Consider the following 57,671-nt stretch of genomic DNA (forward strand, 5'->3'; position numbering starts at 1 on the left):
GCAGCCATCAACGCCGCTTGTACAGTCAGTGCCACTTTTGTTGCCAATCCGGTAAATCATACCGTGACTGCAAATGCCGGAGCTGGCGGTAGTGTTTCTCCTTCGTCGCGTAGTGTCGTGCAAGGCAGCAGCACCAGTTTTACGGTCACGCCAAATAGTGGTTTTAAAATCAATACCGTCTCTGGCTGTAGTGGTAGCTTGTCTGGCAATACTTTTACCACCGGTGTCATCAACAGTGCCTGTAGTGTCAGTGCCACTTTTGTTGCCAATCCGGTAAATCACACCGTGACAACCACCGCAGGTAGCAACGGCAGTATTACACCGGCTTCGCGCAGTGTAGTGCAAGGCAGCAGCACCAGTTTTACGGTCACTGCGAATAGCGGTTATACCATCAATGGCGTTAGTGGTTGTGGCGGCAGTTTATCTGGCACGACCTTCACCACTGCAGCAATCAACGCCGCTTGTACAGTCAGTGCCACTTTTGTTGCCAATCCGGTAAATCACACCGTGACAGCCACCGCAGGTAGCAACGGCAGTATTACACCGGCTTCGCGCAGTGTAGTGCAAGGCAGCAGTACCAGTTTTACCGTCACGCCAAATAGTGGTTTTAAAATCAATACCGTCTCTGGCTGTAGTGGTAGCTTGTCTGGCAATACCTTTACCACCGGTGTCATCAACAGTGCCTGTAGTGTCAGCGCCACTTTTGTCGCCAATCCGGTAAATCATACCGTGACAGCCACTGCAGGTAGCAACGGCAGTATTACACCGGCTTCGCGCAGTGTAGTGCAAGGCAGCAGTACCAGTTTTACCGTCACGCCAAATAGTGGTTTTAAAATCAATACCGTCTCTGGCTGTAGTGGTAGCTTGTCTGGCAATACCTTTACCACCGGTGTCATCAACAGTGCCTGTAGTGTCAGCGCCACTTTTGTCGCCAATCCGGTAAATCATACCGTGACAGCCACTGCAGGTAGCAACGGCAGTATTACACCGGCTTCGCGCAGTGTAGTGCAAGGCAGTAGCACCAGTTTTACCGTCACGCCAAATAGTGGCTATCAGATCAATACCGTGACTGGTTGTAACGGCATTCTGTCTGGCTCCACCTTCAGCACCGGTGCTATCAATAGCCCTTGTACCGTGACTGCATCATTCAAGGCGATCAGCCCCAGCATACAAGTGATTTATCTGCATACCGATGCCCTTGGCTCGGTGATTGCCGAAACCGATGCGAATGGAAATGTGATTAAACGCAGTGAATACAAGCCGTTTGGTGAAGTGAAAGATAACTAATTAGCCGGATATTATTTTATAAAGGATTGATATGAATAATAAATTAATTATAGGAACTCTGGCTGTGGTTATCGGCGCTAGTCTGAATACTTATGCCGCAGATAACGGACATCACAATACCGAACTCCAAAATAGTGTGGTTGATTATCACGAACGAGGCAGAAATGTTTCTTCAAGGGCTGTCAGTTTCAGTTCTGGAACTCCCAAGACCGTTATTGAAACCGAAATGGAGCATTCAAGAAAAAATATCTTGAAGCAGTTTAATGTCGGTTTTGAGATTACTGCTGAGACCACTGATTTAATGGGAGAGCAGATTGATTTAAGTACCGGCTCTTTGTCATTTAAGCAAACAGATATTCAAGTGCCGGGGAACTTTGCTATTCCAGTTGCCGTAACCCGGATCACCGGAACCGCCGATGTTGAGTATTCGGCCAACAGGCTACTTGGGGATTGGAGTCTTGATCTGCCTTATATTGCAACGTCGATGGCCAGTATCGATGGCAGCACCTTTACCGGAAGTTGGGCTGCCAATAAGGCCTGCAGTGGACCACTTAATCCTGGCTCAGAGCTCAGTTACAGCGCATCAACACTTGAAGTGAAAGACTATTGGAGTGGCGATAATGTGTATATTCCTGGCCAGGGTTCAGCCACGTTGCTGCACAAAGATGCCGCGACGCCAAGAACCACCAATAAAAACTGGCGGATTGAGTGTTTTACCACAGCTTCAGGCAGTGAGGGATTCAGAGTCACTACCCAAGATGGGACTAAATATACATTCGACAAATTAAGACTGGTACGTGGTCTTGATATTGGTAAAGCGCCAGCTGGCAGTGTGTTTGATCCAACTCCGATTGACCCGGCGCCGATTGATCCACCGGGTCTGAACCTTCCGGGAACTTTGGTGTATTACCAGCATTATCATACCTTTATGCTTGCCACTAAAGTTGAAGACAGGTTTGGCAACTGGGTCACTTACAATTATGTTGGCAACAGACTTGATACGATAAAAGCATCAGATGGCCGGGAAATATCCTTTGGCTATGAAACCATCAAAGGTGACGACTATGTGAGTCGTGCCACTGCCCATGGTCAGATTTGGAATTACTCTTACATAGATAAACAAACAGATCCCAAACTTGGCAAAGTGACCCGGCCGGACGGGAAGTTCTGGGAGTTCAAATATAGCCCTGCTTATAATTCATATAATAAATCCTCCACCACCTATGGCCAGTGCCTGAACTATGAGGGCATTTACACCCATTCAGTCACCATCACCCACCCAAATGGTGCCATCGGAACCTTTGAAAAACGTTCAACAACGCATGGCAGAACGGAAGTTCCCAGATATCGGCTCGGCCCGGTGAATGACAAAAATTACGATTATAGCTTTGCAATTGATATTTGTTTTAACGCCATCAGTCTGATGAAAAAAACAATTTCCGGAGCGGGTTTACCGACCATGCAATGGCATTACAGCTATTCCGAAAATATTGGTGCTTTTAGCGGCGAACCTAAATTTGCACCCGGCCAGGTTACTGTTCCGGCAAATTCGGGGATTGATGCCGGGGACCTAAAGTTTTCCACCGTCAAAGCGCCGGATGGCAGTGTGACCAAGCACTATTTCAGCCGCAAATTTACCTTTGAAGATGGGAAAGAACTATTTTCTGACCAATATGATAAAGATGGTGTGACTTTATTGCGCCGCTCAGAAAGTAAGTTTATGCAAGGCAAGCGATATGGCTCGGCCGGTGACAATGGATTAGCGACGTCCAATTTACAAATCAAAGAGTATTCAGTGCTGACGACTGAATCAAAAAAGACCGATCCAATTGATGGATATTTTGGTTCGGATGATTCGGAATTTCTGACTCAATTCAGTGATTTTAACGAGTATGAAGCCCCGCAGCTGATTTACGAAGCAAGCCGTTACAGCAATGCTGCCAACAATCAATCGCGTTGGACAAAAACTACATACCAGCACGACACCACAAACTGGTTATTAAATATGGCCAGCAAACAGCAGCGTTCAGCAGATAATTCAACCTGGACGACCTATGAGGAAACGGTGTATTACGCCAGTAGCCACGCCAATAAATCATTACCACAGCAAAAGAAAAGATTCGGCACTTTGATTGGCACTCTGGATTACCACGGTGATGGTAATTTGAAATTGTTCGAATATAACCTTCCCAACCGATGGGTGCGTTACGACAACTATAAACGGGGTAAACCGCAACAGGTTAAATTACCGCAGCGCTATACAGCTTCATGTACAGCGAATAGCAGCTGCCACATTTTACTGTCGCAAACCATCAATGACACTGGCACGGTCAAAGATGTTACGGACTTGAACGGGCATAAAACGTCTTATGGCTATGACAGTCTGAACCGCTTGCAATTGATTGACCCGTTGGACAGTGCCTGGGCCAATACCAATATCACTTATGATGCTGATGTGAGCGGATTGGGCGTATTGGTGCAAAATATCAGTCGGGGGAATTATCGTAAGGCCATTACCCTTGATGGACTGATGCGTCCGGTGCTTTCCAAAGAATGGGATAGCAGCAATGAAGCTTACACCGTGCGTTATGTTCGTCAGCAGTTTAATGCTTATGGCAAGGCGGAGTTTGCCTCTGTCCCCAGCATCAATAGCAATGAGCAGTTTGGGACTGTCACCGAATTTGATGGCTTGCAGCGCGAGCTCAGTCAGACCAATACCGCCAACGGCGATGTGACTTATCAATATCTGGCAAATAACGCCGTTGCCATCACCAATGGCCGCAATTATGAAACAGCCACAGAATACCTGGCGTACGGTAGTCCAGCGACAGAGTTGGCGACAAAAGTTTCACAGCCTGAAAGTGTCGCGACCTCCATTGTGTACAACTTGTTTGGTCTGCCGAGCCAGATCACGCAGGGCGGCATGACCGAAATCCGCACTTACAACCCGCAAATGCAGCTTTGTGTGCAAAAACGCCCGGAAACCGGCGTGAAGGCTATGCAGTACAACAACCTGGGCGAAATGACCAGGTTTGCCGAGGGCTTTGCTGGCAATGCCGGAAATTGTTCAGATTACAGCAATGTCAACAGCAGCTGGGTGACTTTAGCCTACGATAATCAGGGTGATGTCTGGACAACGTCTTACGCCGACGGTGTGACACCCAATATGGTGCAACAACTCGATAATCAGGGTAATCAGCTGTCTTTAACGGCGGGCACTACCGCCTGGGCTTATACCTACAATTCAGCGCATCTGCTGGATTCGGAGACCTTGAGTATTGACGGCAAATCTTTTGTGTTGGATCCGGTTTATAACAGTCTGGGCCATCTGAGTAGCCTGGTCTATGGCGGGGCCACGGTACAATATACACCGGATGCGTTGGGCCAACCGACGAAGGCAGTTGCAGGCAGTACCCAATATGCCGCAAACGTGTTGTTTTACCCCAACGGGCAACTGAAAAGTTTCAGCTATGGCAATGGTCAGCAGCTTAGCCTTCAGTTTAGCCAGACGTTGGACAGCCAGTTCCGGCCAGAGCAGCGGTTGGTGACACAGGGCAATACCAATAAAGTCGCTCAAAGGTACGCTTATGATCCGAACAACAATATTGAAAGCATTGTTAATCTGGTCGACAGCAGCAAGTCAATCAGTCTGACCTACGATGGTCTGGACCGGTTGAATACTGCCAGTGGCTATTGGGGAAGTGGCAACTTTGTTTATGACACTTTAGGCAATCTGACGCAGAAAAACCTCGGTACGCAACAACTGACCTATCAATACAACCAAACCAGTAAAAGGCTGGACAGCGTGACCGGTGGTTATACTTTCAGCTACGACGACCGCGGTAATGTCACCAACAATGGCAAGCGTAGTTTTACCTTTAACCGCGCCAATCAGCTGACCAACTCTGGCACCATTGGTTATGTCTATGACGGCCATAACCGCAGAGTCAAAAAGACCGGCAGCAACCAGGGTTACAGCGTTTACAGCCAAAACGGTAAGTTGATGCTAACCGATGGCACCAACGGTGCGACCAGTTATATTTATCTGGGCAAAGAGCTGATTGCCAAAGTGGGATCTGCTGCTGCTTTGGAAGACAAACCGGGCTATACCGGGCATGTGGAGGATAAAGATTTAAGTTTAACTTATATGCAGCAGCGGTATTATGATCCAGTCATAGGGCGGTTCTATAGTAATGATCCGGTTGGGTTTACTGCTGATAAGCCTATGATGTTTAACCGGTATGCTTATGCGAATAATAATCCGTATAGGTTTACTGATCCGGATGGGCGTTTTGCATTCTTGGCTGTGCTAGTAACTCCTCAAGGTATAGCATTGGCGGCGGCGACTATTGCAGCTGTTGGGCATGGTATCAAGGGGACACAAAATGCAATGTCCGAGGAATCGGCTGAAACAGATAGCACTGAAGACGCCGGGGGCGTGGTAATTGAGGATGTCAAACAAGGACAAGTTACTGACCGTGGGTGGACAAAAGACGAGATCAACGACCTAGCTCAAGGTGAACCGGCGGGTAAAACAGTCGACAATAGAGGCCCTTCTAAAACTGATGATGGCCAGGGGCGAAGTGATACCGCTAGTGTATATGGCTCGAAAGATCAGCATGTCGTGATCAATGACAGAACAAAGGAAGTAGTTCAAGTCAGTGACAAAAATGACAGCGGTTGGAAGCCTGATAGTAGGATCGAATGGAATGAGGAAAATAAATGACTCTTCAGCGTGATTTTTTATATAACGACTCGAATTTATTTTTTGAGTTGAATGGAAACAATTTGATGAAGCTAACGCCTGATGCCGCTATTGAATTATGTAAATGTTTAGTAGAGAAAGACGTTGTGGTTGTTTGTGTTGAAGGAGGGATATGGCACAACCCTGGATTCGAATCACGCTTAGATGCAATATGGACAGGTAAGAAACCTCCAGTGTCCAGAACTGATCTGGCAAACAATAATAACAATGCGATAAAAAGCATTATGGAAGATAGGGAGATATGTAATGCATTTATTATTTCCACTTTACGAAATGTCTAAATAATATACTCCTTGTAACATTTCGTACTATAAGGGCATCGCCAATGTGATGTCCTTTGTTCATCTCAAAACTGAGCAAAACCACCAGCAGCCCCAGGGCAAGATCACGAACGTTTTTTGAACAGTTTAGGTGCGTTTTTTGAGTATCTTTTAATCATGATAAGCACATTTAACTTCGCGTTTGACGTTGCTAAGGTCGATTGTTAAACAAGCTGGACAAAAAGCGAACACTCACGCTCTCACCCTGCCAGCAGCCCGGTCAGCCAATACCAGTAGAAGCGATCAGCGCTCTCCAGCAGACCTGTCATTTTGGTGCAACGCCTACACCTGCTAACACAGGCGAAATTGCTCACCTCTGCCGCTGCTGAGTTGATAGTCGTTTTTAAATTATTTTCTGAGTACATCGCAAAACCAGCCATTTCAGTCCTCTGAGCCAGGCTTTTTGTGCCAACAGCTTGTGCGTAAACCAGAATTCATGTTTTGATAACAGTTGTGAGCATTTTCAGAGATTTATAACATGACAACCTCAGACACAGCGGGCGTGCCCGTTGTTGATCCACAATTGCAATCGCCACCGTCGCAGCTTCAGCCAAAAATGATTCATGGCGAGCGATATGATGCTGAGCTGGATTCAATATTGCGTAGCGGGCAACGCTTTATCATCCGTCATCCCAGTATGCTGCTGACACTGGCATATCTGCTGTGTAGCATGCTTGGCATGTTGTTTGTAATCAAGTTGTCTGGTCGTTTTGATTTTGACATTTTACCTTATCTTGAATTGACCGATTTTATGCTGGCGGCGCTCACCCACCCTTGGGTGTTGTTGAATGTGGTAGGCTGGATATTGTTGTTCGTTGCAGCATTCTGGATTGATCGTTTTGCCAGAAAACGGCTGGAGTGGTATGCGCTCTGGTCGGAGAAATACTATGAGAATGACAAATTCAAATTCTATTTCCCAATGTTTGCTGTGACACCATTGTTATTTTTATACAATTCCGCGATCAGCGAATCAACCGATCTGGCAAAAAGTATCAAAGCCGGCCAGCAAAGGGGCTTTCAGTTAAGTCTGATTAATCCGGTGCAGGATGTGGTGAAAACGATGCAGCTGGATCAGGTGCAGATCATTGCCAGAACCAGTAGTTATCTGTTTGTTTATCATCAGCAGCAGGTCAAAGTCATACCGCATGCCAACATTGCCGTGTTGTTGCCGCTGCCAGCGGATCTAGCTAAAGCGCACACCCAAGCCGGATCTCCTGTACCCGTATCAGTTATAAAACAGCCAGTACCAAACCAGCCAATGCCAGACTCTGCGGCTGCGAAAAAACCAATAGCCATCACATCGTCAGCAACAAGCACCTCGCCAAAAGACCCGGCACAATCGACGACGGCCAAGCCGCTATCAGAGCAAAAAAGATGAGCCAAAACTTTTGCGCCATAGACAATCTGCAAGGCCGCTTGCAAACGCTGTTGCGTGATGCGCGGCAAGAGCAACATGATGGCAAAGTCGCCAACTATATTCCGGCGCTCGCTGAAGTACCGGCAGATAAATTGGCAATTGCGGTGGCGACGCTTGATGGCAATATCTGCGCTGCCGGTGACAGCACCGAGCCTTTTTCCATTCAAAGTTTGTCGAAAATGTATGCTCTGGTAATGGCGATGCAGTTGCAAGGTGATGCATTGTGGCAGCGGGTGCGGATGGAGCCGTCTGGTCAGCCGTTTAACTCAATAGTGCAGTTGGAATGGGAGCGGGGCATTCCGCGTAATCCGGTCATCAATGCCGGAGCCATCGTGGTGTCCGATGTGCTGACCAGCCATTATTCAGCGTCGAAAAATACTTTTTTAATGTTTATCCGTCGGTTAGCGCAAACCGAGCAGATTTTTGCCAATGCCAAAGTTTATGCCTCCGAGCAGCAACATGGTAGTCGCAATGCGGCGCTGGCTTATCTGATGAAGAGTTTTGACAATATAAAATCTGATGTACCAGCCGTGCTGGCGCAGTATTTTCACCAATGTTCGGTGGAGATGAGTTGTCAGCAATTGGCGCGCAGTTGGCTGTTTTTGGCCAATCGTGGCGTGGATCCGGTGACCGATCAACAAATTTGTAGCCGCAAAGATGCACAACGGGTCAATGCAATTTTATCGACCAGTGGCATGTACGACCAATCCGGCGAGTTCGCTTTTACTGTCGGCTTGCCAGCGAAAAGTGGCGTTGGTGGCGGCATCGTTGCGATAGTGCCCAATTATGGTGTGATCGCCAGCTGGAGCCCGCCACTGAATAGTTTTGGCAATTCTTGCCTGTCGATGTACTTGATCCATCGGCTCGCCGAAGAGTTGGGATTGTCGGTGTATTAAGGTGGTGAGGGGGGCAGATTTTCGGCGGTCGATTGTCGTAGCAGATAGTCGTAGCAGATAGTCGTAACAGATAGTCGCAACAGATAGTCGCAACAGATAGTCAGCGGCAGCGGATAGGTTTATAGTTAAACCAGTACGCCACGAATTCACAATGATGGCCGAATACTGCAAATCTGCTTTTTAGCTAAACCTGTCGGGGGAGGACTATCATGATCGTGACTTTTCATAGTAAAGATTATTACCCTATCACTATGTTTGGCGAAGCTGCGCTGCAACTGATTGAAAAAATGGGCTGTACGCCAAAAGTGCCTGGTGCTATTTACGCGGAAGATGTGCCGCAGGCGTTATGGCAGTTGCAACAAAATCTGGAAGACTTACCGCAAGAGCTACCGCAAGACTTCACAGCGCAAGCTAGCGCGCCAGCCGAAGCACCGGTGAGTCTGCATACCAGAGCAGTTCCTTTGCTTGAAATGCTACGCGGCGCTGCCAAAAAACAACACAATATCAGCTGGGACTAAGTTTTTGTCTGGAGGCGAGTCCAGAGCGAATACTCTGCAGCACTAGTCTGACTCAGTTGTTGCTTGTTGTAGCCTTTAGCGAAATTCGCTCGATGGCACCACGTTGTTGCATCGTCACATACAACCACTGCTCGGTTGAGTCAAAACTAACATTGGTCGGAAATTTGCCGTTTACCGCAATTTCCGCCAGTAACTCACCGCTAGGGCTGATTTTTGCGATGACGCCTTTGCCGTAACGGGCGACGTACAAATTACCGGCGCTATCAGTGCGCATGCCGTCCAGGCCAAAATCCGGAAATTTGATGAGCAGTTTTTTCTGGCTTGGTGTGGCAGCTGCATCCAGCTGATAGACCCAGATCCGCCGCTGCGCACTTTCATTGACGTACAAAAACCGTTGATCCTGACTGACGGCAACACCATTGGTAGTGCCCATCTGGTCTTCAATTAACACTGAGCTGCCGTCCGGCTGAATTTTCCAAAGCTGACCCCTGTTGTTTTTCCAGTCGGGATCGCTTGCGAACAACACACCACTTTGGGTGATCGCCAGATCGTTGGGTTGATGCATTTTTGGTTGATGACTAAACACAGTTAAAGTTTTGCCGTCATAACGCCAGATGTTATGGCCGGTATAATCGGCGATATACATCCGGCCTTGCTGATCAAACCGAATGCCGTTGCCGACGCTGCCTTTTGGTAAGGTCAGATACAAAGTTGCCTGACCCTCTGGCGTCACTTTGCCGATGGTGCCTTTATGGCTATCGTCGTTGCCACCAAAATTGACTGCGTATAAATTGCCTGCTGTATCTAAGGCCGGGCCTTCAATTTCTGCGTGAAACACACCATCAGCGACAAAAGTTTCACTTTTAAGCATCGCAGTCACAGGCTTTTGGATGGACGGATCTGGAGCCGTCGCTTGGAGCGGCTGGGTGGCAATCAATAACTGCAGCAATAACAACATCGTGAACCTCCTTTTAATAAAATCAGCGTGTTATAAATCAGTCCGGCTGAATGCTCTGAGCAAACCGAAACAGATTGTCTGGATCATACTGGCGTTTAAGTTGTTGTAATGCAACATAGTTGTCGCCGTAATATGCTTGTGGCCAGTCTTTAATGAGGGCGTCGGTATAATTCAGATAAGCGCCATTACAACTCCAGCGCCGCATTTGTTTGCGCATCTGGTTGACCCAGATGGCACCTTCCTGCAGCATGACTTCGGGCGTGCCGACCGGGCCGCTGAATAGGTATTGGGCACTCAACACCGCCGCGCGATGGGCAAAAGCACTGTGTCCTGGCGGCACCCGCCGAATAGCGCCGCCCATCGACGTCAACATCAGGCCGCCGCGAAAACCATCCTGATGGCGTTTTCGGACGGCGTTCAGTAAATGATGCAAGCCGGATAGCGGCAAATAGTCATTAAAAATGTCGGAACTGCCTGCCATTGCCACCCGTTTAAGCTGGCCACGTTCATGCTGGTTGGGCAGTTTGCATTCGGGCATTTCCAGACCATCACAATCGGTCAGCATAAAATCGAGATACTGATGATCCTGCATATCCACTTCCGACCAAATCCCGGCCAGTTGCAGTGTTAGTTGGTACCAGTGTTGACTGAGCAATGCCGGATGGCCCATACAACAGGCTCGTAGCTGAATTTCCGGTTTGGAGTCCGGCTGGCCATTAAACCAGACCGTGGCCTGTGACCAGATCTCATCAGGCAGCGTTTTGAGCCATTGTTGCCAAATCGCCAGGACCTGATTGCCGTCTTTCAGCGGAAAACGGCCAATAAAATTGCGGATTGGCGCGGTTTCAAAAGTATCAAATTCAAACTGTGTCGCAATGCCAAACTGGCCGCCACCACCGCCACGTAGTGCCCAGAATAGCTGTGGATGCTCGGTGGTGCTGCAGTAAATTAGCTCGCCAGTGGCCGTGACCAGCTCCACCCGGCGCAGCGCATCACAAGTCAGACCAAAGCGCCGATCCGCAATACCCAAACCACCACCCAATACCAAACCGGCAATGCCAACACTGGCGCAACTGCCGGCCGGAATAGATCGTTGTTGTAGCCCAAGCGTGGCATACACATCACCAAGCTTGGCACCGGCACCGATACTGGCAATGTTTTGATGGAGGGTGATTTGATTAAGCAGGCCGATATCCAGCAGTACCCCGGACGTTGACGACAACCCGGTATAACTGTGACCACCGCTGCGCACGGCAAAAGGCAATTGATAACGTTGGATAAAACGCACGGCATGTTGTACGTCAGCTGCCGTTTGGCAGCGAATAATCACCGCAGTCGGCACATCATCGTAACGGGCATTCGCGGCTTTTTTCTGGCGGCTAAAATCATCGGCGACTGGAAACAGCACATCGCCGGTTAATTGTTGGGAAAGCAGTTGCCAGTCGGCAGCTTCAGGTAAGGCAAGATTGCCGTGAGCTGCACCTGGAAATGTTGGCTGCTGCGACAACTGACACCCAGCCAATGTAGCGGCAGAAAGTAGCAGAAAATCACGTCGTTTCATCGATGAATTCACCGGCCGCGGCCTCAATTTAGTTCATGCTGGCGACAAAACCCGGAATGCTGCGTTTTGGCAATTGTTGCTCGAGCAGCGTGGCCAGTCCTAATAACTTAGGCTCTGACCACTTAGCGCCGACGATACTCAGACCCAATGGCAGCAAACCGTCTATGCCGGCAGGAATAGTGATAGCCGGGTAACCAGAAACCGCGGCAGCTGTGGATGAGCCAAAGCTGTAGTCGTCACCTTTGACATGATCAATGGCCCAGGCAGCGGTGGTTGCCGGCAGTAAAATGGCATCGGCGCCAGCGTCCACCAAATATTGATCTAACATCGCTGCAGCCAGTGTTTTACTGTTGGCGAGCGCCTGTTGATAGGCTTTGGCATCTTTGGTTAAATCGATGTTGTTGGCCTGCTCCAAATATTGCTGCCCATAAAATGCCAGCGCTGCTTTGCCTTTTTTCTGATTAAATTCAACAATTTTGGCGATAGAATTCACTGGCTTTGGGGCCTGGTAATCGAGCAGCCACTGATTTAAATCGCGTTTAAATTCGTAAATCAGCACCGTCAACTCGTCTTTACCAAGTTGCTCAGGTAATTCCCAATTATTTATTTGCAGCACTTCGATGCCTTTGGCGGTTAAGGCTGCCGCGACCTTATCCTGCATTGCTTTAATCGCCGGGAATTTTGCATCATAAGCGCGGACCAACACCACTTTTTTTACTGCTAACGATGCAGATAACGAGTTAGATATAGCTGCGCTCGCCAGACTTTGGCCATAGTGGGTTTTGGCAGTAGCTGTTGTCATGCTATCCAATAACAAAGCCGCATCCGCTACCGAGCGCGCCATTGGACCTGCGATATCCTGCGATGCGGCAATCGGAATAATACCAGCGCCGGACACCGCGCCGTGCGTCGGTTTAATGCCAACAATACCGTTTGCGGCTGCAGGGCAGGTGATCGAGCCATCGGTTTCAGTACCAACGGCTAACAAGGTCATATCGGCCGCTACTGCGGCGCCGGATCCAGAGCTGGAGCCACAAGGACTTTGGCTTAATACATGTGGATTCTTGGTTTGACCGCCTAATAACGACCAGCCGCTGGCCGAGCCTTCACCACGAAAATTTGCCCATTCGGATAAATTCGACTTGGCCAGGATCACCGCCCCGGCAGCACGCAGCTGTGTCACAATTTCGGCGTCTTGTTTGGTCAGAAAGCCTTTGAGCGCCAACGCGCCGGCGGTCGTTGGCATACCGTCTTTGGTGGCGATATTCGCTTTAAGAACGACCGGCAAGCCGTGCAATGGCCCGCGGATGTTGCCAGCTTTGCGCTCAGCATCCAGGCGGGTCGCTAGTTTAATCGCATCGCGGTTAATATCGACAATTGCCCTGATTTGTGCGCCCTTCAGGTTATTTTTTTCAATCTGCTGCAGGTAATATTGGGTGAGCTCAACTGAACTTAACTTTTTAGTGCTGTCGTTATCGTTCATCAGCTGCAAAGCCTGCTGCGCGGTGATTTGATGCAGCCGATGCGGCGCAGTGGCGTGGGCTACGCCGCAAAAAATGACCGTGGCTAGCGCAGAAATTTGGATTGATAGCAGGGAAAGTTTCATTCAGGAACCTGTCAGGTGTTGTTGTTATTTTAAACTAGCAGCAGCAGTTTTGAACCAATAGCAACTGTGCAACGTTTTAACCTTCGGATGCAAGTGGCAACCGTCCATCCCTGCAGAAAAATCGACCAATGGCAGTGGTGGTGACCAATAATTAATCAGTCAGACAGGAATAGCCAGCAGTGAACGTTACTTATCAGAAGCTTATCAATAAGATATCTCTAATTCATCCCGTACATTTACGCGTGCAGCACAAGCTATTTCTGGTGGGACTGCTGCAATTTTTGCTGCTGGGCTGTAGCCAGCATCAACCGCCGGAACTGAGTAGCAGCCAGTGGCAACAACAACTTAATTTACCCTCAGTCCAATATGCGACCGAATTAAACAGCCAATGGCTGGACCTGGTGCAAAGTGATGAGCTGGAATGGTTTGACGACGCACGTCAGCGCGCAGTGCCGGTGCTTTATTACGCACCAAAGCAACGTGATGACGTCCAAGCCAGCAGCGATAAATTACCTTTAATCGTATTTTCGCATGGCCTTGGCGGTTCGCGTGACCGTTATGCTTATTTGGGTAAATATTGGGCCAGTCAGGGTTTTGCCAGTTTGCATGTACAGCATGTCGGGAGCGATCGGCAGATCTGGCGTGGTAGCCGCTTGACCTTACCATTTCGGTTGATGGCCGCTGCCGGAGACGACGAAGCGCTGGCGCGGGTGGCTGATGTCAAATTCGCTTTAACTACTTTGCTCGAGTCTGATAGAAGTGCTCAAATAGACCAAACCAAAATTGTGATGGCCGGTCATTCATATGGTGCCAATACCTCAATGTTATTGGTCGGGGCTAAAGTGGAACGCTCCGCAGCATTGCCGCCGCTGCGTGACCCGCGTTTTAGTGCTGCTTTACTGATTTCAGCGCCGCCATTTTATGATGGTGCGCCGCTGGCAGCAGTGCTGTCATCGGTCACAGTACCGACCTTGCATATCACCAATACCATGGATGAAATTGAGGTGCCGGGGTATCACTCAGCGCCATCCGATCGGATTGATTTATATCAGGCGATGGGCGGCAGTTATAAGGTGCTGGCGGTATTCCATGGTGGCAATCACAATATATTTTCCGGCAGAAGGCAACGACCGGAATTAGGTGTGCAGGCGCAAGTGTTGCAGGCCGCTACCCAAAGTTTGTCCGGTGCTTTTCTAAAAGGCTTGTTTTTGCAGGATGCACAGCAGCTTCGGCAGTGGCAACAGCAACATCAAACGTTGCTGGCTAGATTTGAACAAAGCGAGAACAATACTCAAGTTAGTGCTCAGGCGCTATTGAACGAAACACCTCGGTCGCGCTGAGTCCGGCTTATCGACATCGCATGGAGCATCGAGGTGGGTGAGTCTAAGCCGGTTATTGGGTATTTGGCGTGGGCGTCTGCTACAGCAGTTGTCGCTTTTTAAGTTCATCTTCCAAAGCTTCCAGATCTGCGCCGCGGATCACTTTATTGCCAATCAGGATTTGCGGTATCCCCGTCGCCCCCAGTGATTGAAAAAGTTGCTGGATTGCCGGATCTGCTGATTCAATATCCCTATTTTCAAACACCACCTGATGCTGATCCAGATAGTTTTTAACTTTCTGACAGTACTCACACCAGGACGCTGAATACAGGATCAGTGCTTTGTCTGTCGTTGCAAAATGTGCTGAAGTTTCAATTTCAAACACTGTGGCTGGCCGGTTGAGATATTGCCAGCTGTACAGGGCGCCGATGCCAATGCCAAAACCGAGCGCAGTCATCAATACCGGTGCCAGCAAGCCCTTTAACGTAGGTAAATTCATGCATTTTAATCCGTAAAAAAAGCACTATCGGGTCGCGACAGTGCCATTTTGTTGATTTAACGATTATTGTGGTGTGCCGCAGCCCCATTTGCATAATTGCAGGTGTCGGCTGCAAGTTGCAGCAGGGCCGCCGCCAGCCAGACAAATACGTGATTTCTGGTGGCAATCGAGAATGCATTCTTCGTATGGCGAGAAATCAGAAGCAAAGCTGAAAAATGCCACGCCAAGACCGGCACCAAAAGCCAGAGCTTTCATTAAGTTGTTGAATTTCATTGGTTTTCCTTATTGTCTGAATACTTTGTTATTAGATTTAACGGATGATTGGTACAACTTGCTGGCCAAGGTTGATGCATGAAAAGTGCCTCCAACCTTGTTGCTTGATAGTGATGAGGTTTGATGGGCGACTGCGTGACGGAAAATTGATAAAACGCTGATAAAAAATGAATAATAAACGAGGAATTGCGGTTAGGCTGGCAAAAATCCACTATTTAGTGAACCTTGCACCGAAAAAAAAGCCAGCGAAATAGGCACAATAAAAAAGGCCAGCTTTTGCTGCTGGCCTTTTTTATTACATCAATCAATCACTCAATCAATCACAAGGTTTCAACAATTGAACACATTAAACCGCTAAATAATCCAGCATGCCCTCTGCCGCTTTACGGCCCTGAGCAATCGCCGTCACCACTAAGTCTGAACCGCGCACCATGTCACCACCGGCAAAAATCTTCTGCTGATTAGTTTGCAGTGGAAACAGGCTGTCTTCATGGGCAACAACCCGGCCTTTGCTATCAAGCTCAATGCCTTTGTCCTGCAACCATTTTGGTGGGCTTGGTTGGAAACCAAAGGCAATCACCACCGCATCCGCCGCCAGCACTTGCTCAGAGCCTGCCACAGCTTCAGCATTGCGACGGCCTTTGGCATCCGGCGCGCCAAGCGCGGTTGAAATCACTTTCACGCCACAAGCATGACCTTCGTTATTGATTTCAATGCCGAGCGGTTGTAGGTTGAACATAAACTCAACCCCTTCTTCGCGGGCATTCTGCACTTCTTTGCGCGAACCCGGCATATTGGCTTCATCACGCCGGTAAGCACAAATCACCTTGCTGGCGCCTTGACGAATGGCGGTGCGCACACAGTCCATCGCGGTATCACCACCGCCAAGCACTACCACGCTTTTGCCTTTTAAATCAACAAATTGATGTTCGGTTTGCCAGCCCATCAGGTTGTTGATATTGCCAATTAAGTAGGGCAGGGCTTCATACACGCCAGGAGCTTGTTCGTTGGCAAGATTACCGGCCATCGGCGTATAAGTGCCAAGGGCTAAAAACACTGCATCGTAATCTTGCAGCAGGCTGTCAAAGCTGACATCCACGCCAACAGTGGTGTTTAACCGAAACTCGATACCCATCGCAGTAAAAATTTCGCGGCGTAATTGCATCACGCCTTTTTCCAGTTTAAAGGGCGGAATACCAAAGGTCAGCAGGCCACCAATTTCCGGGTATTTATCAAACACCACAGGCGTGACGCCATTACGAATGAGCACGTCCGCACAAGCCAAGCCCGCCGGGCCAGCGCCAATCACTGCGACTTTTTTATCGGTTTTAACCACGGCGGATAAATCCGGCCGCCAGCCCATTTCAAATGCTTTGTCGTTGATGTACTTTTCAATCGAACCAATGGTGACAGCGCCAAAACCTTCGTTCAGGGTACAAGCACCTTCGCACAGCCGGTCTTGCGGGCAAACCCGGCCACAGACTTCAGGTAAGCTATTGGTTTTATGTGATAATTCTGCAGCTTCAATGATCTTGCCGTCGTTGGCCAGTTTTAACCACTGCGGAATATAGTTATGCACCGGGCATTTCCATTCGCAATAGGGGTTACCACAATCGAGGCAACGATCGGCCTGACCTGCCGCCTGAGTGTCGGTCATTGGCTGGTAAATTTCCACAAACTCAATGGTGCGCGCTTCATGTGACTTTTTCGGCGGGTCAACCCGCTTTACATCGATAAACTGATAAACATTCTGTGCCATTTTTAATTCCTCCCCCTTACATCGCCTGAACCCGCAGCTCAGCAGAGGAGCGTGCGCGGTGGCCCAATAACGTATTGACGTCACTGGTTTTTGGTTTAATCAACTTGAACTGCGCTAAACAACTCTGGAACGACGACAATAATTTGTGCGCGCGCTCTGAGCCGGTTGCTTCAAAATGCTGATGGATGAGGCTACGCAGATGCTCTTGTAAGATCGGCGTGCTGACATCCAGGCATTCCACCAGTTCCGGGTTGACCCGAAGGGCTAAATCCTGATGTTCATCAAATAAATAAGCGAAACCACCTGTCATCCCGGCACCGAAGTTGACACCGGTTTGACCCAGCACCACCACCACACCTCCGGTCATATATTCGCAGCAGTTGTCGCCGGTACCTTCAATCACCGCAATAGCGCCGGAGTTTCGCACGGCAAAACGCTCACCAGCCCGGCCTGCAGCGTAAAAACGCCCGCCCGTTGCGCCATACAGGCAAGTGTTACCAACAATAGTGGCGTTATCTTTGGCGAAGCTAACACCTTTGGGTGGATAGACCGCAAGTTGTCCGCCGGTCATGCCTTTGCCGACATAATCGTTGGCATCGCCTTGCAGCGACATATGCAAACCACCAGCGTTCCAGACACCAAAGCTCTGGCCTGCAGTCCCCACAAATTGCACTTCAATTGGCTCGGTCGCCATGCCTTGATTGCCATGGTGCCGGGCAATTAAGCCGGACAAGGCTGCGCCAACTGAGCGATCGGTATTGCGGATTGGCAAACTTAAGCGGCCGCCGGTTTTACATTTCACCATGTCAAAACACTTGGCGACCATTTGCTGATTCAGCGGACCAGAATCAAATGGATCGTTGTTTTGTACGCAGTGCAGCGATTGTTCAGACTTCACACCACAAGCTTGCAGAATTGGCGATAAATCCAATTTCACCTGCCGCGCAGTCTGGCCCTGACGCTGCACCAGTAAATCGGTGCGGCCAATCAAATCAGTTATTTCTTTGACGCCCATTTCAGCGAGTAACTGCCTAACTTCAAAGGCTAAGAACTTAAAGTAGTTCATCACCATTTCTGGCAGGCCATTAAAGTGGTCGCGGCGTAGCGTTGCATCTTGCGTGGCGACGCCAGTAGCACAGTTGTTTAAGTGGCAAATCCGTAGGAATTTACAGCCCAGAGCCACCATCGGGCCGGTGCCAAAACCAAAGCTTTCAGCGCCTAAAATGGCCGCTTTCACTACGTCCAGACCGGTTTTTAAGCCGCCATCGACTTGCAGCCGGACACGGTCACGTAAACCGTTTTCAACCAAAGCCTGATGCACTTCAGCTAAACCCAATTCCCAAGGCGAACCCGCGTATTTCACTGAAGTGAGTGGACTTGCGCCCGTACCACCGTCGTAACCGGAAATGGTGATGAGATCCGCGTAAGCTTTGGCCACGCCAGTAGCGATAGTGCCAACACCTGGCTCTGCCACTAATTTCACTGAAATTAACGCCTGTGGATTGACTTGTTTTAAGTCAAAAATCAGCTGCGATAAATCTTCAATTGAATAAATATCATGATGCGGCGGTGGTGAAATTAACGTCACACCCGGCACCGAATAACGCAAACGAGCAATTTCCGCCGTGACTTTTTCACCCGGTAGCTGACCACCTTCGCCAGGCTTCGCGCCTTGTGCTACTTTGATTTGAATGACTTCAGCATTAACTAAATAATGCGGGGTCACGCCAAAACGGCCAGAAGCCACTTGCTTAATTTTGCTGTTTTTCTCAGTGCCAAAACGGCGTGGATCTTCACCACCTTCACCGGAATTCGAACGTCCGCCCAAGCGGTTCATTGCAATGGCTAACGCTTCATGCGCTTCCGGGCTTAAAGCACCAATCGACATCGCTGCGCTGTCAAAACGTGGGAACAGCTGTTCAGCTGGCGCTACTTCATCCAGTGCGATAGGCGTCACATGATTAGTGACCACGGTTAATAAATCGCGGATATGGGCAACAGGGCGCTGATTGACAAAATCTGAGTAGACTTTGTAATCCTCGTACAGGCCACTTTTCACCGCTTTTTGTAAGCTTTGCACCACATCCGGGTTGTAAGCATGGTATTCACCGTCGTGAACGTATTTGAGTAAACCACCGTGATTCAACGGCTTACGCTTGAGCCACGCCATATTGGCGCGTTGTTGCACGTCTTGCTGGAAATCTTCAAAATCAGCGCCGCTTAAGCGCGAAGGTACATCCGGGAAACACAGTTTCATCACGTTCTGATTCACGCCAACGGCTTCAAACAGGTTCGAGCAGCGATAGCTGGCGACTGTTGAAATGCCCATTTTTGACATGATTTTATACAGGCCTTTGTTGATGCCTTTGCGATAGTTAGTGACTGCTTCACGCGCCGTGATATTGAGCGATCCTTTCTCGCACAGCTGCTCAACCGTTTCATAAGCTAAAAACGGGTAAATACCGGTCGCGCCAAGGCCGACTAATACCGCAAAGTGGTGCGGGTCACGCGCGGTGGCAGTTTCAATCACAATATTTGAGTCACAACGTAATTGCGCGTCGACTAATGCATGATGCACAGCACCAACCGCCATCGCCGCCGGAATAGGAATAAGCTCTGGTGCAATCCGGCGGTCGGTTAAAATCACCAGCACCACTTTTTCTTCCCGTACTGCCGTGGTGACTTCTTGCGCCACGCGGCGGACCGCTTGCTCCAGCGTTTCATCGTTTGGATTGTAATTCAGGCTAAAAATCTGGTGACGGTAGTATTTTTCATCAGCAGTTTTTAACTGTTTTAAGTCGGAATACATCATCACCGGCGATTCAAACTGGATCCGGCGGGCATAACCGGCAGTTTCGGAAAACACGTTATGCTCACGGCCAATGCTGGTCGCCAGTGACATCACGTGTGCTTCACGCAGTGGATCAATCGGCGGGTTGGTAACCTGCGCAAATTGCTGCCGGAAATAATCGTAGAAAGTGCGGGGTTTGCGCGATAGCACCGCCATTGGCGTATCATCACCCATCGAACCCACAGCTTCCTGACCGTCTTTGGCAAGGACGGTAATGACTTGTTCAATCTCTTCATAGCTGTAGTTAAACAGCTTGTGGTAGACCATCATTTCATCGTCGGTGAAGACGCGCTTGCCAATCAGGTCGACTTCAAATTTTTCGTAAGGCACTAACCGCTGTACGTTTTGTGTGAGCCACTGCCGATAGGGGTGACGGGCGCGTAAATCCTGATCGATCTGCTCTGAGCGCCAGATCTTGCCGGTTTGTGTATCAACTGCCAGCATCTCGCCCGGCCCCACGCGGCCTTTTTCCTGCACTTCATCAGGTGTGTAATCCCAGATGCCGACTTCTGACGCCAGCGTGATTAATTTATCTTTGGTAATAACAAACCGGGCAGGGCGCAAACCGTTACGATCCAGGTTACAGGCCACATGCTGACCATTGGTCAGTACAATACCGGCCGGACCATCCCATGGTTCCATATGCATCGAGTTAAATTCGTAGAAGGCTTTGAGGTCATCATCCATCACCTTATTGCCTTGCCACGCTGGCGGCACCAGCAGACGCATGGCGCGGAATAAATCCATACCACCGGCTAAGAACAGTTCCAGCATATTGTCGAGTGAACTCGAATCGGAACCTTTTTGGCCAACAAAAGGTGCGGCGTTTTGCATATCCGGCAATAACGGTGAGGCAAATTTGTACTGGCGCGCGCGTGCCCATTGGCGGTTACCGGTAATGGTATTAATTTCGCCGTTATGCGCAAGGAAACGAAATGGCTGCGCCAATGCCCAGCGCGGCATGGTGTTGGTTGAAAACCGTTGGTGGAACACGCAAATGGCGGTTTCCATCCGGATATCGGCTAAGTCCAGATAAAAACCCGGTAAATCGGCCGGCATCATCAGGCCTTTAAATACCGTGACTAAACTGGAGAAACTTGGGATGTAAAAATCTTCGTCGTTGACGATTTGTTTTTCAATGCGGCGGCGCACCATATAGAGACGGCGCTCTAAATCGTGATCGCCCCAGCCAGGCTGTGCGCTGACAAATGCCTGCAATACTTTAGGCATTGAGCTTAAGGCGATAGGCCCGAGCACGGATGGGTCCACCGGCACTTCGCGCCAGCCGACTAAAGTTAAGGTTTCGCGGGCAATTTCTGCTTCGGCGATTTGTTTGGCAAATTCGGCTTTGACCGGATCCTGGCTGAAGAAGAAGATCCCCACACCATATTTTTTGCCTAATACCCAGCCGTTTTCTTCGGCAATAGCACGAAAAAAACTATCTGGTTTTTGCATCAGCAAACCACAACCGTCACCGGTTTTACCGTCTGCTGAAATCCCACCCCGATGTTGCATCCGATCTAAACCGCTGATAGCAGTCCGGACGATGCGATGGCTGGCGGTGCCTTCTAAATGCGCAATCAAGCCAAAGCCACAGTTTTCTCTGGCCTGACTGTGGTGATACAACCCCATGAAAATACCCTCCAACCTGTCCTGCAATAAAAAATACCCGTCGTCCTTCAAGCTGCAGCTTTGTTGGCCGTTTCACTCGCCCCAATCACATAGGACAACTATGTTCATGGGGACTCGCTCAACTGCCGCCGCGCTGCAACTCGAATGACTTAGGGTATTAACCCGTCGTCCTTCAAGCTGCAGCCTTAAATGATTTCGGTATAAATATGTAAAATTTATGAATTATTATTCTAATTTTTAGTTTTTTTACGTTTGAAAGAAAATAACGGTAATACTTTCAAGGGTCAAGGGTTGTTAGTGTTTTTACTCTAGAGTGGTCGGCGCGTCGTTTAGACGTCTAAACATAAAGACCTGAGTTAGATATACCGATAAATCGACAAAAATGCAAGCTGACTTTTGGTGAATAACCCGCCAGTCGTCGCCTGTAGCTGATCCGATGAGTTTTGTAATAAAATTACAGCTTTAGCCGGGAAAGGGCGGATTTAATGAAAAAAAGCCAACAAAAAAGCTGCCGAAGCAGCTTTTTTTAGTTGGGTTACCACGAAGGTTATGCGTTAGTTATGCGCTAATGAACTTCGGCAGAATCAGCGGTTTTCGCTAAATTCAGGCACGATAGCCGTTCGGTAAACCTTTCACCGTCACCGCGACTGCGTCATGCGCATGCAGTGATTCGTAATGGTTAACGCGCAGCCAGAAGTCATCAAATTCAGTGAGCTGGTTCAGCGTATATTTCACGCGGCGGGCAGCATCTTCACAGAACATCAGATTTTGGCCATTTAAGCGGGCAAATTCCTGTTCGTCAGCGCGTTTTACGGCGGCTTGTACCGGCGTTTTTAACGAGTCTTCAATCGCATCAATCAGCGCCACAATCGGGAAGTCGGTCAGTTTGTGATTGAGCTTCACTTTAATTTCAGCGACTGAACGCTGGCTGTGTGGTGTTGCCACGATGCCTTGAGTTGTCCCCAACCAGTCGACGACCAATTCACTGCTGATGTGCTGCTGACCGGCAAATTTCGCGGTAAAAGCTTCCTGGATCAGCTGCCGCGCTAAAGCTGCGGAGCAAGGGCAGGTCGATGAATAAGGCACTTTCACGGCCAGTTCGACTGATAATTCTTTATCAACCACCTGACCAGTGACCGTGACCGGATAAGCTTTCCAGCCTTGTTTTTCAGTGATCAGCGCTTTGCGGCGTAAATGCAGGTCAAAATCGAATTTAACAAAGGCCTGATCGCTTAAATCTTCATGGCTGCTGATAAAACCGTCCAGCAACTCGCAGAGACTGGCATGGCTTAAGCTGGACTCACGGGATAAATCGTCCAGCAATAAATACAGCCTGGACATATGAATGCCTTTGGCTTTTGGATCTTTTAAGTTCACAAAAGCTTCAACATGCGCACTAACCTGACGTGGCGCTTCACCGGCAATGGCCAGCATCAGTGGCACTTCAATATTGCTCATTCCAACCCAGTCCAGTACCCCTTCGGTGGTGGCACTAGAGTGATTGGCTACATCTGGCATCGCTGTCGGCATGAATTCTCCAAGTCCGTCGATTGCAAAAAAGTTCAGCGCAGCGGGCGGTTAGATTCAGGGCGCAAAGGCCAGAACAAAGTGCCACAACTGCTGGATAGCCGAAAAAGGGCTGCATTTTACCGCAGTTCACAAATTTGTCTTATGAAAAATTTGCGATGAGGTCATCCATTTTTTCGAGTGATCGCTTTCAAAAGCAAAATACCCGATTAAAACACTCGGGTATTCTACTCTGTCAGTTTACGGGGTGACAAGCAAAGCGGATCAATTGCCGAAGGCGCCTTCGCTGCCATTGTGGCAATTCGTATTGCTGCAGACTGTTACCGGTTGTTATGTTCGAAAGTACCAAACACCACTGCTTTGCCGGATTTCACCAGCAGTTTGCCTTTGGCGAACACGCTGTCGATTTGCAGATTGTGTTTATTAATCAATACAATATCGGCATCTTTATCCAGCGCGATACGGCCTTTGTGACCAAGCCCTAACACATTCGCCGGTGACGACGTAATAGCGGCGATGGCATGAGGCAGAGTCACCTGATAGTCCATGACAGCGCTTCTGGCACTTTGATACAAAGAGCTGACTTTGCCAACTTCCAGGCCCAGCAACTGACCTGTGCTGCTGAAAATAGGTAAACTGGCATTACCATCCGAGCTTAGCGTCAGCTGCGACACTGGAATTCCTTTGGCTAAAGCTTGTGCCAACGCCTGAGCCGCGGCCACTTCGCCATGTTGTAAATCGTACGTTGTGGTGCTGGTGGTAAAATCAATTACCCCACCAGCTTCTGCAAATCGCAACCCGGCAGCAAAGACTGCCTGATTGCGATTGATATGGGTTGGGTAAAACTGGCGCACTTGCAATTCAGTACCAGCCACCGCGTGATGGAGTGGATCCAGCAATGAAGCACCAGCACCCACATGCACACTGACAATACCGGCTTTCCCCGCGAGCATACCGCCAACTCTGGCCTGTGCCGCCACCTTTCGAAGCTCATCCAGGGTTGGTTGCGACGAGCGATGATCGCTGATGGCAATTTCACCGACGCCGATAAACTTGTCGATGATGATTAGATCATCGGTGATTGAACCCAATAAAGTGCGGCAGGGCACCTGATAAGAACCGGTATAACAATAGGTCGTGATGCCTTCGCTCTCCAACGCATGGGCTTTGGCCAGCAGATTGGTTAAAGTACGGGTGGTCGCGTCAGTTCCTAACACGCCAATCGCAGTGGTGACACCGCCCAGTGTGGCATCGGTTAACTGCATTTCCGGTGTGCGTGAAGCAAAACCACCTTCGCCGCCACCACCAATAAAGTGCACCAGCGAATCGACAAAACCAGGCGTCAGATAAAATCCTGTTGCATCAATGATTTCGATCGGCAGATCGCTGTTGCTGGCGCTAAGTTGGCTGTTTAGACCGCAACCAATAGCAACAATTTTATTGGCTGCCACCAATACGTCCTGCACGCCCAAATCTTCGGGTGCCAGCACATGTGCATGTTTAAATAGTTTAATCGCTGTCATGCCAGGCTCCTTATTGGTAGTCAATGGCGACAGCGAACAACATCGCTGAACTTGCCAATACAAACAGCCATAACTGCAGTTTCCAGGCAAATTTTGCCCACAACATCCAGTCGACCCGCACTACACCTAAACAACCAATTAATGAGGCTGAAGTTGGGATAATACAATTGGTTAAGCCATCACCAAGCTGAAAGGCCAGTACCGCAATCTGCCGCGACACGCCGACTAAGTCCGACAGTGGCGCCACCAATGGCATGGTCAAAGCCGCCTGGCCTGAACCTGAAGTCACGAAAAAATTAAAAATCGATTGGAAAATCAACATAAACCAGGCGGAAAGGTAGGTCGGCACACCTTCAAAACTATTGCCTGCCGCATTCAGCAGCGTGTTGAGGATTGAAGGTTGGGTTGGATCGTCACCACCGAGCAGCAACACAATGCCTTTGGCCATGCCAACAATCAACGCCGCCGGCAACAGCTCCGCAGCGCCTTGTTTAAAGGCATCGGCTGCACCATTCATGGTCATCCGTTTGCCAACAATAGCGACAATGGCCGTTGCGATACCAAGCGCAAAAAACTGAGTGGCGATTTCCGGAATATAATAACCCCGTGCCACCACACCCCAGATCACCCAGCCAATACCCGCGACAAACAAACTCAGGATCACGGCGTCCACCAGCTCAAAAGTGCCTTGTTGTTGCGCTTGCTGCTGGCCGCGCAATTTTTGATCGGTGGCAAAGCTGACAGATAACTGCGGATTTGCTTTGATTTTATTGGCATATTTCAAGGTAAAAATAATGCCAAATAAGGTAAAAATTGCCCACAAAACCATTCGGTATCCCGAGCCAGACATCAGCGGGACACCGGCAACACCTTGGGCAATGGCCACACTAAAAGGGTTCATCCAGCTGGTAGCAAAACCAATTTGGGTGGCGACATAGGTCACCAGCACAGTGCTGATAGCGTCATAACCCAACGCCAACATTAATGGCAGCAACACAATACAAAACGCAATGGCTTCTTCGCCCATACCAAATACTGCACCACCCAGGGAAAACAAGGTGAACATCAGCGGAATAAACACAAACTGCATATGCTGGGTGCGTTTGATCAACGCCAAAATACCGTTATTGACCGCACCACTGTGCATAATGATGCCGAAGGCACCACCGGTCAGCAGAATAAAGGCAATCACGCCAACAGCGGCGCCCATTTTGTCGCCTGAGACCATGCCCTCGAAGGCATAATTCAGAAAACCAGTTTCGCCTTGTTCAGCAAACAGCTTGACGCCTTGATCGGCATTTTCACTGTAATGAAAACTCTGCGGGTCAATCCGTGGTTTTTGCAGTTCGCCTGCGGCATTGGTTTCTGCGGGCAATAAGTCAAAACTGCCGGCTGGAACCATATATGAAGATACTGCAGCGAGCAGCATTACAAAAAACAAAATTACAAAAGCATCAGGCATGGATACCGGGTTTTTATCAGCGGCAGACATAGTTACAACCTGTATTTAATGAACAAAGTAAGCGGGGAGCAGACTCCGCCGCGGGCATGGAACTCTGATACAAAGAACTGCACGCAGGACTGTGGCTCAGCATTTCATCAGAATTGAATTTGGGGTGGGGTTCTGTTGACAGAAACCGCCGTTACAACTTGCGTTGCAAGGCAGTTTCTACTCGTTAAACCACTCCGAAAGGTAGAATGACGAGTAGTGATATGAATCCAGACGGTGGGCTTTTTTTAACATACCAGTGCAGTTTCGCCGAATCACTCTATTTTGTTGTACCGGTAGAATTACTTCTAATTGGCAAATATGTCAATACAAGTTAATCTAGCACCCTCGTTTTCAGCGCGACCTGATGTCAACTACATAACAAGAAAGAGACTATGAAATTAGCCCATTTCCACTTGCCACTGTTGCTTTTGATGTTACCTATCGGGTCCGCCCTCGCGGCCGAAACGAAAAAATTTCCAACATATTCAATGGTTTTAATGGGGGGCGGTTTATCAATTTGCTCGTCAACCCAGGAATCTGCTTGTGTTTCGACCCCACAATGGCCGGACGAAGCTAAAAAAGCCGAACTGTACCTGATCCAACCACATTATATTACCAACATTAGCAACGCCGAAGATTGGCCGGCTGATCGCAAGCCCTTGTTGCGTCAGGTTACCGCGATGTTGCAACATTTACAGTCCAAGCTGGCGGACACGCCGGTAACCCAACGTGAGTTGAGCCGGTTATGGCGCAGCAGCGAAGTGGAAGTTAACGGCAGTTGGGTCTCTGGTCGTGAGCTTTACAGCAGCCTGAGCGGTGCTGAGTTGAACTTCATTTTTGATCAACTCGAAATTGCGGTGAAAAAATCTTCGCTGACAAAAAACCGGGTTGAGGAACAAGTGTCCGCGCAGCTGAGCAAAGACCAGTTTTCATTGGGGTTATATCAGCAATTTGTTGATCTGGCCCGCGAAGTGAATGCCAACAAAAAACCAGTCAAAAAGGCACCACATATTGTGGTGCTGACCGCTTCTGGCCGTGACCCTTATGCGGCTGTCGATTTTTACCAGTCCTTATTCGAGCAATTAGGGGCAACGGTCAGCTGGCTGCCGGTGAACGCTGCATATCAGGCCGCTTTACGTGACAGTGCTGGTGCAGAAGCCGGTTGCAATAACTTTCCGCACCATTTAACCAAAGAACAAGGCAGTTTTCAGCGCGCCCGGGTTTATCCGGATTTAGCGACAAAGCAAAAAGAATTTTGTCTGAAGGGCTCTGACAATGCCGTCAGACTCATTGGTAAGGCTGATGCGATCTTTATCAATGGCGGTGATCAAAGTCTGACCTACAAAGCGTTAAAGCAACCTGATGGTACAGATACGCCGGAACTTGCCAAAATTCGTGTGATGCTGGAGCGCGGTAAGCTGATTTTAGCTGGCACCAGTGCCGGAACAGCAGTGTTATCTGGTGGCAGTTACCTGGGTCAGCAAACGGTGATGATTAGTAACGGTCAAAGTGCTCAGGCTCTTTATCAAGGCGCTTTGGCACAGCCAGCGCCGGCGGACGGCTGTGAAAACGATCGCAGTTGTGGTGAAGGTGTTGATGAAAAAAGCCTGACTTATCAGGCAAGTGGTTTGAATTTATTCCCTTGGGGCGTGCTGGATACGCATTTTTCCGAACGTGGCCGGCAGGGGCGGTTGTTGACTTTAGTGGCGCAAACTCAGGCTAGTTTCGGTTTTGGCGTGGATGAAGCAACCGGATTGCTGGTTGGCTTTGACGACAAAAATCCATCCTTGGTGCGTTTCCATGTTAAAGGAAACAACGGTGTTTATCTGGCAGAGCGTAGCGCCAACAGTCAATTTAAACCGTCAAAACTGACGGAAATGACCAGTCATTATTTTACCAACGGCGATAGTTTTAGCTTGCAACAAGGTCAGCTGATTGCCAATTTCGCCGACTGGAAATATGCCCCAAATACCAGCAACCGGCCTTTGCTGAACTCAGGCAATGTATTTAGCTCAGACAATTACCGGCAGTTGGCGCAACTGTTATGTGGTACCCAAAGCCGTGATGCGACGGGGCAATTTGATGTTGCCGGACGGGAGTATAAGCTGAAGTTACATCGCCCGGCCGAAGCGGCCAGCCGGACGGGTCAGTATGCTGTCGGTAATGTACATAAATCTTATTGTTCTTATCGCAATGTGTTGGTATCGGTTGAACCAGCGCTGTAAATGCTCGTCGAGCTGACAAGAGGGGCGGGGCTTTGAGCCAATATCCGGTTCATCCTTTGGTACGTCGTTTAGCTGCCGTTCTCAAGCTGTGGGGCTGGTTGCAACTTGCCAGCCTGATGATTTTATTCTTGATGCTCAGTAGCGGTTTGCTGGCGTTAGCGGTCAGTTTAATCCTGTACAACCAGGTACATTGGCACATGGTTGCCATCGCGCTGATGGTTGCCGCTGTTGCCGCACCGGTGTTTGTCGCTATTTTGCTGTATCTGGTCCGTCACCTTGATGCCGCCTTGTTTTATCTAAAAGATTCCGCTCGGCAGGAAACCTTACTCAATGAAAACCTGCAGGAAAATATCCGTCAACTGAACTTTGAAATTGAAGAGCGTAAAAAAGCTTTTCAGGCCAAACGCCGGGCAATTGACGAACTTCGCAAAGAAATTTCCGAACGTAAAAAGACCCAAATCGAATTGGAAGAACAAAGTTTGTTGATGAAGTCGATCGTCGACAGCTCGCCCGATTTATTCTATTACCGCGATGAAACCGGCCGTTTTGCCAGCTGCAATAAAATGTTTGAGCAGTTAATTGGTAAAACTTCAGCTGAACTGATTGGCCACTACCCATCAGAAATTTATTCGCCGGATGTAGCGCCGGCTGCCATCCTGACTGATCACGAAGTGTCGGTAAATCAGGCCGAACTCACGCTGGACGTCGAATACACCACACCGCAAGGGCAGGTGATGTGGTTTGAAATGCGTAAAGTGCCGTTTTTTGACCGGCAAAGCCGTTATATCGGTTTGCTTGGCTTTGGCCGTGATATCACTTCACGGAAATTGGCTGAGCAAGCGTTGGAACGCGCTTATCAGGACAAAGGCAAGTTTATTGCGACTTTAAGCCACGAGCTGCGTACACCACTGAACGGTATTGTTGGTTTGACCCGCCGCTTGCTGCAAACGGGCCTAACCGATGAGCAGCGTAGCTGGTCCAATACCATCTTCAGCAGCGCCGAAACCTTGGGCAACATTTTTAATGACATTATCGATTTAGATAAAATCGACCGGCAGGATTTAGATATTGCCTGCCAAAGTGTTGATCTGGCGCAGTTTATCGGTGATATCGCCAATTTCGCCGAGCTGATTTGTCAGCAAAAAGGCCTGCAATTTAAATTGCAACAGGTTGGCGATTTTCAGGTATTTGCCAAGCTGGACCCAACAAGGGTGCGCCAGGTGTTGTGGAATCTTTTAAACAACGCCGTGAAATTCACGGCTAAAGGTACGGTCAGCCTGTACTGCGAGTTTGTGGCAGACGCTGAGCCTTGTAACTTAATTTTTATGGTCAGCGACACCGGTATTGGTATTGCGCCGCAAGAGCAAACCCGGATTTTTGATATGTACTACAAATCCAGTGATGGCCGCCGGTTAAGCATTGTCGGCTCTGGCATTGGTTTGTCAGTATCCAAAGCGCTAACCGAAGCGATGGGCGGGCAGATCAGCTTACAAAGCCAGCTCAATCAAGGCAGTAGTTTTAGTGTGCATTTACCGACTGAACTGATGGCAGAGCCGGTGCAGGTGGCTGCGGTCTCTTGTCCGAGCTTGACCATTCTGTTGGTCGAAGATGTGCCGCTCAATGCCGAAATCGCCAGTAATCTGCTGGAGCAACGCGGCCATTTGGTGATCCATGCCGAAACCGGTGAAGACGCCCTGGCGCTGCTCGAAACCGAAGATGACATCGATTTAGTACTGCTGGATATGCAATTGCCCGATATGACCGGTGATCAGATAGCGCGGTTTATGAAAGAAGAACCCCATCTGGCGCAAATTCCGATCGTGGTGCTGAGCGCCAATGTGCGAAAAGCTGAGCAGCAACTAGCGGGTATTCAGATTGCTGGATCGCTGGCTAAACCAATTAATACCACTAATCTGGATCAGGTGCTGGCGCAGTTGTTTTCGCCCAGTATGGTGCGCTCAGTACAAACCGTGGTGACAACACCACAGGACACTGTGCTCGATATCAACACCTTACAGGACTATTTACAGTCGCTTGGCAAAAACTCGGTCAAACGCAGCATTCAGCTATTCCAGCAAGTCTTGCCAGGCTACATCAATAAAATGCTGGAAACGGCAACGCAGCAGGATTTAACGGAATTTCAGGAAGCAGCCCACAAGCTCAAAGGCGCAGCATCGTCGGTAGGATTGTTATGGGTGCAACAGCAAGCGAAACAGTTAGAGCAGGAAGAGCAGCCAAACTGGCAGAGTATTGAACGGCAGCTGATTGAATTTCACTTAACAATAGAGCGGCACCTGGCCGCTCTACATGAATACGTCGAACAATATTAGTACCCGGTGTACTTGAAGCTACAGCATCAACTAATTAGGTATATAGCCAAAATCATTGGCGATGCAGGTAGGCGACGAGCGAGTGAGACCCCAGGAGCATAGCTGTACTATGTGACTGGGGCGAACGACCGAAGACAACAACCCTGCATCGGCAAGGATGACGGCTATATTACTTTTCTAATTTGCCGACAAAGCGATAACCTTCACCATGAATGGTGCTGATTAATTCCGGGCTATCCACATCAGATTCAAAATGTTTGCGGATGCGGCGGATGGTGACATCTACGGTCCGGTCGTTTGGACGTAAATCACGGCCAGTCATATGACGGATTAATTGCTCACGGGTAAAGATTTTGCCCGGAGTATCCAGCATCAGACGCAGCGCGCGGTATTCACCTTTTGGCAGACGGCGTGACACACCTTTTGGTGACGTCAGGTTGCGGCTGTTTTCATCCAAAGTCCAACCGTTAAACTTAACGATGCTCTTATGCTCTTCAACCACCGGCTGTGACACAGTACGGCTTAACAGGTTGCGGGCACGGATCGTCAGTTCACGTGGATTAAATGGTTTGGTCAGGTAGTCATCAGCACCAATTTCCAGACCCAGAATACGATCGACTTCACTGTCACGACCGGTCAGGAATATCAGACCGATGTTCTCTTTCTGGCGTAACTCCCGCGCCAGAATTAAGCCGTTTTTCCCTGGCAGGTTAATGTCCATTACAATCAGATTGACTGCGTTGTCGGTCAGTTTCTGATGCATTTCTTCACCATTAACAGCTTCCAGCACGTCATAACCTTCACCCTGAAACAGGCTGACCAGGTTTAAACGTGTTACTTCTTCGTCTTCTACGATCAATATTACAGGCGTCTGCATGGGAGATGAACCTTATGTAAATTGTGTTGGATTTTTAAACAGGTCGAAAGGGCAAAAATGACAAGTGGTTGTCATTTTTTTTGCAATTATAGCTTTCGGGCCAATTGTTAACAAGTGATTTTGTTAACAATTAGCCGGAGCTAAATTATGGTGGGATTTTTTCGATCTAAATAGTTTATTTTCAATGACTTATAGCGCTTACATGGTTTGTTCGGCTGATGCTTTAATCACCACCGGGAAGTCAAACATAATATCGACGCCATGGCCGAGACTACTTTCCAGAGTGATTTTTCCATTTAACGCCTGGGTCACCAGGTTGTACACCAGGTGCATCCCAAGGCCACTGCCACCTTCACCACGTTTGGTCGTGACAAAGGGGTCGAAGATGCGTTTTTTGATATGTTCCGGCACACCACCACCGTTGTCGGAGTAGTGCACAAAACAGCGGCTGTGCGCAACATGGACCTTAATTTTGATGGTACCGTGATCAGTTTGTTCAAAGGCATGAATAAGGCTATTCATAATTAAATTGATCAGGATTTGATTCACCGGCCCCGGTTTACTATCGATTTCCAGTGTCGGGTCACATTGCAGTTCCACCTGATGCTGGGTTTTCTTGAGGTTCGGCCGCAGCGACAGCAGCACTTCATTCATTAGCTGTAGCATATTGAATTGGCGTCTGTTTTCGTTCGACTGATCTACGGCAACCTGCTTAAAGCTGCGAATTAAGCTGGCCGCGCGTTCCAGATTCCGATAGATGATGCCAAGGTTTTCTTTACTTTCGGCCATAAATTTTGCCAGCTGCGACGAGGTAAGTTTTTTCTCATCAAAGGCGGTTTGAATATCTGCCAGCTTATCCTGCATCAGTGTCGAGGCAGTTACACCCAGGCCAATAGGCGTATTTACTTCATGGGCGACACCGGCCACCATCTGGCCAAGACTGGCCATTTTTTCAGTTTCGACAATCTGATTTTGGTATTGATGCAGCGTTTCCAGCGTGTTCAATAAATCCTGATTAGAGCTTTTTAATGCCAAAGTCCGTTCACTGATTTTTTGCTCCAAGCCCTGGTTCAGCTGGCGGATTTCCAATTCGGCCTGTTGCACCTTATTAAACTGCTGTTCAATCCGATCCAGCATATTATTAATCGCCCGACCGAGCATATGCAGTTCTTCAATATCTGCCGCCGGCGCCCGCACCGAATAACTTTTCTCTTTGGTTACTTTTTGCACAACACTCAGCAATGTTTCAATCGGTTTGGTGAAACGACGTTGTAAACGCACACTGACAAAAAAAGCGCCGATTAACGCAATAATTGCGATTAATAAATCATACAAGATCCTGTTTTGCATGTATTTATTCAATTCATCGAGGCTGGCACGCAGGTAAATGTATCCGATTATTTTACCTTCAAAATCAACAGCTTTGGCAATTTCTATCACATCACCATCAAAATGTGGTTCCAGCAATTCATCGACTTTATCGAACTGACTCGGGTGTGGGCCAACATCACGCCTGTTATAACTGGAAAAAAAGCTCAGCTGATTGGTCTCAGCTGTTAATTTATAAATATGGATGTTGTGCAAAATATCGACAGCAGCGAACGACTTTAACCGACCATCTTCCATCTCGGCATCGTCATATAAAATACTGGCTTTGGAGTTAAAAGCGACAATGTTGGCGTAAGCGTGTAGTTGGTCGACCAGCTTTTTTTTCTGAAAATTGATGTCTTGTAACGATGAAATGGTTAACGAAGCGAACAATGTAATGCTGCAAATCAGCATCACAACCCAGCTCAGAGCGCCTTTTATTGAGGTCGTGCGTAATAAGGGTTTCATGTATCCGGTCACTAAACCTTAATTTACGTCAGATAGTTATAACTTTGATGTTATGCATTTTCAGCAAATTAAGCAAATTAACCAAATTGAGTAAACCAGCCTGACAAATATGTTGCCGCCGGTTATAGTGAGTGTCGGCTGCTGCATGCGGTATCGACAGTGGCCCTGAACCGGCAATTTTTTCCGGTTTTACGCCGACTGTAGCCAACAGGAGCCGATGATGGATCTGTGGGAAAACTATAAAACCAGCGTATTTTTGTGCCATCAATCGCTGGGTGATCAAATCGATTTTGCCATTATCAGTGCGCAAAATCCCAAAGGCGAAATTTACCCGCTGCAACACAATCTGACTTTAAACCACGAATTCGAAACCCATCTCAACGACTTACATCTGCCATATCGCACTTTGATTGGCGCTTCACCTGATTTAACTTTTCAGGAAAAAAGCTTCGCTGTGCTTTGTGATAAAGCCAGTGCTTTGGATATGGCTTTGCAGTTTGAGCAAAATGCGATTTATTGGGTAGAAGCAGGGCAGTTGTTTCTGGTGCCGGCGTTAATGCCGCAGAATGAAGAATATTTGGGACTGTACTGTCAAAGGCAAATCGTGTTGTAAATGGCCATTTACGGTGTTTGCTGGCAACTGGCGGTTCAAGCCGCCGGTTGCCGACATGACTGTGTCGCTATAAGTTAACTTTTCCGGCTCATATAAACCACAAAACCCTGGCGTCTGGCCAGTTCTTTGACATTACCAAAAGTCGTTTTTAACCATTCGGCATAAGGTAAATGGGCGTTGGCAACCAGCGTCAGGCTGCCACCACTTTTCAGTTTTCCCTTGCTGTCATCAATAAACTTTTGCGCCACGCTATAGTCGGTTTTGATCCCGGTATGAAACGGCGGATTGCTGATGATATGGTCAAACAACGGCGTGCCATTTGGCATACCATCTGCGGCCAGCACAGTGGCAGTTTGCTGATTTAGCGCAAAAGTGGCTTTACTGCTGTCAACCGCTAACGCGCTGACGTCTGAGCAATACAGCTTTAATGCTGGCTGTTGCTGCAATAAATAGCTGCCGACAATACCAGCGCCACAGGCAAAATCCAGTACCGTACCCTGATGAATATGTGCCAGATGTTCTAATAAAATCGCGGTACCAATATCTAACTTGCCGTGATTAAACACCCCCGGCAACGAGCAAAACTTGATGCTGCCGTCGGCGGTTTTGGCGCTAAATTGTTGCATCGCGATAGCGGGTTGCGGTTTATCGGCCAGGCCATTGAGTGCAAACCACAGGCAGTGTTTGGCATTGTCGAGCTTATGTGCAGTTAAACCGAGCTTTTCGGCATGACCGGTTAAACTTTTGATGCCACCTTTATTGTCACCCACCAGATAAACTTCTGTTTTGGCACTGATGTTTGCTGTGAGCTGCGACAAACTAAATGACAGCTGCTCTTTACTTTTTGGATAAAAAATAACAACGGTATCAAACACTTCGTCAGTCGTTAGCGAAGCTGCGAAATAACAAGGCGCCTCGGATTGTGCTTGCCAGCTGTTGGCGACGGTTTTGTCAGTGCTATAGCAAAACAGCTGCAGTTCAGGGGCAGCCTGCGCCAGTTCCCGAGCCAAATCGTCGGCCATAGGTTCAACCAGCAGTACTTTGCCAGTTAAGTCGTTGATATTTCTAAGCAGCAGTTGACTCGGTGGGGTCAGCATTAATTTGTCTTCTTAAACATTAAATCCCAAACACCATGACCTAACTTCACGCCACGGTTTTCGAATTTGGTGAGTGGCCGGTTGTCCGGGCGGGGCACATATAAATTGTCGCTGGCCAGATTCTGATAACCCTCTGCGGCGGTCATCACTTCCAGCATATGTTCAGCATAGTTTTCCCAGTCGGTCGCCATATGAAACACCCCGCCGATTTTCAGCTTGCGGCGTAGCACCTGCACAAAATCAGGCTGGACGATACGGCGTTTATGGTGACGGGTTTTGTGCCATGGATCCGGGAAAAACAGTTGGATGGTGGTTAATGAACCATCGGCGATGCTGTCGTTTAGAATTTCGACCGCGTCATGTTCGAATAAGCGGATGTTTTTGACACCTTCAGTTTCGGCTTCACCTAAACAAGCGCCAACACCAGGTTTGTGCACTTCAATGCCGATAAAGTCCAGCTCTGGTGCGGCTTTGGCCATGGCGACAAAAGATTTACCCATGCCAAAACCAATTTCCAGCACCAGATCCGCTTTACGACCAAACACCTGTGCAAAATCATAAGGCTGCGGCTGGTGTTCCAGACCCATGGTCGGCCAGAATAACTCTAAACTGCGCTGCTGGCCCTTGGTCAGCCGACCTTCCCGCAGTACAAAACTGCGAATACGGCGCAGATATTTTGGCTGTTCGGTGGTGTCATCCTGGGCTGAAGTGGCGGTTTTGTTATCTGGTGTGGTCATCTGGACACTCTCTATCGGACATTTTAGCGGCGCACATTATGCGTGGTTACGCCCATCTACTCAACCGACTTTGCATTGGCAGCGCTTAATTGGCGGGTTAGACTGCGCGTTCAAAACGGAGTATTGGCCCCTATGTTGCAGCAGTTGGTAGTAAAAACATTTCAAAGTCAGGTAGTTAACTGGCAAAAGGAGCATGGCCGTCATCAGTTGCCATGGCAGCAAGCCAGTAATCCTTATCGGGTGCTCGTTTCCGAATTGATGCTGCAGCAGACGCAGGTGAGTACCGTTATTCCGTATTTTAATCGCTGGATGTTGTCATTTCCGACCGTTGAAGCTTTGGCAAATGCCACCAATGACCAGGTAATGGCACATTGGCAGGGGCTTGGTTATTACGCCAGAGCCCGTAATCTGCATAAAGCAGCCGTCTATATAAGCGAGCTTGGTGCTTTTCCGGAAAGTCTTGATGACCTATTAAAAGTGCCTGGTGTCGGGCGTTATACCGCAGGCGCCATTATGTCGTTTGCTTATGATGCTTATGGCCCGATCGTCGATGGTAATGTTCGGCGGTTGTATGCAAGGTATTTTGCTATCAGCGGTGTCACCAATAGTTCTGCTGTTGATAAACAGCTGTGGGCATTATCTGAGCAGCTGACACCAACCGAAAATTGCAAAAGCTTTGCCCAGGGCTTGCTGGATTTAGGCGCTACCATCTGCAAACCACGCCAGCCGTTGTGTGAGCAGTGCCCACTGGCGTTGACCTGTCAGGCATTGTTGCAAAACCGGGTTGATGAACTGCCAACACCAAAGCCGAAAAAAATCGTGCCGGTGAAAGATGGGCATTTTATTTGGTTGGCACAAGACGGCCAGGTTTTCCTACAGAAACGACCAGCACCTGGAATTTGGGCCTCGTTGTGGTCGTTGCCGCAAGTTGCAGCTGATGATGCTTTGCTAAAGCAAGCCACCAAACATGGTGAATTTGTACACCAATTTACCCATTACAAGTTAAACGCCACTGTGTGGCAGCTTGATCAAAGCCATTTAGTAAAGCTGCAACAGGTAGAAGAACAGCAACCAAGCAGCTGGTATCACAAAACACAACTGGCCGACGTTGGTTTACCAGCGCCAATCCGCAGTTTTATCGAACAACAACCGGAATTTTCCAAGCCAGACTAGCAGTAACTTCTCACGCCAGACAACGGTTAAGGCACGCCGCAGCAAAATAGATTACAATGCCGCCGTTCCCACCGGCGACCGCCGGGTTAGTTAGCAGGAGATGGACTGATGGCTCGTGAAGTATTTTGTGTTTTTCTGAACAAGCAGGCTCCAGGCCTCGATTTTCAACTTTATCCGGGTGAACTGGGTAAAAAAATCTTCGATAACATCAGCAAAGAAGCCTTTGCCCAGTGGCAAGCCAAACAAACCATGCTGATCAATGAAAAAAAACTCAACATGATGAACCTGGAACATCGCAAATTGCTGGAAGAAAACATGCAGCAGTTTTTGTTTGAAGGCCAGGAAGTCAAAGTTGATGGGTATGTTCCTCCGGCGAACGGCAAATAAATAGCTATAAATGAGTATTAGGATGATCTATGGCCCGCCGGTTACCACCGTTAAATGCGCTTAAAACTTTCGAAACTGCTGCCCGCCATTTGAGTTTTACCAAGGCTGCAGAAGAAATGTATGTAACGCAGGCGGCCATCAGTCATCAGATTAAAGCGCTGGAAGACCATTTAGGTCTGAAGTTGTTTATGCGCAAGAATCGCTCTTTGCTGTTGACCGAGGAAGGTCAGGGTTATTTTCTGGATATTAAAGAGATATTCCTGCACCTGCACGAAGCTACAGAAAAACTGCTGGCGCGTGGTGCCAAAGGTGCGTTAACCGTCAGTTTGCAACCCAGTTTTGCCATTCAATGGCTGGTGCCGCGGTTAAGCCTGTTTAGTGAATTACATCCGGATATTGACGTGCGAATTCGCGCCGTGGATGCCGAAGAAGGCTCGATGAGCGACGATATTGATGTCGCCATTTATTATGGTCGTGGCAACTGGCGTAATTTGCATTCGGATAAACTACACACAGAATATTTGCTGCCGGTCTGTTCGCCGATGCTGCTGAATCGCGCCAAACCGTTAAATGAGCCGGCCGATTTACGTTTTCATACCTTATTACACGACACCACCCGCGACGCCTGGAAAGCCTGGTTTACCAGTCAGGGCTTTAAGCATTTTAATGTCAATCAGGGGCCGATTTTCAGTCACAGCGCCATGGTGTTACAGGCTGCTATTCACGGTCAGGGCGTGGCGCTGGCGCATAACGTATTGGCAAGACCGGACATTAATTCTGGTCGCTTAATTGTCCCGTTTAATCATGTGCTGCAAACCAAAGATGCGCATTATCTGGTGTGTCGCGACAATCAGACCGAGCTTGGCAAAATTGCCGCATTCCGGCAGTGGATGATTGAATTGGTGCAGCGTGAGCAGGAAGATTTTCAAGAGCAGCAATTTAATATTGCACCGGTGACTGATTGAGTACCCAGTTGAGTACAGAGTTGAATTCCGCTGATTTTATTATCGATAAAGCAAACCAGCCGATTGCGCGGTTATTACTGGCGCACGGAGCAGGCGCTTCGATGGCCAGTGACTATCTGCAGCAGCTGGCTCAGCAATTAGCAGCGCAGGGCATTGAAGTCTGGCGTTTTAATTTTGGTTATATGGCAAAAACAGTTGCTGGTAAAAAACAACCCCCTTCAAAAGTTGCTACGCTGTTGCAGGAAATGCTGGCGGTAATAAATGCGATGCCCAATGATTTGCCGATTTTTATGGGTGGAAAATCGATGGGCGGTCGGGTGGCGACTTTGCTGGCGGCTGATAAAACAGCTTTTCCAGTGCAAGTGCAAGGCGTGCTGGCCTTTGGTTATCCGTTTTGCCCACCGGCAAAAAAGGCACTTGGCATCGCACCACGCACCGGGCACTTTTCGGCTTTGCAACGGCCGTTATTGATAGTGCAGGGTGAGCGTGATGCTTTTGGTGGTCCAGAAGATTTGAACAGCAGTGGTTGGCCTTTGGTTGAAATCAGCTGGCTGGACGGTGGCGATCACGATTTAAAAACACTAAAACGCCATCGTCAGACGCAAGCACAATTGCTGGCGCAGGCATCTTTGGTGGCTGGTACTTTTGTGCGGCGGCTCCTGGCTGTCACAAAGTAGCAAATGATGGCAGCAGTCGAAGCGCAATACTCACACTAAATAAGTGAAAATACTATTGAATCAACAAACTTTTTTGAAATTAAGTCTCTGCCTGACAGCCTTGTACGGCGCGATAGTGGTTGGCATGTCTGCTGCCATTTCGCATGTATTTCTGGTGCAGTTTAGCGGAAAAATGTTGGCGTCGTTGCTCAGCAGCACGGCGCTGCTGGCGTTTCAGACGCTGGCGTTATTGGCCTTAGGGCTATATTTAAAAACTCTGACCAGCCCGGGTAAATTGTTACCTTTGGTGGTCGTTGGCTGGCATCTGGGATTGTGGATGTTTGTCTATACGGTGTGGGCGGGGCTTTTTGCGCTGCCCCTGCATTTTGGTCAACTGGCGCCATTGGGCGGTCAGTTGCTGTTAATAAGCTGGCTATTGCTGGCGGTGATTGCCTGGATCAGGAAATAAAGATGAAACAACTAATTTTGTACTGTCGTGCTGGTTTTGAAAAAGAATGCGCGGCGGAAATTCAGGACAAAGCCGGCCAGCATGGCGTGTTTGGTTACTGCAAACTGAAAAATGACAGCGCCTATATGGTGTTTGAAGCTTATGACAGCGAAGCGCTGGCAAAATTCTATCGTGATTTCCCGTTTGAACAGTTGGTGTTTGTTCGCCAGTGGGCATTGGTGATTGGCGATTTAATTGAGTTGCCACCAACAGATCGCGTCAGTGCTGTGGTTGAACTGGCATTGGGTGCTGAACTCAGTCCTTGTGGCGAAATTCGGGTGGAATATCCGGATACCAATGACGGTAAAGAGTTATCGACGCTGGCGCGTAAGTTAACAGTGCCACTGCGCCAAAGCCTGCGTCAGGCTGGGGTGATGCTGGCAAAACAACAATCACGCGCGCCGGTACTGCATTTGTTTTTGTTATCGGGTAAGCAGGCGTATTTAGCGCTGTCGTACCCTGAAAACAGCAGCGAGCTGGAAAACGGTATTCGCCGCTTGAAGTTTCCAAACGACGCGCCAAGTCGCAGCACGCTGAAACTAGAAGAAGCATTTTTACAATTTATCCCACGCGATGAGTGGGAAACCCGGTTAACGTCCGGCATGAACGCCGTCGATTTAGGCGCAAGCCCTGGCGGTTGGACTTATCAGTTGGTGATCCGCTCAATGATGGTGGTGGCGATTGATAACGGTTTGATGGATCAAAAACTAATGGACACCGGCCAGGTGAAACATTTTCAGGTGGATGGTTTTAAATTCCGGCCAGAAAAACGCAACGTGCATTGGTTGGTCTGCGACATGATTGAAAAACCAGACCGGGTCGGCCAGCTCATTTGCGACTGGCTGATTAAAGGCTGGTGTCAGGAAAGTATCTTTAACTTAAAACTGCCGATGAAAAAGCGCTACGAAACCCTGCAGGAAATCCTGGGGCAGATGCAGACGCGTTTTGACGAAGCTGGTCTTGCAGTGAAATTTCAGGCGAAACATCTTTACCACGACCGCGAAGAAGTGACAGTGCATTTGTGTAAAGCCTAAGTTTGCTTAACGTCGCAGAAACAATGACTCTGGCGGCGAGCACTACTAAAACAACAAAGCCAGCATCTGCTGGCTTTGTTTACTCTGAGCTGATCACGTACAAAACAGCATGATCAGACTCACTCAGTTACTTCTGAGTATTAATTTTCAAACCAATAGTCTTGCCAAAAAACGATTCTTTTAACCATTGCGGCCGTTGCTCAGTGTTGGCGATTTCTTCAATAATTGCCATGTTGATATCGGCAAACAGCGCGCCTGAGTCATAGCGGATAGCACCAAAATCTTTCGTCAAACCCGCAACGTCATCTGTTGGCTTGTGGTAATGCTTGGCGAAGAATTTACCCCAAATCTCACCACCTTTTTGTGCTGGATCTTTTGAAGTAAAACCCGTCATCAGAAACACTGCCGGTACGCCTTTTTTCACTAAAGTGTAGTGATCTGAGCGGGTGAAAATTGCCTGCTCTGGCATTGGATCAGCACTTAACTTAATGCCATGTTTCGCCGTCGCGCGACCAACAGTGGCGCCCAGTGTTGAATGGTTGGCGCCAAAGGCCACCATATCGGCGAACGGATACAGTAACACCGGCATATCCAGGTTGACGTTCGCGACCAGTGATTCAATCGGTTTGACCGGATAATGGGCAAAATAGTCAGCACCTAACAGGCCTTTCTCTTCACCGGTTACCGCCACAAACAAAATAGAACGTTTTGGTTTTACTGCAGATTCCGTGTACAAACGGGCTGTTTCTAACAGAATGGCGACACCAGCAGCATTGTCCATCAGACCGTTGTTAATTTTGTCTTTTGAACGTAAGTCGTTGCCAATCCCAATGTGGTCAGAGTGTGCGGTAACCACTACGTATTCGTTTTTAAGGACTGGATCAGAGCCTTCCAGTATCGCAGCAACGTTTTGGCTTTGGATCATGCTGTGGCTGGATTCACGGGTCAGGCTGGCCGAAGTTGGCAGGGCGAAACCTTTTGGCACTTCTTTCTTTTCCAACATCGCATAAATTTGCTCCAGGCTTTGTGGTGCATCGGCGAACAAAGCTTTTGCCGCGTCCATATGCAGGTAGGCTGAAACTTTAATTGCCGGATAATCTTTTTCAGCGACACCGTCTTTGTTGACCCAGCTTAAATCTGGGCTGTTCAGGTACAGCAGGCTATTGGCGTAAGGACGGGTTTTTTCGGCTTCCGGTGTGTGGACCGAGATAATCCCAATGGCGCCACGTTCAACGGCTAAACGAGTTTTTTGTGAGCTTAAATGCGCCGCTTCTTCGCTTGGCAGCTTATGTGGACGTCCCGGCAGCATCACGATGATTTTGCCTTTTACATCAAGGCCGGCGTAATCGTCGATACCAAATTCCGGTGATACCATGCCATAACCAACAAAAACCAATTCAGCTTTCACGTCGACTTTACCGTCGTGGCTGCTGGAGCGGGTAATAAAGTGTTTTGGATAAGGCACCACAGTATCCACGCCCTTGTGGTGCAGCGTCAGACCAGCGCTGTGTTTAACCAGCTGGCCTTTTTTCAAATTCATTTTTTGGAAATAGCCTGGTTGCCCGTTAACGATGTCGCCAGCAGGCTTTAAGCCAAGCTGTTTAAAGTTGGTCGCAATATACTGGCTGGCAATCAAGTGCCCTTGGCTACCGGTATCGCGGCCTTCCAGTGCATCGTCGGCTAAAAAGGTCATGTGGGCTTCAATGCGATTGGCATCGGCGGCAGTTTGGGTACTGGTTGCTGGAGTTACAGCGGTTTGGCTACTAGCACAGGCGCCGAGCACGAACAACGATAGCGCAGATGACAGCGTCATCCAGGGTTTGATTGACATAAATGTTCCAAAAAATTGCGAAATGTTGAGGGGGTTCTGACTGCGGATGGTCAGCTAAAAAACAATTCAGACTACCATGAAAAGAAAAAGCCGCCTTAAAGGCGGCTGATAAACTGCGGTGAACTGTCGGATTAAAGCGGCAAAAGCCGAGCTCTTGTAACAAAGTATAACCGGGTGTCTCTAATTTAGATCCAGTCGTTTAACCCGACTTTTCGCTGTCGTTGTCCAGCTCGCCGTCATCCATAGGCTCGGGATCTTTAATCGCCAGCACTTTATCAATCCGTTTGCCGTCCATATCAATAATTTCCAGCGACCAGACGCCCACTTTAACCTTGTCGGCGGTTTGCGGCATTTTGCCGAGCAGCAGCATGATCAGGCCGTTTAAGGTCTGGTACCGGTTGCTTTCTTCTTCAGGTAACTTGTTGATATGCAGTGCATCTTTAAGATCGATCACCGGCAATAAGCCGTCCAGCAATAATGAGCCGTCTTCGCGCATGATTACCATCATATCTTCGCCGCTGTCCGGGGTGAATTCGCCGGTTAAAGCTTCCATCAAATCCAGCAGCGTGACTAAACCTTTTAAATCGCCATATTCATCAACCACAAACACCATCTGGCTGCCGGAAGTACGGAAATGTTCCAGCAATTCCATACCAGTTAAACTGTCTGGCACAAAGTTACAAGGATGGGCTAGCGCAGTTAAATCGGTCAGATTGCCAGTGACTGATTGCACCAGTAATTGTTTGGTGGATACCACGCCAATCAGCTCGTCGGCATTGCCACGACAAACCGGGAAGCGCGAATGAGGTGATAACGTCAGTAATTTCAGATTTTCTTCAATCGAATGTTCAACATCTAAAAACACGATGTCCGAGCGTGGCACCATCAATGAAGAAATGCTGCGCTCGTCAAGGCGGAACACGTTCTTCACCATGGTGTGTTCGTTGTGTTCAATCACGCCGGAGCTGGACCCTTCCTGCAATAAAGCATGGATATCCTCGTGAGTGACATTAGAGTTCTGGTTTTGCGAAAAACCAAATACCCGCATTAAAGTGTGGGTGGAGCCTGATAACAACCAGACAAAAGGTTTGGTCAGTAGCGCCAGTAATAACATCGGTTTTGCCATCACACAGGCAATGGATTCGGCGCTGATTTGGCCAATCCGTTTTGGCACCAGCTCACCGACCACGATGGAGACATAAGTCACCACAATAACTACCAGCACTGTGGCTAAAATTGAACTGAATGCGACTGACATGCCAAAGCTTTGCAACCAGATCGCAAAAGGGCCGGCTAAGATGGCTTCACCGAAAATACCGTTTAAAATACCAATGGAAGTGATACCAATCTGTACTGTCGATAAAAACTGGGTTGGATCTTCGGCCAATTTCAGCGCGATGGCGGCAGAGGATTTGCCGTTGTGCGCAAGCGCGGTCAATCTTGATTTTCGGGCGGTGACAATTGCAATTTCTGACATGGCAAAAATGCCGTTAAGCAGAATTAAACTTACGAGGATCAGGATTTCCATACAAACCATTTTGTGACTGCGAAGTGGCGAGTATATCAAAAAGTTTGTTGGTTACCAGTGCTTAGCAGCGCTTTTAGGCGCCAAAACAACGATGATTTAGCGGCTTTACCTGCACAAATTGTGTGAAATAGCCCGGTTTTAGCGCGAAAATGCCAGCGGTGTCACCACTTGCTCAGGCGTCACCACTAAATTTAGCGGCACATCCCAGGATTCAACCGGCACTTGCTCCACTTGCTGACACTGATGGGCTAAACCAACCAATAACGGCGCTGGCTGGCAAAATACCGCGTTGGCCAAAGTGCGATCATAAAACCCACCGCCCATGCCCATTCGATTACCCTGTTTGTCAAAGGCCACCAGCGGTAAGCCAATCATCTCTATTTCCGGCAATGCTTTTAACTGCGTTGGGTCAAGTTCGGGTTCCAGGATGCCAAATTTGTTGCTGATCATTGGCGTGTCGGGGCGGTACTGCTGAAACACTAAAAAACCTGGTTTGTGTGGGTGCAGAATTGGCAGATAAACCGATTTCTTTTGTTGCCAGAGCGACTTAATCAGTGGGTCAGTATCCAGTTCACCATCGTTGGACAGGTACAGCGCAATATGTTGCAGCTTGGTCAGTTGGGGCTGGGTGCTAAATTGCCGGACTAAATCGATAGCTGCCTGTTGTTGTTGCTCAGCGCTTAACCCCTGACGGCGTTGGCGGATTAATTGGCGAAGTTGATTACGTTTGGTACTGATATCGGACAACGGCAAACTCCAGCTGCAGGGTTGCATAAAATGCTGATAGCAGATTCGAAATAAGCCATCATCAAGTTTTTAATATAAATAAGATACGAATATAAAGCAGAGGATAAAACAAAAAACAGTGCAGGTAAGTGTTCTCGAGGTTGCCGTGTCAAACGTTAGCCTCGAACCATAGGTTCAAGGCGGAAGTCAGATCAGCACCGCAGGCTTCCCGATACGAGCCGGGCTTGCACAATAGTGCTGGAAAAGAATTCCTATGTATAAACAATTATCGGCTCGGGGACATCGGCTTGATCACAAACAACCCAGAGAACGGGGTAAGTATATCACCGGAATAACCAGCGGGAACCCTTATTCTGCGTTCTTTTTCAGTTCCAGGATCTCATTGCACAAATTTAACGCAATCATCAGTAACACGTCTTCGGCACCATGGACGCCTGGTTGATAACGGGTTTTGCCGACACGTTCTTCTAATTCCAGCATGGCATTTTGCAGCTTTTCTTCCTGACCGGCCGGACAGGCAATTTTCATATGGCGGCCTAACACCGAAACCGTCAGTTGTTTTTGTTTTGGTTTGGCGGGTTGTTGTTCTGGGTTTTTCTTTTTCGGGTACATAATGGCCTTCAATCTTAAAACGAATAGGGTTCAGGTTTTGCTCAGACAGTCGCGGTTGACTTGGCGCTGCCGGGCTCTGGTGATAGCATAGTGAGCATCTTTATTGTCATGGCAACCTTCAATGAATTCTCAACTGCTTAATTACGATCACTGGACCAGTCAACTTGATCAAAATTCGGTGATGGCGTCAGCTGCCGAGTTACATGGTTTGATTGCTGGCATGCTCAGCGCCGGAGTACCGGCGGATTCGGCGACGATTTTACCAGTATTGTACGACTTCTTAAACGATGGACAGGCGCTCAATGCACAATTAAAACTGTCCATTGAACAATTAATCGGCGAAACCGCCAAGCAACTCGCTGATGAAGACTACAGTTTGCAATTATTAGTTCCGACCGACGACGATGCGATGCCGGAACGCCTCGAAGCTTTAGTCGAATGGGCACAATCGTTTTTGGTTGGTTTTGCCATTCAGCAAACTGATTTATCTCTGGTGTCGGCTGATGTCCGCGATGCTATCGAACAGTTATCGGAAGTGACCCATATTGATATTTACACTGAAGATGATGCCAGCGAAGCAGAAAATGAAGAGTCTTATTATCTGGTATTGGAACATGTACGTTTGATGGTGCTGACTTGTTTTAACGAAGTCGGCCAGAAATTCACCATCAGCGAAGTGGCTTCAAAAACTTTGCATTAAGTGGTTTTTCAAGTGGTTATTTAAGCAATTTTTTCAGTTTGAACACCGCATTTTAGTCCGGAGTGAGTTAATGTCCGTTGCCCATTTTGCTTCGCGCCGCGCCCGTCTGGCGGCCAGTTTACCGTTAAATTCAGTGCTGTTAGTGCCAGCGGCTGCAGAAATTACCCGTAGCCGCGATACCGAGTTTGCCTTTCGGCAGGACAGTGACTTTACCTACTTAACCGGTTTTCCTGAGCCTGATGCCCTGTTAATGATCCAAAAAACTGCATCCGGCGACATCATCGAATTACTGCTGTGCCGGGCCAAAGATCAAATGGCTGAAATCTGGCAAGGCCGGCGGTTTGGCCCAGAACAGGCGGCTTTGCAATTTGGTTTGCCCGCCATTGCCAATACTGCGCTGGATACTGAGTTACTCAATGCCGTAAACCAAAAAACTACCTTGGTTTATGCGCAGGGGACTTATCCGGAATTTGATGTGCTGGTGAGCAGCACTTTGGCGACGCTGCGCAAATACCCAAAACGCGGTTATGCCGCGCCGACGCAAATCCTTGATTTACGGCCAGTGATTGCCGAACTGCGGTTATTTAAAGACGAAGCCGAAGTGGCGTTGATGCGCCAAGCCGGTTTAATCAGTGCCGAAGCGCATGCGAAAGCGATGCAAGTCTGCAAGCCAGGCATGTGGGAATATCAGTTAGAGGCAACCATTCGCCATCATTTTGGCATGCAAGGCGCGCGCGAATGTGGCTATAACACGATTGTCGGTGGCGGCGAAAACGGCTGTATTTTGCATTACACCGACAACAATGCGCAGCTTCAAGACGGCGATTTAGTGCTGATTGACGCTGGTTGCGAGTTACAAGGCTACAGCGCCGATATCACCCGTACTTTTCCGGTCAACGGTAAATTCAGCGCTGAGCAAGCAGCGATCTATCAGGTCGTTCTTAACGCGCAATATGCCGCTTGTGCTGCGGTAAAACCGGGTAATAGCAGCAAAGATACGCTGGCAGCTGCTATTTTTGAGCTCACTAAAGGTTTGTTAGAACTAGGTATTTTAACCGGTGCGTTGGAGACGTTAATCACTGAACTCGCCTGTAAAAAGTATTTTATCCACGGCCTCGGCCATTGGCTCGGACTCGACGTACATGATGTTGGCGCTTATAAAGTTAACGATGTCGAACGTCCCTTTGAACCCGGTATGGTGCTGACGATTGAACCTGGTTTATATATTCCAACCGGCTCCGATTGCGATCCGAAATGGTGGGGCCTCGCGGTACGAATTGAAGACGACTTGCTGGTGACTACAGCAGGGCATCTGAATCTGACCGAAACTGTGCCGAAAGAAATCAGCGCCATCGAACAGTTGATGGCCGGATAAGCCGATGGTGTCTCATCGATAACCTAAAGGAAGTGCTGTGAATTCAGGCGGGCAGAATTTTGACTTGGTGATTGCCGGTGGTGGTATGACTGGCGCTATGTTGGCGCAGGTTTTGCTGTCGCAACACCCGTCGTTGCGGCTGGCCATTGTTGAACAAGTAGCCGAACCTGGCACGGATCAATCGACCAAGGCGCCAGCCAATAGCTTTGACAGCCGCAGCATTGCCTTGGCCGCGGGCAGTGTTGAATTGCTGCAGCAATGGGGCTTATGGTCGGAAATCGCGGCAAACGCTTGTGCCATCCAGCAAATTCAGGTGTCGGATCGCGGTCATTTTGGCAAAACTTATTTAAACGCGGCGGAATTTAACCGGCAAAGCCTGGGACAAGTGCTGGAAATTGAATGGCTCGGCGCTTTGTTATACCCCAAATTAGAAAAATTTAGCGCGCAAGGCCGTTTGCATTGGTTTAGACCGGATCGCATCCATAACCTGCAAACCAGCCCAGAGCAGCAAATTTTGCAGCTGCAAAGTGGCGTCGAAATTACTGCCAAACTGCTGATTATCTGTGAAGGTGGTGATTCTCCAACCCGGCAACTGGCGGGGATGGAGTTGACCCAGCAGCCTTATAGCCAAGCGGCACTTATTAGCAATGTCGGGCTGGCTGAGACGCATCAACACATTGCTTTTGAACGTTTTACTGCAGATGGCCCAATTGCCTTATTGCCATTAACCAAGCAGCGTTATTCACTGGTCTGGACCTTGCCGCCACAGCAAGCACAGCAAATACTACAACTGCCAGACGAGCAATTTTTACAGCAATTACAACAAGCTTTTGGCTATAGAGCCGGCGTGTTTCAAAAGGTTGGTCAGCGGCAATTATATCCGCTTACGCTTAAGTACAGCGCTGAACCTTCCAGACATCGGGTGCTGCTTTGCGGTAATAGTTTGCATAACTTGCATCCGATCGCCGGGCAGGGATTTAATCTGGCGCTGCGTGATATCGCTGCTATTACTGGCCTGATCGCGACACAATTAACTTCGGATAAACCCGCCGATGTTGGCTGTTATGCCGTGACCCGAGCTTATCAGCAGCTGCGCCAACCCGATATCAGCCAGGTGATCCAATTTACCGATACACTGGTGCGGCTGTTTTCCAATAACAGTCGTTTAATAGCCTTGGGGCGCAGCCTCGGTTTAACGGCGTTGATGAACTGCCCAGAACTTAAAACCAAGTTCGCCAAGCAAAGCATGGGGTTAAGCCCAATTTTACGGCAACAGCAACAACTAGAGTCATTGTTGTTGTCGGGCAATCCAGCAGCAAGCAAATCAGTCACAACCAATCCAATCACAACCAATCTCTCAGCAAAACAAAAGGCGGCGCCATAACGCATGCAAACTTCAGATGTAGTGATCGTAGGCGGCGGTAGTGCCGGTCTGACTTTAGCTTTGTTACTGGCAACCGGTGAACACAGCCAGCATTTATCTATTCAGCTCCTCGATCAAGGCCCAGCACCGTTGCCACAACAAGCTCATTTTCAGCGGGTTAGTGCGCTGAATCTGGCATCAAAAAGGTTGTTGGAAAAATTGGCGGTGTGGCCGCAACTGACGGCCAATCCAGCCTATCAGCGGATGGAAGTGTGGGAAGCCGATAGCTTTGCCAGGATTCAGTTTGATGCGGCTGAACTTGGTCACGATGCACTGGGGTTTATTGTTGATAACGAACAATTGCGGCAGCAGTTGTATGCGCGGGTGCAACAGTTGCCGCAAATCAACTGCCGCTTTGCGGTAAAAATTAAAGAGATCAATGCCGGCGACGAGCAAAATCTGCTGCAGCTGGCCGATGGTCAAATGCTGCTGGCAAAGTTGCTAGTCGGCGCCGATGGTGCCAATTCGTTTGTCCGCCAACAATTGCAATTGCCGATTGCGTTTTGGGATTACGAGCAACATGCGCTGGTTGCGACTATCCGCACCGTTGAGTCCCATCAACAAACGGCGCGCCAAGTGTTTTTACCGACCGGGCCATTAGCGCTGCTGCCGCTGGCCGACCCACATCTATGTTCGATTGTCTGGAGCACCAGTCCAGAACAAGCAGCCACCTTATTAGCACTCGATACGCCAAGTTTTAACCAACAGCTCACTGCCGCCAGCAATGCCGTGCTCGGCGTGGCGGAATTGGTTGGAGATAGGGCGGTTTATCCGCTGACCATGCGCTACGCTAAACAATGGTTTCGCCAGCAAACGGTGTTGGTGGCCGATGCTGCGCATACCATTCATCCATTGGCCGGGCAGGGCATGAACCTGGGGCTGATGGACGTTGCTGCATTAGCAGAACTAATCAATCGACAATTGGCCGGTCATTTGCCGCTGGCAGAACACCGTATGTTACGCCAGTACGAACGCTGGCGAAAAAGTGAAGCACAACAAATGATTGCAGCGATGGAGCTGTTTAAACGCGGCTTTGGTAGCCAGTTGAAACTACCGAAGCTGGTCAGAGCTGTCGGGATGAATTTAACCAATCAACTGCCATTGCTGAAGGAAAAAATCATGGCTGCTGCACTTGGCAACAGTGGCGACTTGCCGCAGCTGGCAAGGCCTGACGTCATAAAACTTTAATGCCAAAACGATAATATAAGGTATACAAAGCGCCATTTTGAGTTGTAGTCGCATTATTAAATCTAATGAAAATGGGGCTGTTTGCAGCTGAACCCATCGGCTATAATCCGCGCCATCTTTTAGCGATACCCGTAATGATGCTGTGGAATTCAGCAAAATTGCCGGGCAGAAGCCGCAGTGATATTTACCCAAAAGCATTGAAGATGCGGGTAGGCGCCGAGTGAGTGAGTCCCCAGGAGCATAGCTGTCTATGTGACTGGGGCGAACGAGCGAAGGCAACAACCCCGCGTCTTCAAGGATGAAGGGTAAAAGTGGCATGCTGTCAGACAAGCTGGAACTGCAGTACCTTTACTACCCTATGACAATAGCTGGTGCCCACATCAGCGCAGAGGATGGTACAGATGGCTCAACAAACTGTGTTAATTGGCAAACATCTCGAAGCTGGCGCTAAAGTCGTCGATTTCCATGGCTGGGATATGCCACTGCATTACGGCTCTCAAATTGAAGAACATCACGCGGTCCGCACCGATGCTGGCATGTTCGACGTTTCTCACATGACCATTGTTGACCTGACCGGCGAGCGCACCCGCGAATTCCTGCGTTATTTAGTCGCCAACGACGTTGCCAAATTAACCACACCAGGTAAAGCGCTGTACACCGGCATGCTAAACGAAGCTGGTGGCGTGATTGACGATTTAATCGTTTATTTCATGACTGAAAACTTCTTCCGCTTAGTGGTGAATTCTGCCACCCGCGAAAAAGACCTCGCCTGGATCAACGCCCAGGCCAAAGCCTTTGACGTTACTGTCACCGAGCGTCCTGAATTTGCGATGATCGCAGTACAGGGCCCGAACGCCAAAGCCAAAGTGGCTACCTTATTATCCGATGAGCAAAAAACTGCTGTTGCTGGCATGAAGCCATTTTTTGGCGTGCAAGCCGGTAATTTGTTTATCGCCACCACTGGTTACACCGGTGAAGATGGTTACGAAATTTCTCTGCCAAACGGCGCTGCCGCTGATTTCTGGCAACAACTGCTGGATGCCGGTGTTAAACCTGCTGGTTTAGGCGCTCGTGACACATTGCGCTTAGAAGCGGGTATGAACCTGTACGGCCAGGATATGGACGAAACGGTATCACCACTGGCTGCTAACATGGGCTGGACCATCGCGTGGGAACCAAGCGACCGTAACTTTATTGGCCGTAGCGCGCTGGAAGCACAACGTGCGGCTGGTACTTTCAAGCTGGTTGGTCTGGTGATGGAGCAAAAAGGTGTGCTGCGTCATGGTCAAAAAGTGCTTGTTGCTGGCGGCGAAGGCGAAATTACTTCAGGTACTTTCTCGCCAACCCTGGGTTACAGTATTGCGATGGCCCGTGTACCGGCTTCGACTGGCGACACAGCAGAAGTGGATATCCGTGGTAAATTAGTGCCGGTACAGGTGGTGAAACCGTCATTTGTACGTATGGGCAAAAAAGTCATCTAAACTAGCTTTGCATTGGCCGGTGTCTTTTGCAAAACGCCGGAACCGGCCAAAAACAACAAATATTAAATAGCGAATAAGGTCTGAGGAACAAACATGAGCACTATCCCACAAGAATTAAAATACGCATCATCACACGAATGGGTTCGCAGCGAAGGTAACGGCGTTTACACCGTTGGCATCACAGAACACGCGCAAGACCTGTTAGGCGATATGGTGTTTGTTGAATTGCCAGACGTGGGTGACACTGTTGCTCAGGGCGACGATGTTGCTGTTGCTGAATCAGTAAAAGCCGCTTCTGATATTTACGCGCCAATTTCAGGCGAAATCATTGCCGTCAACGACGCGCTGAACGATTCTCCGGAAACAGTAAACAGCGCGCCATTTGGTGATGGCTGGATGTTCCAGATCAAAGCATCTGACGAAGCCGAACTGGCTGGTTTATTAGATGCTGCCGGTTACGCCGCTTCTATCGCCGAATAAATTTGAAAAATGAACGAAGCCCCGCCAACCAGCGGGGTTTTGTTTTATCCCCGTGATCAAAGACTATGGGGATCCCCGAAAGGGTAAAAGCGTTTTAGTAGTTAAATTAGTAATGGTTTGGGCTAAGTCGATTTTAGTCGCGTATTGATAAAGTCTGCAGCGCCAAACCGTTGCCCCCGTTAAGCTTTTTAGGAAATTCCAGGCATGACCACTTCTGTGAAAACCCTGTCGCAACTTGCGAATCAAACTGATTTTATCGCCCGTCATATCGGCCCGAACGCTACTGAAACTGCCTCCATGCTTTCTGAGCTGGGTGTCAGCAGTGTCGAAGAGCTGATTGCTCAGACCGTACCTGCCGGTATTCGTCTGACTACGCCTCTGGCAACCGGCGAAGCGACCACAGAAGCGGATGCGCTGGCGTACTTAAAAGCCGCGGCCAGCAAAAATAAAATGTTTACCTCTTACATCGGTATGGGTTACCACCCAACGCATACGCCGAATGTCATTCTGCGTAACGTGCTGGAAAACCCGGGCTGGTACACCGCGTACACACCTTACCAGCCGGAAATTGCTCAGGGCCGCTTAGAAGCGCTGCTGAATTTCCAACAGGTTTCATTAGATTTAACCGGTATGGAACTGGCTTCTGCCTCCTTGCTGGACGAAGCGACCGCCGCTGCCGAAGCAATGGCGCTGGCCAAACGTGTTACCAAGAACAAATCAAACACTTATTTCATCGCCGATGACGTACATCCACAAACTATTGATGTGGTTCGCACCCGTGCTGAAATGTTTGGTTTTGAAACTATCGTAGGCTCTGCGGCTGATGCAGTGAATCACGATGTATTTGGTGCGCTTATTCAATACCCGTCAACCACCGGTGAAGTGCGCAACGATGCCCAGCTAATTGCTGATTTAAAAGCGAAAAAAGCTATTGTTGCAGTAGCAACTGATCCAATGGCGCTGTTGCTGTTAACCTCACCTGGTGAATTAGGTGCTGACGTGGTGCTGGGCTCAGCGCAGCGTTTTGGTGTGCCAATGGCTTTTGGTGGCCCTCACTCAGCGTTTTTCGCCACCCGTGATGATTACAAACGCTCCATGCCAGGCCGCATTATCGGTGTGTCAAAAGACCGTCGTGGTAATCAGGCACTGCGGATGGCGATGCAAACGCGCGAGCAACATATCCGCCGCGAAAAAGCCAACTCCAACATCTGTACTGCACAAGTATTACTGGCCAATATGGCGTCGTTTTACTGTGTGTACCATGGCCCGCAAGGATTGAAAAATATCGCCGAGCGGATCCATCGTTCAGCTGACATCTTCGCAGCTGGCTTAACTGCCAAAGGCGTGGCGCTGAAGCACAACAGCTGGTTTGACACTGTGACTTTTGCTGTTGCCAATCGTAGCGAAGTGGTAGCCCGTGCATTAGCTGCTGGCGTGAACTTCCGTACCGATTTAGCCGATACTTTAGGCGTTAGCTTCCACGAGCAAACTTCTGCGGCTGATATTGCCAAGCTGTTTGATGTAGTTTTCGGTACCGGTCACGGTTTAGATGTAGCAGCCCTGGACGGTGCTATTGTTGCCAAAGGTTCAAACTCTATCCCAGCTGATTTAGTGCGGACGTCGAAGTACTTAACGCACCCGGTATTTAACCAGTATCACAGTGAAACTGAGATGCTGCGTTATATCAAAAAGCTGGAAAACAAAGACTTAGCTTTAAACCACGCGATGATTTCATTAGGTTCTTGCACCATGAAATTAAACGCCACTGCCGAGATGATCCCGGTGACCTGGCCAGAATTTGCGTCGTTACACCCGTTCGTGCCAAAAGATCAGGCCGAAGGTTATTACCAGATGATCGGCGAACTGGCTGATTGGTTAGTAGACATCACCGGTTACGACCAAATGTCGATGCAGCCAAACTCTGGCGCACAAGGCGAATACGCTGGTTTAATTGCTATCCGTAAGTACCATGAAAGCCGTGGTGATTCACACCGCAACATCTGCTTAATTCCGGTGTCGGCGCACGGTACCAACCCGGCGACAGCAGCGATGGCGAGCTTTGAAGTGGTGCTGGTGGATTGTGATAAATCCGGCAACATCGATATGGCTGATTTAAAAGCCAAAGCCGAAGCGGTTTCTGACAAATTAGCTGCCATTATGGTGACTTACCCGTCAACGCACGGTGTGTTTGAAGAATCAATTCGCGAACTGTGTGACGTTATTCACGCACACGGCGGCCAGGTTTATATGGATGGCGCGAACATGAACGCCCAGGTTGGCGTGACGTCACCAGGCTTTATCGGTGCTGACGTATCGCACTTAAACCTGCACAAAACTTTCTGTATTCCACACGGCGGTGGCGGCCCGGGTATGGGTCCAATCGGCGTCAAAAAACAGTTGGCTCCGTTCCTGCCAAACCACGCTGTCGTGAAAATTGCTGGTACTGGCGCGGATAACGGCGCAGTTTCGGCCGCACCATTTGGTAGCGCTGGCATTCTGCCAATCAGCTGGATGTACATCAAAATGATGGGCGCTGACGGTTTACGTCAAGCCACTGAAATGGCGATTTTAAACGCCAATTACATGGCAGCCAAGCTGGATCCGATGTTCCCGGTATTGTACAAAGGTGCCAACGGCCGCGTGGCGCACGAGTGTATTATCGACATGCGTCCATTAAAAGAAGCCACTGGCGTGACCGAAATGGACATCGCCAAACGCTTAATGGACTACGGTTTCCACGCACCGACTATGTCGTTCCCGGTTGCCGGCACGTTGATGATTGAACCCACTGAATCTGAAGCCAAAGTGGAAATGGACAAGTTTATCGAAGCGATGACTGCTATTCGTGCTGAAATCGCCCGGGTTGAAGCAGGCGAGTGGACCGCAGACAACAGCCCGCTGCACTTTGCACCACATACCATGGCCGATATTTTCGATGCCAACTGGGATCGCGTTTACGACCGTCAATACGCCGCATTCCCGGCGCAATACGTCGCCGACAACAAGTTCTGGCCAACCGTTTCACGGATTGATGACGTTTATGGGGACAGGAATTTAATGTGTGCTTGTCCTAGCCCGGAAGATTATCGTTAATAAAATCAACTGCTTATAAGTATTTATTGATATTCTTAGGTATAGTTGAAAGTCAAAACCGGCGCCAGCAATAGCGCCGGTTTTTTTATCGGTAAATATACCAGAGCGGTATACAAAATAATTCCGTAGGCTCGAATTGTAGGTTCGATAAGCGAAGCGCCATCGAACAAACGCGCATCAATAAAAATCGTCACTGAACATCTGTTTTTTGTCACGTTTGCAACAACAAAGACAAAGGGCTCTTCACTGCATTCCCACCACGCTGCAACACATGGGTATAAATTTGAGTGGTTTTTACATCACTATGGCCAAGCTGCTCCTGAACAGTGCGGATATCGACACCGGCTTCTAAAAGATGCGTTGCGAAGGAGTGACGCAAAGTATGGCAAGTGACATTTTTTTGGATCTTTGCTAAATAAGCAGCTGATTTAATGGCGCGGCGCAAGGTGGTTTCATCAAGATGATGTCGGCGGATTAGACGCGATTCTGGATCTTGACTCAATTGGTAAGAAGGAAACAAATACTGCCAGGCTAATGACTTTGGTGCGGCCGGGTATTTGCGCGCCAGGGCAAAAGGCAACCAGACGCCGGCATAATCGGGGTTGAGCAGATCGGCTTGAAAATACTCATCAACCTTTTTGATCTGTGCGCGCAGGGCGGGGATAAGCTCAGGTGCCAGCGTCACCCGCCTGTTCTTATTGCCCTTGCCTTGCCAGACCATCACTGACAGATAGTCAAAATCGATATCTTTCACTCGCAGTCGCACCGCTTCCATTAATCGCAAGCCACTGCCATAGAGAAGTTGCGCCAGTAATTTGTAACGCGGATCGATGCCGAATAAAAGTTGCTGCACCTCAAGCCGGGTGAGTACCACCGGTAATTTTTGTGGCGTGCGGGCTTTATTAAAATCGAGTTGAATGGTTAGAGGTCTACGCAAAATATGCCGGTATAAAAAGACTAATGCATTCAGAGCAGTGGCTTGAGTTTTAACTGCCACCTGACGGTCGTTCGCCAGAAAAGACAGAAAACGTTCCACATCGGCATCACCTAAATCGGCAGGATGTTGTTTTTTATGAAATAAAATAAAAAACTTAATCCAATACAAATAGGTTTCAATAGTGCGTTTGGCGTAGCGCTGTAACATCATCCGCTCGCGGACAAAATCTAAAAATGGAGAAGCCATAATACACCTGCAATCAACTGTTGTTATATACAGTAGTTTAACTGAGTTTTTTTGCCACCGTCTCGCGGGCACGAAACCGTTGTTGAGCTGGGTTGATTTGGTTTACTTGGGTGGAAGTGGTTGATTTTATGTGGGTTAAAGGTTAACTTCTTTTGAGTAAAATTCATGAAAGAATGCAGCAGAATTTGCGTCTTGCGGGTTTTGTCCATTTTATTAAGTTGTTAGCCTTGAAGGAGATTTCGTGACAGATTATGTGAGCTTTTATGACCTAGCGAAACGTTTGGGTGTTTCGTATGACACGGTGCGCCGGACGATCTCCAAATTTGGAGATCAATTAGGTACTACGGTTAAAAAGCTAAAAATTCAAGGTAGCAAAGGTGCGCTCACGCAGTGTGTCGCTGAAGAAGAGGCAAATACGTTTGTTGCCTTTTTTGAAAACAAATCAAAAAGCGAAGAAATAGGTGGCGGTGAGGAAAATGAGTTTTCTTTTCGTCGGTTTGGATATTTTTACATTATCCAAGTAATCCCGGAACTAATGCCTAACAGAGTTAAAATTGGCTTCACCGATAATCTTGATCAACGCCTTAGAGAGCATCAGACATCTGCCCCTACAGCAAAATTTGTGAAGTATTGGGAATGTAAGCGCTCATGGGATCAGGCGGTCATGGACAGTATCACTAGAGAAAATTGTTCACTTGTCATGAACGAGGTTTATGAAGGTGATGTTGCGTCATTCATTCAACGTGCAGATGCCTTTTTTTCCATGATGCCAAATAGCTCAACAGAAATACCTCTTGCAGAAAGCTCTCCTTTACGGCAAGAGCCCGATTCTGGGCATGATCAAGGCTAATAAACAAGGATAGGTCGCGCGCAGCCGCGATTTAATCCTGTTGTTGGACAAGCCCGGTGTTTGGGTGATCAGCTTATATAGTAGATATATCGATGGTCGCCTCTGTGGCTTTTGCGGCGCTGGACAGTCGTATTAAATTTGGGCCAAGTCAGGTCATGATCGCCTGTTTTGCCAACCGCAATCTGGGTCCTGCTTTTATATTTCTATCTTGCCGTTATTCACCTCCTGGTTGAGAGTTTTTCATTTCGGGCGAAGCGCATCCTGTGCTCTGGCGCATTCCATTCCTTAGATCGTTCACTCAGTTCGTTCGTTTGAGCTCTGCCGTTTGTTTTGCTATTGAGGCTGCGCTACACCAGATTATTTGCAGCGGGCCTTGGCAACATGGGCAACACTTTTTGCTCAGTTGCCGGCTGGGTGGTGGTGATAACCGAACTTTGAGCAGTAATTGAATACGCAATAAGGTACGTTTGGCATTGCCATGTAAAAAACCATAGTCGCGGGTTCGCCGAAATCCTTTGGGTAAAACATGCTGTAGCACC

The 57,671-nt window shown here is 48.7% G+C and carries 44 protein-coding genes and 1 other RNA gene (1 of these 45 running past the window's edge); 25 read left to right on the plus strand and 20 right to left on the minus strand.

All coding sequences use genetic code 11. The annotated features are described in order from the left end of the window. The 6 genes from EOE67_RS20530 to EOE67_RS13040 form a co-directional block, all read left to right on the plus strand. The coding region (locus EOE67_RS20530) for an InlB B-repeat-containing protein (protein ID WP_206099587.1) at window positions 1–1,287 on the plus strand (1,287 nt) is incomplete at its 5' end. 250 nt (window positions 1,288–1,537) lie between these two features. Beyond that, window positions 1,538–6,013 carry a colicin E5-related ribonuclease gene (locus EOE67_RS13020; RefSeq protein WP_164852328.1) on the plus strand — a complete coding sequence of 1,492 codons (4,476 nt, stop codon included), beginning with the start codon at window positions 1,538–1,540 and terminating at the stop codon, window positions 6,011–6,013. Then, window positions 6,010–6,333, plus strand: a complete 324-nt coding sequence (locus tag EOE67_RS13025; protein ID WP_127699594.1) for a colicin immunity protein — start codon at window positions 6,010–6,012, stop codon at window positions 6,331–6,333. The genes EOE67_RS13020 and EOE67_RS13025 overlap by 4 nt, the downstream gene beginning before the upstream one ends. A 517-nt stretch (window positions 6,334–6,850) precedes the next feature. After that, window positions 6,851–7,750 (plus strand): hypothetical protein, encoded by a 900-nt coding sequence (locus EOE67_RS13030; protein WP_127699596.1) that lies wholly within the window; start codon window positions 6,851–6,853, stop codon window positions 7,748–7,750. Further along, window positions 7,747–8,685, plus strand: a complete 939-nt coding sequence (locus EOE67_RS13035; protein WP_127699598.1) for a glutaminase — start codon at window positions 7,747–7,749, stop codon at window positions 8,683–8,685. The genes EOE67_RS13030 and EOE67_RS13035 overlap by 4 nt, the downstream gene beginning before the upstream one ends. Window positions 8,686–8,894: 209 nt before the next feature. Then, window positions 8,895–9,203, plus strand: a complete 309-nt coding sequence (locus EOE67_RS13040; protein WP_127699600.1) for a DUF1840 domain-containing protein — start codon at window positions 8,895–8,897, stop codon at window positions 9,201–9,203. Window positions 9,204–9,255: 52 nt separating this feature from the next. Here EOE67_RS13040 and EOE67_RS13045 read toward each other — a convergent pair whose 3' ends face one another. Genes EOE67_RS13045 through EOE67_RS13055 form a run of 3 tightly spaced genes read right to left on the minus strand, consistent with a single transcriptional unit; the run spans window position 9,256 to window position 13,328 of the window. Next, complete coding sequence (locus EOE67_RS13045; protein WP_164852329.1) at window positions 9,256–10,161, minus strand: SMP-30/gluconolactonase/LRE family protein; 906 nt, start codon at window positions 10,159–10,161, stop codon at window positions 9,256–9,258. Between the two features lie 37 nt (window positions 10,162–10,198). Continuing rightward, the gene (locus EOE67_RS13050; RefSeq protein ID WP_127699602.1) at window positions 10,199–11,722 is read right to left on the minus strand and encodes an FAD-binding protein; all 1,524 of its coding nucleotides are present in this window, start codon (window positions 11,720–11,722) and stop codon (window positions 10,199–10,201) included. A 28-nt stretch (window positions 11,723–11,750) separates the two neighbouring features. Further along, entirely contained in the window at window positions 11,751–13,328 is a 1,578-nt protein-coding gene (locus EOE67_RS13055; protein WP_127699604.1) for an amidase, read from the minus strand. Window positions 13,329–13,591: 263 nt separating this feature from the next. On the opposite strand from EOE67_RS13055, the gene EOE67_RS13060 reads away from it, so the two are divergent. Further along, a complete protein-coding gene (locus tag EOE67_RS13060; RefSeq protein WP_240652808.1) occupies window positions 13,592–14,668 on the plus strand; it encodes an alpha/beta hydrolase family protein in 1,077 nt (358 codons plus the stop codon). Window positions 14,669–14,747: 79 nt separating this feature from the next. On the opposite strand, the gene EOE67_RS13065 is transcribed toward EOE67_RS13060, so the two are convergent. Beyond that, on the minus strand, window positions 14,748–15,146 hold the full coding sequence (locus tag EOE67_RS13065) for a glutaredoxin family protein (RefSeq protein ID WP_127699607.1): 399 nt from the start codon (window positions 15,144–15,146) through the stop codon (window positions 14,748–14,750). Window positions 15,147–15,318: 172 nt separating this feature from the next. Here EOE67_RS13065 and EOE67_RS13070 point away from each other — a divergent pair, with 172 nt between their 5' ends. Continuing rightward, a complete protein-coding gene (locus EOE67_RS13070) occupies window positions 15,319–15,501 on the plus strand; it encodes a hypothetical protein (RefSeq protein ID WP_127699610.1) in 183 nt (60 codons plus the stop codon). A gap of 264 nt (window positions 15,502–15,765) precedes the next feature. Here the strand turns inward: EOE67_RS13070 and EOE67_RS13075 are convergent, their stop codons facing one another. The 5 genes from EOE67_RS13075 to yfcC form a co-directional block, all read right to left on the minus strand. After that, window positions 15,766–17,178, minus strand: coding sequence for an FAD-dependent oxidoreductase (locus EOE67_RS13075; RefSeq protein WP_127699612.1), 1,413 nt, complete (start codon window positions 17,176–17,178; stop codon window positions 15,766–15,768). A gap of 16 nt (window positions 17,179–17,194) precedes the next feature. Beyond that, a complete protein-coding gene (gltB, locus tag EOE67_RS13080) occupies window positions 17,195–21,661 on the minus strand; it encodes a glutamate synthase large subunit (RefSeq protein WP_127699614.1) in 4,467 nt (1,488 codons plus the stop codon). A gap of 603 nt (window positions 21,662–22,264) precedes the next feature. Further along, window positions 22,265–23,191, minus strand: coding sequence for a GTP cyclohydrolase FolE2 (folE2, locus tag EOE67_RS13085; protein ID WP_127699616.1), 927 nt, complete (start codon window positions 23,189–23,191; stop codon window positions 22,265–22,267). 317 nt (window positions 23,192–23,508) lie between these two features. Further along, window positions 23,509–24,711: a beta-aspartyl-peptidase gene (gene iadA, locus EOE67_RS13090; RefSeq protein ID WP_127699618.1), complete on the minus strand. Its 1,203-nt coding sequence runs from the start codon at window positions 24,709–24,711 to the stop codon at window positions 23,509–23,511. Window positions 24,712–24,721: 10 nt separating this feature from the next. Next, window positions 24,722–26,203 (minus strand): putative basic amino acid antiporter YfcC, encoded by a 1,482-nt coding sequence (yfcC, locus tag EOE67_RS13095; protein ID WP_127699621.1) that lies wholly within the window; start codon window positions 26,201–26,203, stop codon window positions 24,722–24,724. A gap of 488 nt (window positions 26,204–26,691) precedes the next feature. Here yfcC and EOE67_RS13100 point away from each other — a divergent pair, with 488 nt between their 5' ends. Both EOE67_RS13100 and EOE67_RS13105 read left to right on the plus strand, forming a co-directional pair. Next, on the plus strand, window positions 26,692–28,428 hold the full coding sequence (locus EOE67_RS13100; protein ID WP_127699623.1) for a cyanophycinase: 1,737 nt from the start codon (window positions 26,692–26,694) through the stop codon (window positions 28,426–28,428). 32 nt (window positions 28,429–28,460) lie between these two features. After that, a complete protein-coding gene (locus EOE67_RS13105; protein WP_240652809.1) occupies window positions 28,461–30,758 on the plus strand; it encodes an ATP-binding protein in 2,298 nt (765 codons plus the stop codon). Window positions 30,759–30,927: 169 nt separating this feature from the next. Here EOE67_RS13105 and arcA read toward each other — a convergent pair whose 3' ends face one another. Continuing rightward, window positions 30,928–31,635, minus strand: a complete 708-nt coding sequence (arcA, locus tag EOE67_RS13110; protein ID WP_068059620.1) for a two-component system response regulator ArcA — start codon at window positions 31,633–31,635, stop codon at window positions 30,928–30,930. Between the two features lie 198 nt (window positions 31,636–31,833). Continuing rightward, window positions 31,834–33,471, minus strand: coding sequence for a sensor histidine kinase (locus EOE67_RS13115; RefSeq protein WP_127699625.1), 1,638 nt, complete (start codon window positions 33,469–33,471; stop codon window positions 31,834–31,836). Window positions 33,472–33,691: 220 nt separating this feature from the next. On the opposite strand from EOE67_RS13115, the gene EOE67_RS13120 reads away from it, so the two are divergent. Beyond that, window positions 33,692–34,084: a DUF3293 domain-containing protein gene (locus EOE67_RS13120; protein WP_127699627.1), complete on the plus strand. Its 393-nt coding sequence runs from the start codon at window positions 33,692–33,694 to the stop codon at window positions 34,082–34,084. Window positions 34,085–34,158: 74 nt separating this feature from the next. Here EOE67_RS13120 and EOE67_RS13125 read toward each other — a convergent pair whose 3' ends face one another. After that, on the minus strand, window positions 34,159–35,181 hold the full coding sequence (locus EOE67_RS13125) for a class I SAM-dependent methyltransferase (protein WP_127699629.1): 1,023 nt from the start codon (window positions 35,179–35,181) through the stop codon (window positions 34,159–34,161). Further along, window positions 35,181–35,918, minus strand: a complete 738-nt coding sequence (gene trmB / locus EOE67_RS13130) for a tRNA (guanosine(46)-N7)-methyltransferase TrmB (protein WP_127699631.1) — start codon at window positions 35,916–35,918, stop codon at window positions 35,181–35,183. The genes EOE67_RS13125 and trmB overlap by 1 nt, the downstream gene beginning before the upstream one ends. A 132-nt stretch (window positions 35,919–36,050) precedes the next feature. On the opposite strand from trmB, the gene mutY reads away from it, so the two are divergent. The 6 genes from mutY (at window position 36,051) to rlmM (ending at window position 40,641) form a co-directional block, all read left to right on the plus strand. After that, a complete protein-coding gene (gene mutY, locus EOE67_RS13135; RefSeq protein WP_127699634.1) occupies window positions 36,051–37,091 on the plus strand; it encodes an A/G-specific adenine glycosylase in 1,041 nt (346 codons plus the stop codon). 108 nt (window positions 37,092–37,199) lie between these two features. Beyond that, window positions 37,200–37,478 (plus strand): oxidative damage protection protein, encoded by a 279-nt coding sequence (locus EOE67_RS13140; protein WP_127699636.1) that lies wholly within the window; start codon window positions 37,200–37,202, stop codon window positions 37,476–37,478. Between the two features lie 29 nt (window positions 37,479–37,507). Continuing rightward, the gene (locus EOE67_RS13145) at window positions 37,508–38,443 is read left to right on the plus strand and encodes a transcriptional regulator GcvA (RefSeq protein ID WP_127699638.1); all 936 of its coding nucleotides are present in this window, start codon (window positions 37,508–37,510) and stop codon (window positions 38,441–38,443) included. 8 nt (window positions 38,444–38,451) lie between these two features. Further along, window positions 38,452–39,120 carry an alpha/beta fold hydrolase gene (locus EOE67_RS13150; protein ID WP_240652810.1) on the plus strand — a complete coding sequence of 223 codons (669 nt, stop codon included), beginning with the start codon at window positions 38,452–38,454 and terminating at the stop codon, window positions 39,118–39,120. Between the two features lie 73 nt (window positions 39,121–39,193). Further along, window positions 39,194–39,568, plus strand: coding sequence for a hypothetical protein (locus EOE67_RS13155; RefSeq protein WP_240652811.1), 375 nt, complete (start codon window positions 39,194–39,196; stop codon window positions 39,566–39,568). Window positions 39,569–39,570: 2 nt separating this feature from the next. After that, window positions 39,571–40,641 (plus strand): 23S rRNA (cytidine(2498)-2'-O)-methyltransferase RlmM, encoded by a 1,071-nt coding sequence (gene rlmM / locus EOE67_RS13160; RefSeq protein WP_127699642.1) that lies wholly within the window; start codon window positions 39,571–39,573, stop codon window positions 40,639–40,641. Between the two features lie 127 nt (window positions 40,642–40,768). On the opposite strand, the gene EOE67_RS13165 is transcribed toward rlmM, so the two are convergent. From EOE67_RS13165 to EOE67_RS13185, 5 genes are all read right to left on the minus strand, one after another. Continuing rightward, window positions 40,769–42,472 (minus strand): M28 family metallopeptidase, encoded by a 1,704-nt coding sequence (locus EOE67_RS13165; protein ID WP_240652812.1) that lies wholly within the window; start codon window positions 42,470–42,472, stop codon window positions 40,769–40,771. 199 nt (window positions 42,473–42,671) lie between these two features. Further along, complete coding sequence (locus tag EOE67_RS13170; protein ID WP_338069033.1) at window positions 42,672–44,009, minus strand: hemolysin family protein; 1,338 nt, start codon at window positions 44,007–44,009, stop codon at window positions 42,672–42,674. 129 nt (window positions 44,010–44,138) lie between these two features. Then, complete coding sequence (locus EOE67_RS13175; protein WP_240652814.1) at window positions 44,139–44,747, minus strand: 5-formyltetrahydrofolate cyclo-ligase; 609 nt, start codon at window positions 44,745–44,747, stop codon at window positions 44,139–44,141. A gap of 128 nt (window positions 44,748–44,875) precedes the next feature. Further along, a non-coding RNA gene (gene ssrS / locus EOE67_RS13180) (6S RNA) lies at window positions 44,876–45,059 on the minus strand. 36 nt (window positions 45,060–45,095) lie between these two features. Then, on the minus strand, window positions 45,096–45,359 hold the full coding sequence (locus EOE67_RS13185) for a cell division protein ZapA (RefSeq protein WP_127699649.1): 264 nt from the start codon (window positions 45,357–45,359) through the stop codon (window positions 45,096–45,098). A 121-nt stretch (window positions 45,360–45,480) separates the two neighbouring features. On the opposite strand from EOE67_RS13185, the gene EOE67_RS13190 reads away from it, so the two are divergent. The 7 genes from EOE67_RS13190 (at window position 45,481) to gcvP (ending at window position 55,099) form a co-directional block, all read left to right on the plus strand. Continuing rightward, window positions 45,481–46,059, plus strand: coding sequence for a UPF0149 family protein (locus EOE67_RS13190; protein WP_127699651.1), 579 nt, complete (start codon window positions 45,481–45,483; stop codon window positions 46,057–46,059). 70 nt (window positions 46,060–46,129) lie between these two features. Beyond that, complete coding sequence (gene pepP / locus EOE67_RS13195) at window positions 46,130–47,434, plus strand: Xaa-Pro aminopeptidase (protein WP_127699653.1); 1,305 nt, start codon at window positions 46,130–46,132, stop codon at window positions 47,432–47,434. Between the two features lie 37 nt (window positions 47,435–47,471). Then, a complete protein-coding gene (ubiH, locus tag EOE67_RS13200) occupies window positions 47,472–48,818 on the plus strand; it encodes a 2-octaprenyl-6-methoxyphenyl hydroxylase (protein WP_240652815.1) in 1,347 nt (448 codons plus the stop codon). Between the two features lie 3 nt (window positions 48,819–48,821). After that, a complete protein-coding gene (locus tag EOE67_RS13205) occupies window positions 48,822–50,045 on the plus strand; it encodes an FAD-dependent monooxygenase (RefSeq protein WP_127699655.1) in 1,224 nt (407 codons plus the stop codon). 401 nt (window positions 50,046–50,446) lie between these two features. Beyond that, window positions 50,447–51,526: a glycine cleavage system aminomethyltransferase GcvT gene (gcvT, locus tag EOE67_RS13210; RefSeq protein WP_127699657.1), complete on the plus strand. Its 1,080-nt coding sequence runs from the start codon at window positions 50,447–50,449 to the stop codon at window positions 51,524–51,526. Between the two features lie 93 nt (window positions 51,527–51,619). Continuing rightward, the gene (gene gcvH, locus EOE67_RS13215; RefSeq protein ID WP_127699659.1) at window positions 51,620–52,006 is read left to right on the plus strand and encodes a glycine cleavage system protein GcvH; all 387 of its coding nucleotides are present in this window, start codon (window positions 51,620–51,622) and stop codon (window positions 52,004–52,006) included. A 204-nt stretch (window positions 52,007–52,210) separates the two neighbouring features. Then, a complete protein-coding gene (gcvP, locus tag EOE67_RS13220) occupies window positions 52,211–55,099 on the plus strand; it encodes an aminomethyl-transferring glycine dehydrogenase (protein ID WP_127699661.1) in 2,889 nt (962 codons plus the stop codon). A 211-nt stretch (window positions 55,100–55,310) separates the two neighbouring features. On the opposite strand, the gene EOE67_RS13225 is transcribed toward gcvP, so the two are convergent. Continuing rightward, window positions 55,311–56,282: an integron integrase gene (locus tag EOE67_RS13225; RefSeq protein ID WP_127699663.1), complete on the minus strand. Its 972-nt coding sequence runs from the start codon at window positions 56,280–56,282 to the stop codon at window positions 55,311–55,313. Window positions 56,283–56,523: 241 nt separating this feature from the next. Between EOE67_RS13225 and EOE67_RS13230 the strand changes: the two genes are divergently transcribed. Next, complete coding sequence (locus tag EOE67_RS13230; protein WP_127699665.1) at window positions 56,524–57,132, plus strand: GIY-YIG nuclease family protein; 609 nt, start codon at window positions 56,524–56,526, stop codon at window positions 57,130–57,132. A gap of 298 nt (window positions 57,133–57,430) precedes the next feature. Here EOE67_RS13230 and EOE67_RS13235 read toward each other — a convergent pair whose 3' ends face one another. Beyond that, on the minus strand, window positions 57,431–57,671 hold the final stretch of the coding sequence (locus tag EOE67_RS13235; RefSeq protein ID WP_206099588.1) for an IS91 family transposase. 839 nt of this gene lie beyond the right edge of the window; 241 of the gene's 1,080 nt are visible here — the last part of the coding sequence; its start codon lies off the right edge, out of view; the stop codon is at window positions 57,431–57,433.

Source organism: Rheinheimera riviphila, assembly GCF_004005945.1.
Classification (GTDB): Bacteria; Pseudomonadota; Gammaproteobacteria; order Enterobacterales; family Alteromonadaceae; genus Pararheinheimera; species Pararheinheimera riviphila.

What these genes read in the sequence shown, in the direction of transcription:
- EOE67_RS13025 (WP_127699594.1), top strand. Translation starts at nt 6,010, where the DNA reads ATGACTCTTCAGCGTGATTTTTTATATAACGACTCGAATTTATTTTTT.
- EOE67_RS13030 (WP_127699596.1), top strand. Translation starts at nt 6,851, where the DNA reads ATGACAACCTCAGACACAGCGGGCGTGCCCGTTGTTGATCCACAATTG.
- EOE67_RS13035 (WP_127699598.1), top strand. Translation starts at nt 7,747, where the DNA reads ATGAGCCAAAACTTTTGCGCCATAGACAATCTGCAAGGCCGCTTGCAA.
- EOE67_RS13040 (WP_127699600.1), top strand. Translation starts at nt 8,895, where the DNA reads ATGATCGTGACTTTTCATAGTAAAGATTATTACCCTATCACTATGTTT.
- EOE67_RS13045 (WP_164852329.1), bottom strand. Translation starts at nt 10,161, where the DNA reads ATGTTGTTATTGCTGCAGTTATTGATTGCCACCCAGCCGCTCCAAGCG.
- EOE67_RS13050 (WP_127699602.1), bottom strand. Translation starts at nt 11,722, where the DNA reads ATGAAACGACGTGATTTTCTGCTACTTTCTGCCGCTACATTGGCTGGG.
- EOE67_RS13055 (WP_127699604.1), bottom strand. Translation starts at nt 13,328, where the DNA reads ATGAAACTTTCCCTGCTATCAATCCAAATTTCTGCGCTAGCCACGGTC.
- EOE67_RS13065 (WP_127699607.1), bottom strand. Translation starts at nt 15,146, where the DNA reads ATGAATTTACCTACGTTAAAGGGCTTGCTGGCACCGGTATTGATGACT.
- EOE67_RS13070 (WP_127699610.1), top strand. Translation starts at nt 15,319, where the DNA reads ATGCATTCTTCGTATGGCGAGAAATCAGAAGCAAAGCTGAAAAATGCC.
- EOE67_RS13075 (WP_127699612.1), bottom strand. Translation starts at nt 17,178, where the DNA reads ATGGCACAGAATGTTTATCAGTTTATCGATGTAAAGCGGGTTGACCCG.
- gltB (WP_127699614.1), bottom strand. Translation starts at nt 21,661, where the DNA reads ATGGGGTTGTATCACCACAGTCAGGCCAGAGAAAACTGTGGCTTTGGC.
- folE2 (WP_127699616.1), bottom strand. Translation starts at nt 23,191, where the DNA reads ATGCCGACAGCGATGCCAGATGTAGCCAATCACTCTAGTGCCACCACC.
- iadA (WP_127699618.1), bottom strand. Translation starts at nt 24,711, where the DNA reads ATGACAGCGATTAAACTATTTAAACATGCACATGTGCTGGCACCCGAA.
- yfcC (WP_127699621.1), bottom strand. Translation starts at nt 26,203, where the DNA reads ATGTCTGCCGCTGATAAAAACCCGGTATCCATGCCTGATGCTTTTGTA.
- EOE67_RS13100 (WP_127699623.1), top strand. Translation starts at nt 26,692, where the DNA reads ATGGTTTTAATGGGGGGCGGTTTATCAATTTGCTCGTCAACCCAGGAA.
- arcA (WP_068059620.1), bottom strand. Translation starts at nt 31,635, where the DNA reads ATGCAGACGCCTGTAATATTGATCGTAGAAGACGAAGAAGTAACACGT.
- EOE67_RS13115 (WP_127699625.1), bottom strand. Translation starts at nt 33,471, where the DNA reads ATGAAACCCTTATTACGCACGACCTCAATAAAAGGCGCTCTGAGCTGG.
- EOE67_RS13120 (WP_127699627.1), top strand. Translation starts at nt 33,692, where the DNA reads ATGGATCTGTGGGAAAACTATAAAACCAGCGTATTTTTGTGCCATCAA.
- EOE67_RS13125 (WP_127699629.1), bottom strand. Translation starts at nt 35,181, where the DNA reads ATGCTGACCCCACCGAGTCAACTGCTGCTTAGAAATATCAACGACTTA.
- trmB (WP_127699631.1), bottom strand. Translation starts at nt 35,918, where the DNA reads ATGACCACACCAGATAACAAAACCGCCACTTCAGCCCAGGATGACACC.
- mutY (WP_127699634.1), top strand. Translation starts at nt 36,051, where the DNA reads ATGTTGCAGCAGTTGGTAGTAAAAACATTTCAAAGTCAGGTAGTTAAC.
- EOE67_RS13140 (WP_127699636.1), top strand. Translation starts at nt 37,200, where the DNA reads ATGGCTCGTGAAGTATTTTGTGTTTTTCTGAACAAGCAGGCTCCAGGC.
- EOE67_RS13145 (WP_127699638.1), top strand. Translation starts at nt 37,508, where the DNA reads ATGGCCCGCCGGTTACCACCGTTAAATGCGCTTAAAACTTTCGAAACT.
- rlmM (WP_127699642.1), top strand. Translation starts at nt 39,571, where the DNA reads ATGAAACAACTAATTTTGTACTGTCGTGCTGGTTTTGAAAAAGAATGC.
- EOE67_RS13165 (WP_240652812.1), bottom strand. Translation starts at nt 42,472, where the DNA reads ATGTCAATCAAACCCTGGATGACGCTGTCATCTGCGCTATCGTTGTTC.
- EOE67_RS13170 (WP_338069033.1), bottom strand. Translation starts at nt 44,009, where the DNA reads ATGGTTTGTATGGAAATCCTGATCCTCGTAAGTTTAATTCTGCTTAAC.
- EOE67_RS13185 (WP_127699649.1), bottom strand. Translation starts at nt 45,359, where the DNA reads ATGTACCCGAAAAAGAAAAACCCAGAACAACAACCCGCCAAACCAAAA.
- EOE67_RS13190 (WP_127699651.1), top strand. Translation starts at nt 45,481, where the DNA reads ATGAATTCTCAACTGCTTAATTACGATCACTGGACCAGTCAACTTGAT.
- pepP (WP_127699653.1), top strand. Translation starts at nt 46,130, where the DNA reads ATGTCCGTTGCCCATTTTGCTTCGCGCCGCGCCCGTCTGGCGGCCAGT.
- EOE67_RS13205 (WP_127699655.1), top strand. Translation starts at nt 48,822, where the DNA reads ATGCAAACTTCAGATGTAGTGATCGTAGGCGGCGGTAGTGCCGGTCTG.
- gcvT (WP_127699657.1), top strand. Translation starts at nt 50,447, where the DNA reads ATGGCTCAACAAACTGTGTTAATTGGCAAACATCTCGAAGCTGGCGCT.
- gcvH (WP_127699659.1), top strand. Translation starts at nt 51,620, where the DNA reads ATGAGCACTATCCCACAAGAATTAAAATACGCATCATCACACGAATGG.
- gcvP (WP_127699661.1), top strand. Translation starts at nt 52,211, where the DNA reads ATGACCACTTCTGTGAAAACCCTGTCGCAACTTGCGAATCAAACTGAT.
- EOE67_RS13225 (WP_127699663.1), bottom strand. Translation starts at nt 56,282, where the DNA reads ATGGCTTCTCCATTTTTAGATTTTGTCCGCGAGCGGATGATGTTACAG.